At 60.4% G+C, this 57,089-nt stretch carries 53 protein-coding genes, 1 tRNA gene, 1 pseudogene and 1 riboswitch (2 of these 56 only partly in view); of the genes and pseudogenes, 33 read left to right on the forward strand and 22 right to left on the reverse strand.

The window, feature by feature from the left end; translation table 11 throughout:
* The 4 genes from TM49_RS15970 to TM49_RS15985 all read left to right on the forward strand — a co-directional run.
* A protein-coding gene (locus tag TM49_RS15970) for a hypothetical protein (RefSeq protein ID WP_045682731.1) crosses the window boundary here: on the forward strand, positions 1-197 show its 3' portion. It extends 145 nt beyond the left edge of the window; only the last 197 of its 342 coding nucleotides appear in the window; its start codon lies off the left edge, out of view; the stop codon is at positions 195-197.
* Positions 198-365: 168 nt separating this feature from the next.
* Complete coding sequence (locus TM49_RS22695; protein ID WP_052699887.1) at positions 366-683, forward strand: EF-hand domain-containing protein; 318 nt, start codon at positions 366-368, stop codon at positions 681-683.
* Positions 684-687: 4 nt separating this feature from the next.
* Positions 688-1,101 (forward strand): hypothetical protein, encoded by a 414-nt coding sequence (locus TM49_RS15980; RefSeq protein WP_144409584.1) that lies wholly within the window; start codon positions 688-690, stop codon positions 1,099-1,101.
* 191 nt (positions 1,102-1,292) lie between these two features.
* Positions 1,293-2,270: a linear amide C-N hydrolase gene (locus tag TM49_RS15985; RefSeq protein ID WP_052699888.1), complete on the forward strand. Its 978-nt coding sequence runs from the start codon at positions 1,293-1,295 to the stop codon at positions 2,268-2,270.
* A 132-nt stretch (positions 2,271-2,402) separates the two neighbouring features.
* On the opposite strand, the gene TM49_RS15990 is transcribed toward TM49_RS15985, so the two are convergent.
* The 4 genes from TM49_RS15990 to gcvT form a co-directional block, all read right to left on the reverse strand.
* Positions 2,403-3,779, reverse strand: coding sequence for a hypothetical protein (locus TM49_RS15990; protein WP_158498650.1), 1,377 nt, complete (start codon positions 3,777-3,779; stop codon positions 2,403-2,405).
* Between the two features lie 230 nt (positions 3,780-4,009).
* On the reverse strand, positions 4,010-6,874 hold the full coding sequence (gene gcvP, locus TM49_RS15995; RefSeq protein WP_045682739.1) for an aminomethyl-transferring glycine dehydrogenase: 2,865 nt from the start codon (positions 6,872-6,874) through the stop codon (positions 4,010-4,012).
* On the reverse strand, positions 6,874-7,239 hold the full coding sequence (gene gcvH, locus TM49_RS16000) for a glycine cleavage system protein GcvH (protein ID WP_045682742.1): 366 nt from the start codon (positions 7,237-7,239) through the stop codon (positions 6,874-6,876). Before gcvH ends, gcvP begins: the two co-directional genes overlap by 1 nt.
* 18 nt (positions 7,240-7,257) lie before the next feature.
* Positions 7,258-8,400 (reverse strand): glycine cleavage system aminomethyltransferase GcvT, encoded by a 1,143-nt coding sequence (gcvT, locus tag TM49_RS16005; protein WP_045682743.1) that lies wholly within the window; start codon positions 8,398-8,400, stop codon positions 7,258-7,260.
* A gap of 164 nt (positions 8,401-8,564) precedes the next feature.
* A riboswitch (glycine riboswitch) is annotated at positions 8,565-8,652 on the reverse strand.
* A gap of 161 nt (positions 8,653-8,813) precedes the next feature.
* Here gcvT and crcB point away from each other — a divergent pair.
* The 7 genes from crcB (at position 8,814) to ilvC (ending at position 14,223) form a co-directional block, all read left to right on the forward strand.
* On the forward strand, positions 8,814-9,215 hold the full coding sequence (gene crcB, locus TM49_RS16010) for a fluoride efflux transporter CrcB (RefSeq protein ID WP_045682745.1): 402 nt from the start codon (positions 8,814-8,816) through the stop codon (positions 9,213-9,215).
* A gap of 61 nt (positions 9,216-9,276) precedes the next feature.
* Entirely contained in the window at positions 9,277-10,266 is a 990-nt protein-coding gene (locus TM49_RS16015) for an RluA family pseudouridine synthase (RefSeq protein ID WP_045682749.1), read from the forward strand.
* A gap of 1 nt (position 10,267) precedes the next feature.
* Complete coding sequence (locus TM49_RS16020; protein ID WP_045682751.1) at positions 10,268-10,918, forward strand: HAD-IA family hydrolase; 651 nt, start codon at positions 10,268-10,270, stop codon at positions 10,916-10,918.
* Between the two features lie 13 nt (positions 10,919-10,931).
* Positions 10,932-11,597, forward strand: coding sequence for an HAD-IA family hydrolase (locus TM49_RS16025; RefSeq protein ID WP_045682752.1), 666 nt, complete (start codon positions 10,932-10,934; stop codon positions 11,595-11,597).
* Positions 11,594-12,343 carry an ATP12 family chaperone protein gene (locus tag TM49_RS16030; protein WP_045682754.1) on the forward strand — a complete coding sequence of 250 codons (750 nt, stop codon included), beginning with the start codon at positions 11,594-11,596 and terminating at the stop codon, positions 12,341-12,343. The genes TM49_RS16025 and TM49_RS16030 overlap by 4 nt, the downstream gene beginning before the upstream one ends.
* A 183-nt stretch (positions 12,344-12,526) precedes the next feature.
* Positions 12,527-13,150 (forward strand): TetR/AcrR family transcriptional regulator, encoded by a 624-nt coding sequence (locus TM49_RS16035; RefSeq protein WP_045682755.1) that lies wholly within the window; start codon positions 12,527-12,529, stop codon positions 13,148-13,150.
* A gap of 53 nt (positions 13,151-13,203) precedes the next feature.
* Positions 13,204-14,223: a ketol-acid reductoisomerase gene (gene ilvC / locus TM49_RS16040; RefSeq protein ID WP_045682757.1), complete on the forward strand. Its 1,020-nt coding sequence runs from the start codon at positions 13,204-13,206 to the stop codon at positions 14,221-14,223.
* Positions 14,224-14,283: 60 nt separating this feature from the next.
* Here ilvC and TM49_RS16045 read toward each other — a convergent pair whose 3' ends face one another.
* Together TM49_RS16045 and TM49_RS16050 are read right to left on the reverse strand one after the other, a co-directional pair.
* A complete protein-coding gene (locus tag TM49_RS16045) occupies positions 14,284-14,667 on the reverse strand; it encodes a hypothetical protein (RefSeq protein ID WP_045682760.1) in 384 nt (127 codons plus the stop codon).
* Positions 14,664-15,146 (reverse strand): cupin domain-containing protein, encoded by a 483-nt coding sequence (locus TM49_RS16050; RefSeq protein ID WP_045682762.1) that lies wholly within the window; start codon positions 15,144-15,146, stop codon positions 14,664-14,666. The genes TM49_RS16045 and TM49_RS16050 overlap by 4 nt, the downstream gene beginning before the upstream one ends.
* A 68-nt stretch (positions 15,147-15,214) precedes the next feature.
* On the opposite strand from TM49_RS16050, the gene TM49_RS16055 reads away from it, so the two are divergent.
* Entirely contained in the window at positions 15,215-15,808 is a 594-nt protein-coding gene (locus TM49_RS16055; RefSeq protein WP_045682764.1) for a TetR/AcrR family transcriptional regulator, read from the forward strand.
* Here the strand turns inward: TM49_RS16055 and TM49_RS16060 are convergent.
* A complete protein-coding gene (locus TM49_RS16060; RefSeq protein WP_045682765.1) occupies positions 15,805-16,761 on the reverse strand; it encodes a threonine ammonia-lyase in 957 nt (318 codons plus the stop codon). The two genes, TM49_RS16055 and TM49_RS16060, sit on opposite strands and share 4 nt — an antisense overlap.
* Before the next feature lie 89 nt (positions 16,762-16,850).
* Here TM49_RS16060 and TM49_RS16065 point away from each other — a divergent pair, with 89 nt between their 5' ends.
* The 5 genes from TM49_RS16065 (at position 16,851) to TM49_RS16085 (ending at position 20,813) form a co-directional block, all read left to right on the forward strand.
* A complete protein-coding gene (locus TM49_RS16065) occupies positions 16,851-17,312 on the forward strand; it encodes an Lrp/AsnC family transcriptional regulator (protein WP_082074773.1) in 462 nt (153 codons plus the stop codon).
* A 208-nt stretch (positions 17,313-17,520) separates the two neighbouring features.
* Entirely contained in the window at positions 17,521-18,747 is a 1,227-nt protein-coding gene (locus tag TM49_RS16070) for an aminotransferase-like domain-containing protein (protein ID WP_045682766.1), read from the forward strand.
* A gap of 177 nt (positions 18,748-18,924) precedes the next feature.
* On the forward strand, positions 18,925-19,665 hold the full coding sequence (locus tag TM49_RS16075; RefSeq protein ID WP_045682767.1) for an NUDIX hydrolase: 741 nt from the start codon (positions 18,925-18,927) through the stop codon (positions 19,663-19,665).
* 25 nt (positions 19,666-19,690) lie between these two features.
* Positions 19,691-20,602 carry a PhzF family phenazine biosynthesis protein gene (locus TM49_RS16080; protein WP_045682768.1) on the forward strand — a complete coding sequence of 304 codons (912 nt, stop codon included), beginning with the start codon at positions 19,691-19,693 and terminating at the stop codon, positions 20,600-20,602.
* A 135-nt stretch (positions 20,603-20,737) separates the two neighbouring features.
* Positions 20,738-20,813: transfer RNA gene (locus TM49_RS16085), tRNA-Lys, on the forward strand.
* Positions 20,814-20,903: 90 nt separating this feature from the next.
* Here the strand turns inward: TM49_RS16085 and TM49_RS16090 are convergent.
* The 4 genes from TM49_RS16090 to TM49_RS23095 all read right to left on the reverse strand — a co-directional run bounded on the left by TM49_RS16090 (position 20,904) and on the right by TM49_RS23095 (position 25,292).
* Positions 20,904-22,112, reverse strand: coding sequence for a site-specific integrase (locus tag TM49_RS16090; RefSeq protein WP_244464739.1), 1,209 nt, complete (start codon positions 22,110-22,112; stop codon positions 20,904-20,906).
* 222 nt (positions 22,113-22,334) lie between these two features.
* Complete coding sequence (locus tag TM49_RS16095; RefSeq protein ID WP_052699889.1) at positions 22,335-22,889, reverse strand: hypothetical protein; 555 nt, start codon at positions 22,887-22,889, stop codon at positions 22,335-22,337.
* A complete protein-coding gene (locus TM49_RS16100; protein WP_045682769.1) occupies positions 22,882-23,748 on the reverse strand; it encodes a hypothetical protein in 867 nt (288 codons plus the stop codon). The genes TM49_RS16095 and TM49_RS16100 overlap by 8 nt, the downstream gene beginning before the upstream one ends.
* Before the next feature lie 896 nt (positions 23,749-24,644).
* Positions 24,645-25,292: a LexA family transcriptional regulator gene (locus tag TM49_RS23095; protein WP_082074775.1), complete on the reverse strand. Its 648-nt coding sequence runs from the start codon at positions 25,290-25,292 to the stop codon at positions 24,645-24,647.
* Between the two features lie 782 nt (positions 25,293-26,074).
* On the opposite strand from TM49_RS23095, the gene TM49_RS16110 reads away from it, so the two are divergent.
* The 14 genes from TM49_RS16110 to TM49_RS16170 all read left to right on the forward strand — a co-directional run bounded on the left by TM49_RS16110 (position 26,075) and on the right by TM49_RS16170 (position 40,015).
* Complete coding sequence (locus tag TM49_RS16110; protein WP_045682771.1) at positions 26,075-26,578, forward strand: hypothetical protein; 504 nt, start codon at positions 26,075-26,077, stop codon at positions 26,576-26,578.
* A complete protein-coding gene (locus TM49_RS16115) occupies positions 26,575-26,820 on the forward strand; it encodes a hypothetical protein (RefSeq protein WP_045682772.1) in 246 nt (81 codons plus the stop codon). Before TM49_RS16110 ends, TM49_RS16115 begins: the two co-directional genes overlap by 4 nt.
* Positions 26,817-27,326 (forward strand): GcrA family cell cycle regulator, encoded by a 510-nt coding sequence (locus tag TM49_RS16120; RefSeq protein WP_045682773.1) that lies wholly within the window; start codon positions 26,817-26,819, stop codon positions 27,324-27,326. The genes TM49_RS16115 and TM49_RS16120 overlap by 4 nt, the downstream gene beginning before the upstream one ends.
* Positions 27,320-28,063, forward strand: coding sequence for a hypothetical protein (locus tag TM49_RS16125; protein WP_244464740.1), 744 nt, complete (start codon positions 27,320-27,322; stop codon positions 28,061-28,063). Before TM49_RS16120 ends, TM49_RS16125 begins: the two co-directional genes overlap by 7 nt.
* Positions 28,060-28,821, forward strand: coding sequence for a hypothetical protein (locus tag TM49_RS16130; RefSeq protein ID WP_045682775.1), 762 nt, complete (start codon positions 28,060-28,062; stop codon positions 28,819-28,821). Before TM49_RS16125 ends, TM49_RS16130 begins: the two co-directional genes overlap by 4 nt.
* Positions 28,821-29,264 carry a hypothetical protein gene (locus TM49_RS23485; protein ID WP_144409585.1) on the forward strand — a complete coding sequence of 148 codons (444 nt, stop codon included), beginning with the start codon at positions 28,821-28,823 and terminating at the stop codon, positions 29,262-29,264. Before TM49_RS16130 ends, TM49_RS23485 begins: the two co-directional genes overlap by 1 nt.
* 558 nt (positions 29,265-29,822) lie before the next feature.
* Positions 29,823-30,326 carry a hypothetical protein gene (locus TM49_RS16135; RefSeq protein ID WP_144409586.1) on the forward strand — a complete coding sequence of 168 codons (504 nt, stop codon included), beginning with the start codon at positions 29,823-29,825 and terminating at the stop codon, positions 30,324-30,326.
* Positions 30,313-31,056 carry a hypothetical protein gene (locus TM49_RS16140; protein WP_045682777.1) on the forward strand — a complete coding sequence of 248 codons (744 nt, stop codon included), beginning with the start codon at positions 30,313-30,315 and terminating at the stop codon, positions 31,054-31,056. Before TM49_RS16135 ends, TM49_RS16140 begins: the two co-directional genes overlap by 14 nt.
* 23 nt (positions 31,057-31,079) lie before the next feature.
* Positions 31,080-31,721 (forward strand): transcription termination/antitermination protein NusG, encoded by a 642-nt coding sequence (gene nusG, locus TM49_RS16145; RefSeq protein ID WP_158498651.1) that lies wholly within the window; start codon positions 31,080-31,082, stop codon positions 31,719-31,721.
* A 618-nt stretch (positions 31,722-32,339) separates the two neighbouring features.
* On the forward strand, positions 32,340-34,016 hold the full coding sequence (gene kdpA / locus TM49_RS16150; RefSeq protein WP_045682779.1) for a potassium-transporting ATPase subunit KdpA: 1,677 nt from the start codon (positions 32,340-32,342) through the stop codon (positions 34,014-34,016).
* A 27-nt stretch (positions 34,017-34,043) separates the two neighbouring features.
* The gene (gene kdpB / locus TM49_RS16155; RefSeq protein ID WP_045682780.1) at positions 34,044-36,068 is read left to right on the forward strand and encodes a potassium-transporting ATPase subunit KdpB; all 2,025 of its coding nucleotides are present in this window, start codon (positions 34,044-34,046) and stop codon (positions 36,066-36,068) included.
* 11 nt (positions 36,069-36,079) lie between these two features.
* Positions 36,080-36,658: a potassium-transporting ATPase subunit KdpC gene (gene kdpC, locus TM49_RS16160; protein ID WP_045685356.1), complete on the forward strand. Its 579-nt coding sequence runs from the start codon at positions 36,080-36,082 to the stop codon at positions 36,656-36,658.
* A gap of 10 nt (positions 36,659-36,668) precedes the next feature.
* Positions 36,669-39,335: a sensor histidine kinase gene (locus TM49_RS16165; RefSeq protein WP_045682782.1), complete on the forward strand. Its 2,667-nt coding sequence runs from the start codon at positions 36,669-36,671 to the stop codon at positions 39,333-39,335.
* Complete coding sequence (locus TM49_RS16170) at positions 39,335-40,015, forward strand: response regulator (RefSeq protein WP_045682784.1); 681 nt, start codon at positions 39,335-39,337, stop codon at positions 40,013-40,015. Before TM49_RS16165 ends, TM49_RS16170 begins: the two co-directional genes overlap by 1 nt.
* A 646-nt stretch (positions 40,016-40,661) precedes the next feature.
* Here the strand turns inward: TM49_RS16170 and TM49_RS16175 are convergent.
* The 11 genes and pseudogenes from TM49_RS16175 to TM49_RS16215 form a co-directional block, all read right to left on the reverse strand.
* Positions 40,662-41,867: a toll/interleukin-1 receptor domain-containing protein gene (locus TM49_RS16175; protein ID WP_045682786.1), complete on the reverse strand. Its 1,206-nt coding sequence runs from the start codon at positions 41,865-41,867 to the stop codon at positions 40,662-40,664.
* 452 nt (positions 41,868-42,319) lie between these two features.
* Complete coding sequence (locus tag TM49_RS23100) at positions 42,320-43,102, reverse strand: HNH endonuclease family protein (RefSeq protein WP_082074777.1); 783 nt, start codon at positions 43,100-43,102, stop codon at positions 42,320-42,322.
* Positions 43,103-43,105: 3 nt separating this feature from the next.
* The gene (locus tag TM49_RS16180) at positions 43,106-44,725 is read right to left on the reverse strand and encodes an AAA family ATPase (RefSeq protein ID WP_045682787.1); all 1,620 of its coding nucleotides are present in this window, start codon (positions 44,723-44,725) and stop codon (positions 43,106-43,108) included.
* A 2-nt stretch (positions 44,726-44,727) separates the two neighbouring features.
* Positions 44,728-46,335 (reverse strand): restriction endonuclease subunit S, encoded by a 1,608-nt coding sequence (locus tag TM49_RS16185; RefSeq protein ID WP_052699891.1) that lies wholly within the window; start codon positions 46,333-46,335, stop codon positions 44,728-44,730.
* Entirely contained in the window at positions 46,328-47,257 is a 930-nt protein-coding gene (locus TM49_RS16190; protein WP_045682790.1) for a GIY-YIG nuclease family protein, read from the reverse strand. The genes TM49_RS16185 and TM49_RS16190 overlap by 8 nt, the downstream gene beginning before the upstream one ends.
* Positions 47,254-48,669, reverse strand: a complete 1,416-nt coding sequence (locus TM49_RS16195) for a class I SAM-dependent DNA methyltransferase (protein WP_045682792.1) — start codon at positions 48,667-48,669, stop codon at positions 47,254-47,256. Before TM49_RS16195 ends, TM49_RS16190 begins: the two co-directional genes overlap by 4 nt.
* Before the next feature lie 5 nt (positions 48,670-48,674).
* Positions 48,675-48,803, reverse strand: a pseudogene (locus TM49_RS23105) (type IIL restriction-modification enzyme MmeI); the annotation flags it as partial.
* On the reverse strand, positions 48,800-49,006 hold the full coding sequence (locus TM49_RS16200; RefSeq protein ID WP_045682795.1) for a hypothetical protein: 207 nt from the start codon (positions 49,004-49,006) through the stop codon (positions 48,800-48,802). The gene TM49_RS16200 and the pseudogene TM49_RS23105, both read right to left, overlap by 4 nt.
* A 276-nt stretch (positions 49,007-49,282) precedes the next feature.
* Positions 49,283-52,543 carry an error-prone DNA polymerase gene (locus tag TM49_RS16205; protein WP_045682797.1) on the reverse strand — a complete coding sequence of 1,087 codons (3,261 nt, stop codon included), beginning with the start codon at positions 52,541-52,543 and terminating at the stop codon, positions 49,283-49,285.
* A complete protein-coding gene (locus tag TM49_RS16210) occupies positions 52,540-54,063 on the reverse strand; it encodes a Y-family DNA polymerase (RefSeq protein WP_045682799.1) in 1,524 nt (507 codons plus the stop codon). The genes TM49_RS16205 and TM49_RS16210 overlap by 4 nt, the downstream gene beginning before the upstream one ends.
* Entirely contained in the window at positions 53,978-54,739 is a 762-nt protein-coding gene (locus TM49_RS16215) for an ImuA family protein (protein ID WP_045682801.1), read from the reverse strand. Before TM49_RS16215 ends, TM49_RS16210 begins: the two co-directional genes overlap by 86 nt.
* A 184-nt stretch (positions 54,740-54,923) precedes the next feature.
* On the opposite strand from TM49_RS16215, the gene TM49_RS16220 reads away from it, so the two are divergent.
* Together TM49_RS16220 and TM49_RS16225 are read left to right on the forward strand one after the other, a co-directional pair.
* Positions 54,924-56,993: an ATP-dependent helicase gene (locus TM49_RS16220; RefSeq protein WP_045682803.1), complete on the forward strand. Its 2,070-nt coding sequence runs from the start codon at positions 54,924-54,926 to the stop codon at positions 56,991-56,993.
* A 12-nt stretch (positions 56,994-57,005) separates the two neighbouring features.
* Positions 57,006-57,089: the 5' end (the start) of an SOS response-associated peptidase gene (locus tag TM49_RS16225; protein ID WP_045682805.1), read on the forward strand. Its footprint extends 570 nt past the window's final position; only the first 84 of its 654 coding nucleotides appear in the window; its start codon is at positions 57,006-57,008; its stop codon lies beyond the right edge, outside the window.

The raw sequence follows: 57,089 nt of genomic DNA on the forward strand, positions 1-57,089 counted from the left end.
AGTCCGCCGATTGCGGCTCCACCGCCTCGCATGACGATGGCTGCCTCACCCATGTCGGCTGCGCCTTCTATATCGCCCCCGACATCTTCGCCGGCTGGTTTCAGCCGACCGTGACCGGTGGCATCGTGCCGCCGGCGACCTTCATGGCGGGGCAGGCGCCGCCGCCCGATACGCCCCCTCCCATCGCCTTCGTCTGAGACTGCCTGCCGCTTGCCGCCGGACCTGCCCGCTAACGGGCCGGAAAGGCGCCACGCGCCGCAGGAATGTGTCCGCCGGCGCCCCTCGTGGCGCGGCAGTGCCGGCTGCCGGGCGATCCAGCCCGCATGCATCGGCCCGATGACAGAATGCTCAGAAGGGAGAAAACCATGAGCAAGTTTCTTATCGCCTCGGCAATTGTTTTCGGCGCGATCGGCGCCACCGCCGCCATCGCCAATCCCGCCCACCACCCGGATGGCCAGCCCGGCTTCGGCCCGGGCGGCATGATGGGCGGGGGCATGATGAACCCCGACATGATGATCATCATGCTCGATGCCGATGCCGATGGCGACGGCACGCTGTCGCTTGCCGAGTTCCAGGGCATGCACGAGCGCATGTTCCGCTACCTCGACGCCAATGGCGACGGCAAGCTCGATGCCGATGAATTCGCCGCCCATCACGGCATCCCCGATGCCGACCAGGAGTGAGACCATGCGGAACGCTTTTTCGAAAACCGGCCGCAACCTCGCCGTCGCCGGCCTTTCCGCCCTGCTTTTCGGCGCCACCGCGGCCCTTGCCGCGGGACCGGCGATCCCGGAGGGCACGGGCATCACCTCCTGGGCCGAAAACGGCGAAGGCGGCATCTACCTGCTGCAGCTCTATGAGGGCGGGGTTGCGGCCAACCAGCCGCCAATGATCGGCGAGGTGCTGAGCGACAGCAATTGCTCGCCCGACGAGGACAACATCAACCACTGCGAAAACGAGATCCGCTTCGAAGATGGCACCACACTGAAGGGCATCAACAACCACCGCATGGCGGTCAATCGCTGCCTGCGCCGCGGCGAAAAGGTCTTCGTCTCGCATCTGGAAGACGGCTGGGTGCTCGTCAGCACCGGCGCCGAATAGGCGAACGTCGCCGATCGAAAACGCGGAGGCCGGCAAGCGCCGGCCTCTTCTTCCGCGATGCCCAGCAGAGCTAGCCGGATCGCGGCGCATCGAAGCGCGCATGTCGTTCCCGCGCGCGGCACGAATGTGGTTGTCCGTTACCGCTTATGGGGTTAGCCTCAGGTAACCGAAAAACTGGGCAGGGGGCATCCATGTGCACGCGCATCTTCTATGAAACCGGAACGTCAACCTACATCACCGGGCGCTCGATGGACTGGCGCGACGTGACGATGCAGTCCGACCTCTGGGTGTTTCCGCGCGGTATGGCCCGCAATGGCGGGGTGGGCGAGGGGTCTGCCACCTGGACCTCGAAATACGGCTCGGTGATCGTCGCGATCTACAATCTCGCCACCTCCGACGGCATGAACGAGGCGGGCCTTGCCGGCAACATGCTCTATCTGGTGGAATCATCCTATGGCGATCCGGCCGCGCGGGCCAAGCCGTTGATCTCTGTCGGCGCCTGGCTGCAATACATGCTCGACAATTTCGCGACCGTCGCGGAAGCGGCAGACGCCATGGCCGACGACCCGCTGACGGTGATCACCGGCGAGGCGCCGAACGGCGCGCCGGCGACCGTGCATCTGGCGCTTTCCGATGCCTCCGGCGACAGCGCGATCTTCGAATTCGTCGGCGACAGGCTCACCATCCATCACGGCCGCGACTACAAGGTGATGACCAATTCGCCGACCTATGACCAGCAGCTTGCGATCAACGGCTACTGGAACCTCGTCGGCGGCAAGAGTTTTCTGCCCGGCACGGTGAACGCCGCCGACCGCTTCGCCCGCGCCAGCTACAACCTGAAGTCTGCAACGCCGCTCACGGACCGCCGCGCAGCACTCGCCTCCGTGTTCTCGCAGGTGCGCGCGATCTCAACCCCGCTCGGCATGTCCGACCCCGAAAAACCCAACATCGCCTCCACCCTCTGGCGCAGCGTCGCCGAACACGAACACCGCCGCTACTATTTCGACTCCGTCATCAACCCGTCGGTGTTCTGGGTCGATCTCGCGGATTTCGATCTCTCCGAGGGGGTGCCGGCGAAGAGGCTGGGGCTGAACGATCCGGCGCTACCGGGCGGGGATGTTGCGGGGCTGATGAAAGAGGCGGCGCCGTTTGAGTTTCTGGTGCCGTGAGGGGCTCTGGCGGACGCGCAGCCAACCGATGACGCCACGCCTCCCAAAAAACCTCTCAGCCCACAATCTCTCCCCTTGAGGGAGAGATGCCCCGACAGGGGCAGAGAGGGGTGAACCCTATCCGATATTCGATCAAATAAGACCAAAAGCACCTAGAAGCACTCCTAGAAAAAGCCCCGCAATAGAAAGAGGAGCCCTCAAGAAAAATACCTTCACACGATTTGTCCCCCTAATAACTTTCGAAAATAATAGTGTCGCTATGGCGAGTAGAATAATCGATAAATAGAAGAACGCAGTGGGAAGCATGCTTGTCACGAGAAGCGTGTTAAATGGTATTCTGTAGGGGGAAAGATTTCGACCGACTAACGCTAAATCAGTGTCAAGAGAATTCACCCAAACAAAATCAAATGTTATAAAATCTTCGCAACGACTTATCAATTCAATCCCCTGCTCTGAGAGCAGCATACGTCCAATAGGAAGCCTTCTTTCAAAACATATTGCTGTCGGCAAAGGATTGTAAGCTGGGGAGACTACACTCTGAATTAGGCTCGAAAGCCTGGGAAGCCCGATTGGACCAATCAAGGATGCGGGGAACCCGTCCTCCAGTTCATCGGCAAGTAAAAATGCCGACGTATAGGCAGGATCTAATGACCCATTTTTCAGCACAGATCCATCTACGTCGAAAGTGACGTTATAAATCTCTCGCATTTCATCATTTTGATCGGTAATTAAATATAGTCTTTGATCCAGTTGTTTGAGCTGATTCTCTATGTTTAGGACTTCTCTTTCATCCGTGATCTGATTCATATCAAAATTTGAAATATTTAAGGATGCCAAGGAAGCAATAATAGAAGCTTGAATCTCTGGATTGCTCGGGTCAAAAGTTGAATAATAGGAAAAATATAGCCCTTCTAAATCAGACATATCTTTTTCTGAAAATAGGGCACCAGACATTGAGCCTCTATATTTAATTTTATTTCTGTATTCTTTATTTTCTATCTCTTCGAAAATCCTACGTTCCTCATCGGCGGTGATCTTTGTTGGTGGCTCAGATTCCCGCACCAGTACCGTCGCCTGAATAGGATATGAAATAAATACCTGGACGACCAACAACAAGAATGCTGCGTAGGCTAGTATAAAAGTATTCATCGTTACGATAAGATCGGAAGCAATAAACAATATAGATCTTGAAATAGTGTTTGATTTAAGAGACGCTTCTATGAAAACTTTCGTCTGAACAATTGTAAAATAGTCAAATATTACATTGAATAATATAAATGATATAATCAAAATTATTTGAGTTGAGTCGTATTTTATTTCACTGAAAATTTGAGGATATAAATTCGTTTGAAATGTTATGACGATGGCGAAAGAGAAAAGCGATATAATTGCCGCAGAAAATATAAAGCCAAATGAGAAGATTGACTTCGAAAAGAATCGCCCGAAAATTATTGAATATGCACGCTTTAGAAAATTGGAAAACCGCGTGTTGAGCGATAGATCAGCCACGCCATTCTCTAAGTAAATAGCGATTTTTTGGCGTTCCGCGACGTTGATAAAAACGTTGTCTAGGAACGCACCTATCCCAGCAAAGAGCATGACGTTCGTAAGGAAATTCGTGAGCATGAATTAGATTGAGCCTCTTGCAGAATCAAAACACGACTTTCTACGTTTTCCTACGATTTACGCGACTTTTTAAATAAGAGGAAGGTTGGGGCTTCAACCTTCCTCTGTTTGAGTTACTCCGCCGCCTCCGCATACTCGCTCATCGGCGGGCAAGCACACACCAGATTCCGATCCCCATAAACATTGTCCACGCGGTTGACCGGCGGCCAGTATTTGTCGACGCGGAAGGCGCCGGGGGGGAAGCAGGCTTGTTCGCGGGAGTAGGGGTGGGTCCATTCGCCGACGAGGTCTTCCACCGTGTGCGGGGCGTTTTTCAGCGGGTTGTCGTCGCGGTCGGCGCGGCCCTCCTCGATATCGGCGATCTCGGCGCGGATCGCGATCAGGGCATCACAGAAACGATCCAGCTCGGCCTTGGTCTCCGATTCCGTCGGCTCTATCATCAGCGTGCCGGGGACGGGGAAGCTCATCGTGGGCGCATGGAAGCCGCAATCGATCAGGCGCTTGGCGATATCGTCGACGGAGACGTCGGCGCTGTCCTTCAGCGGGCGCGTGTCGATGATGCATTCATGCGCGACGCGGCCCTTGTCCGACTTGTAGAGCACCTCGTAGGAACCCTTCAGCCGGGCGGCGATGTAGTTGGCGTTGAGGATCGCCACGCGGGTTGCCTGCGTCAGCCCTTCGCCGCCCATCATCAGGCAGTAGCTCCAGGAGATCGGCAGGATAGAGGGCGAGCCGAACGGGGCGGCCGAGACCGCGCCGCCTTCCGCATCCGTCGCCGGATTGCCGGGCAGATGCGGCGCCAGATGCGCCTTGACGCCGATCGGCCCCATGCCCGGTCCGCCGCCGCCATGGGGAATGCAGAAGGTCTTGTGCAGGTTCAGGTGGCTGACATCCGAGCCAATATCGCCCGGCCGCGACAGGCCCACCATCGCGTTCATGTTGGCCCCGTCGAGATAGACCTGGCCGCCATGTTCGTGGGTGATGTCGCAGACCTCCGATACCGTCGCCTCGAACACGCCATGCGTCGAGGGGTAGGTGATCATGCAGGCTGCCAGCTCGGCGGAATACTGCTCGGCCTTGGCGCGGAAATCGTCGAGGTCGATATCGCCATTGTCGCGCGATTTGACCGGCACGACCTTCATGCCCGCGAGTTGGGCGGAGGCCGGGTTGGTGCCGTGCGCCGAGGTCGGGATCAGGCAGATGTTGCGGTGACCCTCGCCATTCGCCCGGTGATAGCGGCGGATCGTCAGAAGCCCTGCATATTCGCCCTGCGCGCCCGAATTCGGCTGCATGGAAAAGGCGTCGTAGCCGGTGATCTGGCAGAGCTTTTCGGAAAGATCGGCAATCATCTCGCGGTAGCCGGCCGTCTGGCTTTCCGGCGCGAAGGGATGAATGTCGGCGAATTCCGGCCAGGTGATCGGCAGCATCTCGACGGTGGCATTGAGCTTCATCGTGCACGAGCCGAGCGGGATCATCGCCCGGTCGAGCGCCAGATCGCGGTCGGCGAGGCGGCGCATATAGCGGGTCATCTCGCTTTCGGCGCGGTTCATGTGGAAGATCGGATGCGTCATGTAAGCGCTTGTCCGCAAAAGGCTTTGGGGCAGGCGGTAATCGGCCTCGAACTCGGCGATCGAGAACTTTCCGCCAAAGGCATCCCAGACCGCTTCGACATGGGCCGGCCGTGTGCGCTCGTTGACGGAAATGCCGATCCTGGTGTCGCCGACCTTGCGGAGATTGACGCCGTTTTCGACAGCGTTCTTCATGATCAGGCTCTGGAACGCGCCGACCTCGACCGTGACGGTGTCGAAGAAGGTTTCCGGCTCCACCGTGAAGCCGAGCGCCTCGAGACCCTTGGCCAAGAGCACGCCCTTGCGGTGCACCTGCTGGGCAATCGCCTTCAGCCCGTCCGGGCCGTGGAACACGCCATACATAGAGGCCATGACGGCGAGCAGCACCTGGGCGGTGCAGATGTTCGACGTCGCCTTTTCGCGGCGGATGTGCTGTTCGCGGGTCTGCAGCGCCAGCCGATAGGCGCGGTTGCCGCGGCTATCGACCGAGACGCCGACGAGACGGCCGGGCATGGAGCGCTTGTAGGCATCCTTGACGGCCATATAGGCCGCGTGCGGGCCGCCATACCCAAGCGGCACGCCAAAGCGCTGCGAGGAACCGATCGCGATATCGGCGTCCATCTCGCCCGGCGACTTCAGCAGCGTCAGCGCCAGCGGATCGGCGGCGATGGTGGCGATGGCGTTTGCGGCATGCAGATCGGCGATCACGCCGGTGAAGTCATGCACATGGCCGTAGGTGCCGGGATACTGGAAGATCGCACCGAAGACAGCGTCCGCCTTGAGGTCTTCGAAGGGATTGCCGACGACGATCTCCCAGCCGAGCGGCTCGGCGCGGGTTTTTATCAGCGCGATGGTCTGCGGATGGCAGTTTTCGTCGACGAAGAAGGCGGTCGCCTTCGATTTCGCCACGCGGTGCGCCATCGCCATGGCTTCGGCCGCTGCAGTTGCCTCGTCCAGCAGCGAGGCATTGGCGATGTCGAGGCCGGTGAGATCGGCCATCATCGTCTGGAAGTTCAGCAGCGCCTCGAGGCGGCCCTGCGAGATTTCCGGCTGATAGGGCGTATAAGCCGTGTACCAGGCCGGGTTTTCCAAAATGTTGCGCTGGATCACCGGCGGCGTGATGGTGCCGTTATAGCCCTGGCCGATCATCGAGACGAGCGGCTTGTTCTTGTTGGCGGTCTCGCGCAGCTTGTCGAGCGCCTCGCGCTCGGTCATCGGCGCGCCCCAGACGAGCGGCTCCTTCTGGCGGATTTCGGCGGGCACGGTGGCGTCGATCAGGCCGTCGAGGCTGTCATAGCCGATCACCTTCAGCATCGCCTCCATTTCGGAGGGCGAGGGGCCGATATGGCGGCGGTTGGCGAAATCGTAGGGCTGGTAGTCGGTGAACTTGAATTCGGAAGGGGTCGTCATCAGGCGATGAACTCCTTGTAGGCCGCTTCGTCCATCAGCGCGTCGGCATCGGCGGTGTTGGCGAGCTTCAGCTTGAAGAACCAGCCGTCGCCCATCGGCGCGGAGTTGACGAGTTCCGGATTGTCGACGATCGCCTGGTTGACCTCGGTGATCTCGCCATCGAGCGGACAAAAGACGTCGGATGCAGCCTTGACCGATTCGACCGTGGCCGCGTCATCATTTTTCGAGAAGGTCGCGCCCACCTCGGGCAGTTCGACGAAGACGAGGTCGCCGAGCTGTTCGGCGGCGTGCGCGGTGATGCCCACGGTGGCGACATCGCCCTCGATCTTCAGCCATTCATGTTCTTCGGTAAATTTGATGGTCATTGACAGTGTTCCCGCTTGTTAGCGCTTGTAGGTGGGTGTGACGAAAGGCATGTCGGCGATGGTGACGGGCAGGTATTTGCCCCGCACCTCGGCGAAAATCTTTGTGCCGGTTTCGGCGTATTCGGTGGCGACATAGCCCATGGCGACAGGGCTTTCGGCGGATGGTCCGAAGCCACCGGAGGTGACATGGCCGATTTCGCTCGCGCCGGTCTCGTCGGCGAAGAGCCTTGCCGGCGGACGCACGGGCGCGCGGCCCTCGGGCTTGAGGCCGACGCGCTTCTGGGAAACGCCTTCGGAAAGCTGGGCAAAGATGCGCTCGGCACCCGGAAAGCCGCCCTCGCGGGCGCCGCCCGGACGGCGGGCCTTCTGCATGCCCCAGACGAGGGCCGCCTCGACCGGCGTCGTGGTCTCGTCGATGTCGTTGCCATAAAGGCAGAGCCCGGCCTCCAGCCGGAGCGAATCACGGGCGCCGAGACCAATGGCTTCGCAGTCCTCATGGGCGAGCAGCGCGCGGGCGAGTTCCTCGGCCTTTTCAGCGGACACGGAGATCTCGAAACCGTCCTCGCCGGTATAGCCGGAGCGGGAGATGACGCAGGTCGTACCCAGAAGCTCGCAGGCGCGAACGTCCATGAACTTCATCTCGGTGACGGCTTCGCAGAGCGGTGCGAGCACGGCTTCCGCCCTGGGGCCCTGCAGCGCCAGAAGCGCCTTGTCCTCAAAATGCTCCTCGACATTGCAGAGGTCCGAAAGATAGGCCTTCATATGGGCAAGGTCGGTATCCTTGCAGGCGGCGTTGACGATCACCAGCAGATGGTCGCCGCGATTGGCAACCATCAGGTCGTCAAGGATGCCACCCTCGGGATCGGTGAAGAAAGCATAGCGCTGGCGGCCGGGTTTCAGCCCGGCGATGTCCACCGGTACCAGCTTTTCGAGCGCGATCGCGGCATCGCCAAGGTTGCCCGAAATCGGCTTCAGATACACCTGTCCCATATGCGAGACATCGAAAAGGCCAGCCTTTTGCCGGGTATGGAGATGTTCTTTGAGAACGCCCATCGGATATTGCACCGGCATGTCATAGCCGGCGAACGGCACCATGCGGGCGCCGAGTTCCAGATGGAGCGCATGAAGCGGGGTCTTTTTCAGCGGTTCTTGCGAGACCAAGAGTTTGCCTCCGGATTGCGTTTACAGGTAAACGCCGGCTCAAGGGTTGGCGTTCCGATTGGAAAGCCTAAGCGAATGAGCCCCCTCTGTCCCGTTTGCCTGAGATTATTATCCCTTCGGCCAGCCACGGCGATAACAGCCGCGACCTCGTCTCCAGAGTTCAGAACCTCGCGCTGGTCCTTTTGCCTGAGAGTTTCCGGGGCGGTTGCTCCTTCGGCACCACAACGATGTGGCTTCTCCCAGCGCGATACGACATGGATTATCCGGTATGCGGCAGGATTTGCAAGAGGCAAGCGTGTTGCGGTTGCGAAATCCACTGTCAGGGCTGCATCGCAGGCAAGGCCGCGACAAAGGTTGTGCATGCAAGCGGAGGCGGGATAGTAAGGGACATTCCTGTTCTTCCGCTCTCACCAATGGATGTTGCCGTGCCGCAAATTCTCTCCCATGCCCTTATCGTTGCCGCAGGTGGTGCGCTCGGCGCGAGCGGTCGCTATCTCGTCGGGGTCGCGTCGGTTCGTATGTTGGGCTACGGTTTCCCCTGGGGTACTTTCATTGTCAACGTCGTCGGGTCGCTGATGATCGGATTGCTGGTGGAGTTGGTGGCGCGGGTTCTGAACCAGTCTGCCGATATGCGCATGTTCCTGGTCACGGGCTTCCTTGGCGGCTTCACCACCTTCTCCTCGTTTTCGCTCGACGCCATGAACATGATCGAGCGCGGCGATTTCGCGCCGGCGGCCGTTTATGTGATTTCAAGCGTGGTTCTCGGGCTTTTTGCCGTGTTTGCGGGACTTGCGATCGGGCGGATGGTTTTTTAGGCCATTTCCTTGCGGCGCCCGATGCGCTAGAAGCCTGCGCCTGAGAGCAAAGGTTTTTGACATGGCGGGTATCGAACACATCAAGGTCGACCACGACGAGGCGGGCATGCGGCTCGATCGCTGGTTCAAGCTGCATTATCCGGGCCTCGGTTTTGGTGCGCTGCAGAAGCTGCTGCGCTCCGGCCAGATCCGTGTCGATGGCGGCCGGGCCAAGAGCGACACGCGCGTCGAACCTGGCCAGATGGTGCGCATTCCACCGATCAATGTCGACGCGAAAGCCGCCGGTCCGATCGCCAGCAAGGCGCTAAAGCATTCGCCGGATGGCGAGCTATTATCGCGCATGCTGCTGCACGAGGATGAGCGCGTGTTCGTGCTGAACAAGCCGGCTGGCCTTGCGGTGCAGGGCGGCTCGGGCGTCGTGCGCCATATCGACAAGATGCTGGAGGCTTGGACCAACAAGAAGGGCGAGAAGCCGCGCCTCGTCCATCGTCTCGACCGGGATACCTCCGGCGTGCTGGTCATCGCCCGCTCGCGCCGGGCCGCGCAGATGCTGACCGAGGCCTTTCGCGAACGTACCACCAAGAAGACCTACTGGGCCCTGGTGAAGGGCGTGCCGCGCAAGCGCGAGGACAAGATCTCGACCTGGCTGGTCAAGGAGCAGACGCCGGATGGCGACCGCATGCGCATCGCCAAGCACGGCGAGCCGGATTCCGACCACGCCGTGTCCTTCTACCGCGTCGTCGAAACGGCGGCCAACAGTCTCGCCTGGCTGGAGATGGAGCCCTATACCGGGCGCACCCATCAGCTTCGCGTGCATGCCCATTACATCGGCCATCCGATCCTCGGCGACCCGAAATATTTCGATGACGACCCGAACTGGGATTTTCCCGGCGGCCTGCAGAAGCGCCTGCATCTCCACGCCCGCCACATCGACATTCCCCATCCCGATGGCGGCCGGCTGAAGGTCACCGCGCCGCTGTCGCCGCATATGGTGCAGAGCTGGAATCTTCTGGGTTTCGATGCCGATCGCGCCGATCTCGATAAGGACTGACATGAAGCTTGTCTTGTTTGACTGCGACGGCACGCTGGTCGACAGCGCCGTGCGCATTCACGAAACCATGCGCCGCACGTTCCTCGCCTATGGCTATGCCGAGCCGACGCTCGCCGAGACCAAGACCATCATCGGCCTGTCTCTCGATCTTTCGATCGCAAGGCTTCTTGGCCGCGCGCTCGTGGATGAAGAGGTCGAGGCAATGCGGCTGCATTTCAAGTCGCTGTTTGCCGAGGTTCATGCCGACCCGAACATGCTGGAACAGCTGTTTCCGGGCATCGCGGACCTGATCGGCACGCTTGCCGGCAGGAGCGACATCACCATCGGTGCGGTCACCGGCAATTCCCGACGCGGCTTGACCCATATCCTGAACATGCACCAACTGGAGCCGCATTTCGTCGTTTCGCGCACGGCTGACGATTGCCCCTCGAAGCCGAACCCGGCGATGGTGCTTGAATGCTGCGTGGAAGCGGGGTTCAATCCGGCTGATGCGATCGTCGTTGGCGATGCCGTGTTCGACATGCAGATGGCAGCCGCGGCCGGCGCGCGCTCGATCGGGGTTGCCTGGGGTTATGGCGAGATCGCCGATCTTCAGGATGCCGGTGCGAGCGGCATCGTGTTCCATCCGGAAGAGATCGCTGCGCTCGTTTGAGCAGGAGAGCGGAATGAAACTGGTGCTTTTCGATTGCGACGGCACGCTGGTTGACAGCCTCGCCATCATCCAGGAGACGATGAGGCGCACCTTTATTGCTTTCGGTCATGCAGAACCGGATGCCAATGCCGTGCGCGGAACCGTTGGGCTGACGCTTGACGTGGCGATTGCCGGCCTGCTCGGTCGCGGAGGCGTGGACGCCGAAAGCCGCGACATGATGGGCTATTACCGTTCGCTGTTTTCCGAAGTCAGGGCCGACCCCGCGCTTGCCGAAAGGCTCTATGACGGCATCGCGCCGATGCTCGAGCACCTTTTCCTGCAGGACGATATTCTGGTCGGCGCGGTGACCGGCAAGTCACGGCGCGGCCTTGACCACATGCTGTCGACGCACGGTTTTGCCCGCAATTTCATCGCCACCCGCACCGCTGACGATTGTCCCTCCAAGCCCAACCCGGCCATGGTGTTGGAATGCTGTGCGGAGACCGGGCTCGACCCCAGCGATGCCGTCGTCATCGGCGACACTGTCTTCGACATGGAGATGGCGCGGTCTGCGGGCGCGCCCGCCATCGGCGTTTCCTGGGGCTATGGCGCGCCGAACGATCTCCTGCGAGCCGGGGCCGGCGTGATTGCCGAAACGCCCGGCGACATCCTCCAACACGTTCTTTCAGGTGCATCATGAGCCAGGACCCCATCCGCCGCGCACAGGAACTGATGAAGGCCGAACTGCCGAAGAAGTTCTACCAGACCGCCACGGTCGAACAGGACGGGGAGGGGTTTGCGATCCGCCTTGATGGCCGCGGCGTGAAGACGCCCTCGCGCAAGCCCCTGATCCTGCCCACTGCGGCGGCCGCCGAACACGTGCGCGCAGAATGGCAGGCGCAGGAAAACGTGATCGACCCGGCCAAGATGCCCGTGACACGGCTCGTCAACACGGTGATCGATGGCGTCAGCGACAATGCGGAGGCCGTCTACGAAGAGATCGTCGCCTATGCCGGCAACGATATGTTGTTCTATCGCGCCGAAAGCCCGGAAGAACTCGTCGCCCGCCAGGCCGAGCGATGGGACCCCGTTCTCGACTGGATGACCGAGAGCTTCGGTGCCCGCTTCGTGCTGGTTGAAGGCGTGATGTTCGCCGATCAGCCGGCCGAAAGCCTTGCGGCCTTTCGCCACGAGCTCGACCGCCACCGCCAACCCTTCGCGCTCGGCAGCCTGCATGTGATGACGACGCTTTCCGGCTCCGCGCTGGTGACGCTGGCGCTTGCCCGCGGCCGCCTGTCGCTGGAAGAGGCCTGGGCGCTTGCCAATCTCGAGGAAGACTGGACCATCGAGCACTGGGGCCATGACGAGGAGGCCGCCCGCCGCCGCGAGAAGCGTTTCGAGGATTTCGAGGCGGCCTATCGGCTTCTGCGCGCCATCGAGGGCTAACCTTAGATCCGACACGGACGTTTCGTGCCCTCGGCGCGATCCGTGGCCCATGCCGAGCAAAGCGACAAGCGTCATCCTTCCCACGAATGAATTCGTCACCGGCCCGAAGTCACCGCTTGACGCGGTCCGAAAACTCCGGCAATAGGTACCGTACCGTACCGTACATAAACGGAAGCAAGAGCCTTGACCGCTGACGCCGACACCGAAACCCATTTCACGCCCCGCCAGCAGGCCGTTCTCGAGCAGGCGCTGCGGCTGCTTGTCGATGGCGGCGAGAAATCGGTGACCACGGCGGGCATTGCGCGGGCGGCGAGCTGTTCGAAAGAGAGCCTCTACAAGTGGTTCGGCGACCGCGACGGCCTGCTTCTGGCGATGATCACCTATCAGGCGAGCAAGGTCCGCACCTTCGAGAGCGCCGGCCACCGCCTGGATGCCGACGAGCTGAAGCATCATCTGCGCGCCTTTGCGCAGGACCTGCTTGAGGTTCTCTCCGGTGATGTCTCGCTTGCGCTCAACCGCCTTGCCATCGGCCGCGTCACCCGCGACGGGCAGAAGCTCGGCCGCATGTTGCTGGAGCGGGGCAGGGCGCAGATCGACCAGCGCGCCCGGGCGCTGCTCGAAGACGGTCGCCGTTCTGGCGTACTTGTCTTCGACAATGGCGACGAAGCCTACCGGGTGCTTTATGGCCTCGTCGTCGGCGACAGCCATGTGCGCATGCTGCTCGGCGAGGTGGCGGACAAGGGCCTCTTCGCCCGCCGCGCAGAACGCGCCGTAGATCGTTTCTGGCTGCTGTTTGCAGCCAAGTGAATACCGCCCCGGATCGAGGCGGAACCCAAATATTGTCAAGGGAAGGAAAGACAATGCGTGTTTATTACGATCAGGATGCAGACCTCAATCTGGTCAAGAGCCGCAAGGTGGCGATCATCGGCTACGGCTCGCAGGGCCGCGCCCATGCACTGAACCTCAAGGACAGTGGCGCCGAAAACGTCGCCATCGCGCTGCGCGCCGGTTCGTCCACCGCCAAGAAGGCGGAAGCCGATGGCTTCGAGGTCAAGACCGTGGCTGAAGCCGCCGGCTGGGCCGACCTGATGATGATGGCAACGCCTGACGAGCTGCAGGCCGGCATCTACAACAGCGAGATCGCCCCGAACATCCGTGACGGCGCCGCGATCGCCTTCGCCCACGGCCTCAACGTCCATTTCGGCCTGATCGAGCCGAAGAAGACCGTCGACGTCATCATGATCGCGCCGAAGGGCCCCGGCCACACGGTTCGCGGCGAATACCAGAAGGGCGGCGGCGTGCCGTGTCTCGTTGCCGTGCACCAGGATGCGTCCGGCAACGCGCTCGATGTCGCGCTGTCCTATGCCTCCGGCGTTGGCGGCGGCCGTTCGGGCGTCATCGAGACCACCTTCCAGGAAGAATGCGAAACCGACCTCTTCGGTGAGCAGGCCGTTCTCTGCGGCGGTCTCGTCGAGCTCATCCGTGCCGGTTTCGAAACCCTGGTCGAAGGTGGCTACGCCCCCGAGATGGCCTATTTCGAGTGCCTGCACGAAGTGAAGCTGATCGTTGACCTGATCTATGAAGGCGGCATCGCCAACATGAACTACTCGATCTCGAACACGGCCGAGTGGGGCGAGTACGTCACTGGTCCGCGCATCGTCACCGCCGAGACCAAGGCCGAGATGAAGCGCGTTCTGCAGGACATCCAGTCCGGCAAGTTCACGTCCGAGTGGATGCAGGAATGGCATTCGGGCGCCGCCCGCTTCAAGGCCACCCGTCGCGTCAACGACCGTCACCAGATCGAGGAAGTCGGCGAAAAGCTGCGTGGCATGATGCCCTGGATCAAGAAGGGTGCGCTGGTCGACAAGGACCGCAACTGAGTTTTCGCATTCTCGCATGTCAATGCAGAAGCCGGAGGGATCCCCTCCGGCTTTTTCGTTTCAGGCGTTCCCGGCGTCTCGCAGGAAACCGGTCATGGTGATGGCCAGAAACATCACCATCGAAATCAGCGCCAGCAGGGCGCCGACAACAGCCGGGATTTCGCTGCCACCAAGATTGGCGATCACGATGCCGGGGATCAGCAGAACAACCGACAGGACTGCCAGCCCCACCTGTGCGGTGGCGATGGGTCGCGCCGCGACCTGCGGGTGGGTATGGTAATAGAGCCCATAAAGCGCCATCGAGACCCAGCCCAGGAGATTGAGATGCGCATGCGCGGGCGCTAGGCTGTGGTCGTGCGATGCGGCCATCACGATGCCCATTGTCATGCCTGTGACGCCCGCAAGCGCCGCAACCACAAAACAGGATGAGGCGAGGCGCTTCATTGTGCTGCCGTTTCCGGTGGAAGAATGTGGATGCCGAATTGTTCCGCGGTTGCGAGGAGCTTTGGCATGTCCGGCGGCACGATTTCCGGAAACGTTTCGGTTTCGGATGCGACCGGGTCGCCGACGGCGCGGAAGAAATCCTCATGCGGTCCGGCGGGATGGTTGATGATGATCATCCGCGCCGCCGAAGGGCCGGGGTTGCGGAAAGCGTGGAGATCGCCGGCCCGCACGTGGAGGAAATCGCCTTTGCCGCAGAGGCGGACTTCGCCGTTCAGTACAAATTCGAATTCACCCTCCGTCACCAGGAAAGCCTCGCTGTCCTGCTGATGATGCATCGGCGCGCCTGCGCCTGGCGCACTGAGGCATTCGGCGACGGAGAACGTGCCGCCGGTGTCGCCAGCACTTGCGCGGAAGCTCAGAAGATTTCCGAGAAAGTGAACGGTGGAGGGCGGCTTATGGAACGACTTATCATATTGCATGGTCTCGCCTTTCGGGTTTATGATACGTTTGTATTGTAAAGAGATTGTTGTCTCATAAAGGGTTTCGAATGGCAGGTCAAGAGCAACGTCATGAGCGCATCAACCAGAAGAAGAGAACCCGTGCCGAGCTGCTGACGGCAGCCCGAGCGCTTGCCGACGAGGGCGTGGCGCTGACAATCCCGGATGTGGCCGATCGGGCCGGAATCTCGCGGGCGACGGCCTATCGCTACTTCTCGACACCCGATGAGTTGCTGCAGGAGATCGCGCTCGACGCGGTTGCCCTCGCGATCCGCATTCCGGATGATCCGTCGCTCGATGCCGGTGCGCGGGTCGAATCCGTGATCCGGCAGGTGCTGGCGATGCTGGAGGATAACGAGACGACCTTTCGCCATTTCCTTGCGGCCCGGGTCGTCGAAAAGGGTGGCCGTCGCGGCGCGCGGCGGCTCGAATGGCTGGGCGAAGCGCTGGCGCCGCTTTCCCGCGAAATGCCGCGTCGGCTCTATCTGCGCCTCCTTAACGCGCTTGCCCTTCTGACCGGCATGGAAACCCTGGTCGTGATGAAGGACGTCTGCGGGCTCGAAGCCGACGAAAGCGAGGAGGTGATCATCTGGACCGCCCGCGCCCTCCTTGCTGCCGCCGAACAGGAGGCGAGGGCGCGTTAATCCTCGCCGGTTCGAAACCAGGCGGCGATCTGGGCTTCCGTGAGATTGCCGCCGCAAAGGATCGTTGCGACCCGCTTGCCCGCCAGCGACTCGCGCCGGGCGAGGATGGCGGCAAGCCCGGCAGCGCCCGCCGGCTCGACGAAGCGCCGCCACCTTGCTCTGGCAAAGCGCATGGCAGCAAGGATCGCGTCGTCATCGACCAGCACGACATCATCGATGGTATCCCGCAGCCACGCGACCGCGGCGGGCACGGGGCTGCGGATCGCGATGCCATCGGCGATCGTCTCGGCTGTCTCGGTTACCACCACGCGGCCTTCGGCGTGGGAGAGCGCCATGCAGGGCGCTCCTTTCGCGACGACGGCGACGACGCGCGTGCGCTGAGACCGGGCCTTGAACCAGCAGCCCGTTCCGGCCGCAAGGGCCCCGTTGCCGAGGGGAACGAAGAAAGTGTCGATCGCATCCGCCTCTTCCGTCAGCTCCGCAGCGATGGTGCCGGCGCCTTCGGCGATCGCGGCGCTGGCGCCGTCCTCGACAAACATCAGGCCGTTCTCATGCGCAAACTGCCTGCCGGCGTCCTTGGCAGCGTCGAAATCATCGCCCGCAAGCCGGACCTCAGCGCCGAACCTGCGCATGGCCACGATCTTCAGCGGGTTGGCACGGGTGCTGGCGAAGACGGTGAGGGCGCGCCCCGAACGGGCGGCATTATAGGCGAGCCCCTGACCAAAATTGCCGGCAGAGGCGGTCACCAGCCGATCCGTGCCCGAAGATTCAGACAGGAAAAGGCCCGTCCCGCGCCCCTTGAAGCTGCGGATCGGATTGTCGGTCTCATCCTTGGCGAGAAGCTCCAGCCCCGCCACCTCCGTGCGCAGAAGCTTCGAATTGCGGAAAATCGGATCGATCATGTCATGCGCCATATCGATCCGCGCGGCTGAAAGGGGTGTTTGGTTTGTCATGGTGCGATGGTAGGCTGGTAAGGACGCGGCAAATCGGCGTTGATGGCGAAATTGGCGCGGCCTTTCCGCAAATTCATCGGATTGAAATCATGGACAACATCGACCGGACCATCCTTTCCATTCTCCAGGAAAACGCCGACATTCCGGCGCGGAGCATCGCCGAGACCGTCAACCTATCCCCCTCGGCAACCGAACGCCGCATCGCGCGACTGAAGCAGGAGGGGCTGATCGAAAAGGTCGTCGCAATCGTCAACCCGAAGGCGGTCGGTCGCACGCTTACCATTCTGGTCGAGCTCGAGATCCAGAACGAGCATCGCCACACACTCGATCAGTTCCAGCGCTGGCTGGGTGCCGCGCCAGAGGTTCAGTCGTGCTGGTATGTGACCGGCGATGCGGACTATGTGCTGCTGGTGGCGGTTCGCGACCTCGATGAATACAACCATTTCATCGATCGACTGATGGAGCAGCAGCAGGCGCTGGTGCGCAAGTACAAGAGCCTCGTCGCACTGAAGACGGTCAAGCATTCGCTTTCACTCTCCGTCCTGCCGTGACCCTGTGGCCAGGCCTCTGGCGGTGGCGCGGAGCCGGTGTTTGCGGTAGAGTGACGCCACAAAATTACCATATAGACGGCCATGAAGACGTAAAATTACGCCAGCCGCGCAAAAAACACGGTTTTGTTACCCCAAAATAGGTCAGCATTGTTGACTTATTAAACGCTCTGTGGTGTGTTCGCGCATCAAAAAAGACTGAGGAAACCCCATGCTTGACTGGGAAAAAATCTACGCGACGCGCACCAAGCGCATGGGCGCGTCTGAAATTCGTGAACTTCTGAAGCTGCTCGAGCAGCCGGACATCATCTCGTTTGCCGGCGGCATTCCCGATCCGGCGCTGTTTCCGTCCGAGGATTTTCAGGAAGCCTACAACGACATTCTTTCCGGCCCCGAAGCCGGGCAGGCACTGCAGTATTCGGTGAGCGAAGGCTATCCGCGCCTGCGCGAATGGATCGTTCAACGCATGCGCGCCCGCGGCATCAATGCCGACATCGGCAACATCTTCATCACCTCCGGTTCGCAGCAGGGCCTCGATTATCTCGGCAAGTTGCTGCTGTCGCCGGGCGACACGGCGCTCGTAACCTGGCCGACCTATCTCGGCGCGCTGCAGGCCTTCAACGCCTATGAGCCGCGCTATGACAAGCTCGACCTGTCGCGCAACGCCTCGCCGGAAGATTATGCCGCCGCCGCGCGTGACGCCGGCAGCCGGGTGAAATTCGCCTACCTTTCCGCCGACTTCGCCAATCCGAGCGGCGAGAGCCTGACGCCGATGGAGCGCGAGAAGCTGCTCGACATCGCCGAAGCGCTCGATATCGCCGTGATCGAGGATGCCGCCTATCGGGCTCTGCGTTATGATGGCGAACGCCAGAAGACGCTGCTGACCATGGACTGCGAGCGCAATGGCGGCATCGAGAACACCCGGACGCTTTATTGCGGCAGCTTCTCCAAGACGCTTTCGCCGGGTCTTCGGGTCGGCTGGATCTGTGCGGCGACGCCGGTGATCAAGCGCCTGGTTCTGGCCAAGCAGGCCGCCGACCTGCATTCGCCGACCATCAACCAGATGGCGATCGCTCGCGTCGCAGAGAAGAGCTTCAACGAGCAGGCCGAAAAGATCACCAGAGTCTACGGCAGCCGCCGTGACGCCATGCTGGACGCTCTTGCAAAGCACATGCCGGCAGGCGTGCACTGGCACAAGCCGGAGGGTGGCATGTTCATCTGGCTGACCATGCCGGAGCACATCGATTCGGCAGCGCTGCTGGCCCTGTCCCTGAAGACCGCCAAGGTCGCCTTCGTTCCCGGCAATGCCTTCTATGCAGATGGCAGCGGCGGCAATCACATGCGGCTCAGCTTCTCCTGCAGCAGCCCTGAGGTGATCGAAGAGGGCATCGGCCGGCTCGGCGCTCTGCTTGCGGAACAGCTGGCTGCCGCCGCCTGATCTATCGACCTCTCAAGACAAAGCCCGTCAGTCGCGCACTGGCGGGCTTTTTTTGTGCCGCGCCGGCCTCGCGCAATCTTCGTCCGCCACAGAAAGGTCAGCGAAAGATGATGCCTTCCCTCTGACGTAACTGAGAAAAACTGCTATGCATTCGCTGTCGAGAGAATGGGAGTGGACATGACGCCTTCGCCGCACGCGCTTATGAGAGACTGGCCGCCTGAGGGTGTGGCATTCCCGGTCGCCGATATCGATATACGTGTCGCCGCCGGCGAGCTTGCCGAGCTTGCCGCCTTCAGGACCGAGATCGACGCCAACTGGAAGGCGGAGACCGACGCCAATCCGCATCTTTTCAACGGCCGCCTGGTGGCGCTTTACGATGTGGCGCTCGATCACGCCGGTGTCCATGCTGCGGGCAGGATGGTCCCCTATGCCTATCACCTTTGGTGGCGCCGCCAGTCTCTGCCGCCGCCGACGTTTCACTGTTTCGCCATGCCCGTCATCGTGTCCGCGGACGGCGCCATTATCGCCATCCGCATGAGCCAGACCACGGCCAACGCCGGAAAGGTCTATTGCGCCTCGGGCTCTCTCGAAGAAGATGACATCGTCGACGGCCGCATCGACATTGATGCCAATATGACCCGCGAGGTTGCCGAGGAAACCGGGATCGACCTCACCGGCCTCAAAGCGGGCGCGGATTACTATTGCGCCCATCATCGCCATTGCGTGATGTTCTACCGGTTCTTCTATTCCGAAAGGGACGCTGCGACATTGATGCAGGCAGTCCGCGAGCATATGAAGACCGATACGGAGGGTGAGATCGACGCCGTGCTCGCGATTACCGCCGGCAACCGCGGCGCGTTCAACTACGCTTTTTCAATGCCGCCGGTTCTGGACCTGCATTTTTCGAACGATAGCTGAAGAAAGTCCCGGAGAGGAGACTGCCATGCGCGACTATGCGATCTATGACGTGTTTACATCGGAGCGGTATCAGGGCAATCCGCTCGCCGTGGTGTTCGAGGCGGACGGGCTCTCGGACGACGAGATGCAGACGATCGCGGTCGAGTTCAATCTCTCCGAAACCATCTTCGTTCTGGAACCGACCAATCCCTCGCAATCGGCATCGGTGCGGATCTTCACGCCGGGCGGCGAGCTGCCGTTTGCCGGGCATCCGACCGTCGGCTGCGCCGTGGCGCTCGCCGAGCGCCAGCACGGCGAGGACGTCGGCATCGACATGGTCTCGGTTCTTGCCGAGAAAATCGGCCCGGTGCGCTGCGCCGTGAGGCTGAAACCGAACGAGGCGGGTTTCGCCGAATTCGATCTGCCCCGGCTGTCGCAGAGATCGGATCTGTCGATCGGCCGCGAACGGCTTGCCGAGGCGCTCGGGATCGACGTCTCCGACATCGGCTTCGAAAACCATGTGCCGACGATCTGGAGTGCCGGCGTTCCTTTCAGCATGATTCCGGTCCGCAATCTTGGCATCATGGAGAAGATCGAGTTCGACCCACGTGCCTGGCTCGCGGTGGCGCCGATGGTCGACGGTCACCTTGTTTCGGCCTATCCCTATACCCGCGGCGGCGTTCGCCATGATGCGCATTTTCACATGCGCATGTTCGGCGTGGGCATGGGCATCGTGGAAGATCCCGCGACCGGCTCCGCAGCGGCGGCCTTTTCGGGAGCGCTGCAGCATTTCGACACGCCCGGCGAGGGGCATCATGCCTTCCTCATCGAACAGGGCGTGGAGATGGGTCGCCCTTCCTATATCCGCCTGAATCTCGAAATCACAGCCGATGGCAAGGTCAACGGTGCGCGCATCGGCGGCCAGGCGATCTGCGTTGCCCGCGGCAGCCTGTTATAAGAGGGCGCGGGGCGGGATTTTCCCCGCCATCCGGGCCCAAATCCAAAACGTTTAAAAAAATCGGCCAAGGTGCTGGACAACCCTGCGAATCCTCGTTATATGCCCCTCACACGACGCCGAGGCGCTCGTAAGTGTGGGTGATTAGCTCAGTTGGTAGAGCAGCTGACTCTTAATCAGCGGGTCGTAGGTTCGAGACCTACATCACCCACCATTTTATCTCTCTGGAATTTCTCCATAAATCCTGTTTTTTTGGGCGGTAATGGTGAGGCCGGTTTCCTAATTTTTGGAAACGGTTTCCAATTCACGTTCTGTTCTTGTTCCGGAATGCAGCGGGTTCAATGTCCGCCCAGCGACTTTCCATAAGGTGCATGGCATCGCGCGCAAGAGACCTGAGGGAAACCTCTCGTCCATAGTGCTGAACCATCTGCGGGGACATATTGCAAATCGCTCCGACCTGGTTCTCGGTGCACCCGACCTCCAATAAATTGATGACCGCATTTTTGCGCAGGCCGTGAAACACTATTCGCTCTTCGCGGAATCGTGTGAACTCGTCACGGCGCATGAGTTTCTGCCACTCAGTGCGAAAACCATCGGCCGAACGAAATGGAAGGCCTCTTGCGCCGACGTGCAGCTGAACGGCATCAGCAGGCATTCTTTCAATCCACTTTCGATACTCACTGTGAAGCGGAATCCAGACCGTCCGCTTCGTCTTTTGCGCTTTGACTTCTATTGTCGTTTCGCCATCCAGAGGGCGCTTCATTCTCAGGACGTCACCTTGGCGCTGGCCGGTAAAAAAGGCTGAGACAGCAATCATTTGCAAATGGGAAGGTGCATGCCTGAATAGGGTTTCAAAGGCCCAGTCCGGCCACGGGGTCCAAGGTTCGCCGCCGGGTATCTTCTCAGTATGGCTAACTGGGTTAATCATGCAGAAACCGCGAGGGATTCCCCATGCCATCAGCCTGGAAAGATAGGCGCGGAATTGGTTTGCAGCCGCAGGCGTCTCCGACATCGAATCGATGGCTTCTTGCGCGTCTACGGTGGTCAGGTCAGTGGGCATGTCGTTGCCCCATATTTCGATTATTAGTTTGCCATAAGCAGAATAGCCGCGGCGGGTGGATGCGGAAAGAGAACGCCAGACGGCATTTGTTTCGCTTTGGAACGCTTCAACAAGCGCGCGAAAATCGCGGATGCCCAGACGATTTTGCCGCATGAGAGCATCGAAAGCTTTCTCAGCCTCGACCCAAAAATTCGGCTCCCTGTAAGGCGGTAGGCGTTTTCCGCCCAACAGAAAGCCTTTGTCGTCGCGGGAAAGCTGATCGCATATCGCGAGATGGAAGTTGAATTCGTTCGTCAGTGGATCGGGCAGTCTGATTGATGGCCAGGCATTCTCTGTGTTTCGGCCTCGCGTATAAAACGTGTAGGTCGTCTTGCCGCCATCCTTTCGCGACTTTGTTACCCTATGAACATGCTTCGGTAGGGCGATCGTACCGCTTTTGCCCGATCTTTTCACGGAATTTTCCTCCTAGTCCTTTGGGTTGTTCGTGCTGGCCTACATTCATTGCGCGATCTAGATCATCGCGGTACCAGAACTTTCGACGTGTCGTATCGACGACTCTCGGTTCTGGGTAGGTGCTTCCGATCCGTTTCAGAAACTCTCCGATACTGCGCTCTCCGCAGTATGCAGCTGCCATGTCGGCAAGCATACGTGGTGGCCAAGCTCCTGGTGGGTTCCTTATTGGTCGCATTTGCTTTTGCGCCTCCAAATCTCATATTCATTGACCATTTCCCGCCATCGGGCCGCAGTGGCGGGGTCTGTGTTCAGCTCGCTCCGGCTGGTGATCGCCAGCACCGACCGCACTCGTGTCACGGCCGTCCTGTCGGTCGCCGGATGCGGCAGATCGTGCCGCTCGATGAGAAACCGCATGAATGCCGGCTCGGTGCACTTCATGGCGCATTCTGCGGCATAGTCTTTCGCTGGCTTCCCGCCCTTCGCTTCAAGCGCCCGCTTCAGCTTCTCGATCTCCCTCCGTCGCTCGGCGTCACGCTTTGCTGCGGCGTCCAGCATGCCGATCAGATCGGCGGGGATCTCGATATGCCGTCGGATCAGTTCGCGATTGTCGGCAGGGCAGGTGATCGGAAGCGAGCAGATGATCTCCGGCTCGTCTGGACCGATGACCTCAAGATGCATGCCGGCGGTGTCGGCCAGAACATGTGCCAGCGGCACGGCCCGGGTGACCAGCGCCCGATAACTGTCCAGCCGCTCGCGTGCGGGCAGACGACTAGCCATGGCCGGATACCTCATTCAGGAACCGTGCCGGGAGTTGTTTGAACTCCGCCGGTTCATCGCCCGGCCTATCCTCCCGCATCGGCATCCAGAAGCCGATGAACTCCGGATGGCCTGCCACGGTCATGACATTCGGCCCGGTCTTTCGCAGCCAGTGTTTGGTACTGAGTGTGCTCTGTGGGTTCATGACATCGAGGAAGCCGGAGAACAGGGCAGGGATGTTCGGATTGAACAGGACATGGTCTGCCTCGAAGGAGCCTGCCATCCAGTTTACGATCAGCCGTCTCCAGTCATGGGGAATGCCGCGGCTGATGCGATAGTCATGACCGGGCATCAGGCGGCTGCAGCAGGAAGCCGTCTGCTGAAACAGTAAGGGTAGAAAGTCCTGTCCCTCCTCGGCATCGGCATGCCAACCGGGTGGCGCCATCCTCGGAAAGATCATCATTCCGGCTTCGTGGAACAGAGCCTTTCCGGGTTGTGTCCATTCCGGCAGGCTGAAGACATGTTCCCAACCACATGAGGACATCCTGACGGGCCCCTGCGGCCGGCAGAGGTCGAAGGCCGCGTCGGGAAGGTCGAGCGTCAGGCTCTCCGATGCGCTTCCGTCTCGATCGTGGATGAAGGCCATGGCGTGGCCGCTGAAGACGCTGACGAGCACTCCTCCCTCCACTGCAGGTTCGACACCGATATGGCCGAGGGGAAAGCGGACCGGATCCTGCAAGCGGGCATAGGCGATCACAGCCTTCATCGGCCACAGCCACTTTGCATTGAAGGAACAGGCGAGGGGATGGGTATCGGCTGTGACGGTACCCGTGTCCTGAGGACCGTGGGGATCATCAGCTATGGCTTCGTGCCTTGTCATGGTCAAACCCCCGAAGCTGCAGCAAGTGCCGCCTCGAATGCGGCAAGCGCCCTGATAGTCAACAGGAGGAGGAACGCGCTGCCGACGACGGTCGCCGGTAGTGCAATGCGACGCAGGACGTTGCAGTCTGCCGGTGTGAGAGGATGACGGTGAGCGGCGAGGCGGACGATCATGCGTCACCGCCCTTCTGTGCATCCAAGGCGGCAAAGATGCGTGAGACGAGGCCATGCTCGCCGGGGGTGTCATCGAAGCGGCGCAAACAGACGTGTGTGGAGGCGTTTGGCCTTAAATCTGAGACTATGGTTGTCCTTGCTTCGGAATTTCGGTGCATAGAAGGTCCCTCCAATACCAATTGCGCTATCGGCGGCAAAAAGCGGAAGCGGCGGATTTCGGTGTGGATGACAACCATCCCCGCGGCTAGACCCAATGGGTGTCATATGCACCTATTGACTGTCAAGCAAAAAATGGGTGCATTTAATACCCATATTGACTTGTGCTATAATCCAACGGCTCTCTGGTCGGAATTTTTAAAAATGTAATGGTGAAGGCGAATTTGCGCTGTTCGAGTAAGCGCAAATTACACTCGGTCGCTCCAGCCTTTTCCGGTAAGGGCCAAGCCGTATCGCTTTGATGCGGGTACAAAACTCGCAATTATCCCGCGACTGCTACCAGTGTGGTTGGATTGATGAATCCACGAGCGCCGTTACGAATGGTACGGATTTCTGCAGCATGGATCGCTCGTCCTGGGGCAGCGGGTGCTCGTCTATGAGCACTGGGGCAACGAGAAAGATGGCCTCAGAGGCCGCAATCTCGGCAAGATTCCAATCCGTGACCTCCCATCCCGGGGATCTTCTCAGAGTAGGTTGTTTGGTAAGGAAGAGCGGCGATTCCCGCTTTCACATCTCTAGCACTGTCCGCCGCACACGTCCGATCACTCGGATAGGGTCTTCGAGATCCGGCGGGGAGACGTCGTGATATGAGGCTGGATGAAAAGGAGGGTCTTCGTTAGGGCGATAGCGTTTGTAGGTAGTTGCCCCGGTTTCGTCGCAGACCACATAGCAAGCATTTGGCACTAGACGCCGATCATCCAGATTGACAAAAATGATCGATTCCGGCGGAGAAACCTTATTCATTGAATCACCTTCGACCCGCAAGGCAATCCAGCGACCCTGCGGTAAATCGATCGCAGGAATAGTCGGGTAATCGGTCAACCTGAATACCGCGCTTTGATCGGTAAGTTGGCCCGCACTGACGAATGAAATAAGCGGAACATCTGCAATATTGGGGAGCGGCTGGTTTTGATCGCGCATCTCGCCACGACCAAAATAAAGCCAGTCAAAAGACACACCAAAAACCTTGGCGTATTCTCGACCGGTAGTTACGGAAAAACCGTTAGAACCGCGTTCATGTGACTTATAAGTATTCTCGTTCCACCCAAAGCGTGTAGAGAGTTTGCGATACCCGCCTAAATTGGACGCTTCGCGGGCGATCTTCAAACGTTCGGCACGTTCGCGCTTTTCAATCTGTTCATTTCGATTGCTCATTGCTGTGCCTGTTGTTCGCGTATAGTTGCGAATTGTACCTATTTCGTAGGTATCTGTAACACCCATATCGCTTGACATTTGTGGGTGGGAATGGCACCTATTACGTATGACGCATTCTGAAATCATCCTGAAATGGCCCTCGATCGCGGAATTTGGGCGCGACATCGGCGTCTCTTATGAGGCTGCGAAGGCCATGCGACGTCGAGGGAGTATTCCCGCTCAGTACTGGGTGCGGACAGTCAATGCTGCGCGCCGCAGGCAAATAGATGGAGTGGATGTCGCCATCTTGGCGAGACTCGTCGCATGCCACTTGTCAGAAACACTGGGGTTGGCGGTACCTGAGTGACACAATGTCTCCGATACATCTCTCCCCATACCGCATATGCCACGCCGGCATCGAAGACACCTTGCCGACCCTGTGCCGGCAATGCCGTACCTCTGTGCGGAGCCTCGCACATGGCATGGCTCTTTCCTTCTCCCATTCGCGCGCACCGGGCACCACCTGCCCGAGGCTGCGCGCGGCGCGGACCCGGCGATCTCCTCCCGGCCGGCCCGCGCGGGGTGCGCCGGAGCGGGCCATGTGGGTGCCTGCTCCGGCGCTGGTGCCCGTCAATCGCTGCGGGCGCCGCCCCATCGTTCTCGTGTCCTTCCCGGCTGCACCCGCCGTAGGCGCTCCATCCGACTGACCTGACCCTAAACCGCGATCCCCCGTCCCGCCATGGGAAACGACGCCGGGCCTTTCCCGGCGCGCATGGCTTTTGTTGTTTTCGAAAGGGAGAGACATGGCCGAAGAGCCCTCCATCGATCCGTTCATCCTGACCATCCGCTGCGCCCAGCGCGACCTGATCAAAAGGGCAGGGGGGATCGAGCGCGTTGCCCTGATCACCAACCGCTCGACCAGTGCCGTCGGCCGCTGGAACGGCAAGCGCGATACCGACATCATGCCGATCCCGGTGGTCAGGATCCTGGAAGAGGATACCGATGCACCATTGGTGACCGAGGCGATGGCCGCGGCTGCCGGTCGCAGACTGACGGAATCGGATGAGCGCAGCAGGACGGCACTGTCGCTGATCCAGTGCATGGCGGGCGATCAGGCCAGCGAAGGCGAGCTGATGAGCACGATCCTCGAAGCACTGGCCGACGGTCATGTGACGCCGACCGAGGCGCAGCTCTGCCTGCAGAAGCTCTCCGACAAGGAAATCAGCGAGGATCGGCTGAAGCGCTGCCTGATCGGCGCGATTGCCGGCGGTGGTCTTTCGGTGATCGACGGAAAAACCGGCCGATGACGGGCACAGATCTTTCGCCACGCATCTCCTGCCATCTCGTCTCGGTGGCCGGGTTCAGCTTTTGCCGCTGCGGCTGGAGCGATCATCCGATGATCGAGGCGCCCTGTGCGGATGCACAGGAGGAGGCCGAAGATGCGGCCATCCGCAGGATGATCGAAAGCGGCACAGACTGGCGGCCGCGTGAAGTCTTTCTGGCGGACGGATCCGGCCTGACGCCCGGTCGGAAGGCTGGTGCAGCATGAAGTACTGGGACCGTCAGGAGATCGAGGCAATGGCCGCGATGCGCCGGGATGGCAAGGCGCTGACGGCGATTGCCAAAGCGTGGGGTGTCTCGCGCATGGTCGTTGCCGGCATTGCCCGCCGCAATCCGGACCTGTTTCCCGTCAGGGAGAGGAAGACCGAAGCGGAGAAGGCAGCCGCCATCGAGGCCGAACGCAAGGCGAAGGCGGCAAGGCTTCTGGCAAGGCGGAAGAAGAAGCCTGCACCCGCTGCCATCGATGCCCCGATCCGCAGGCAGGTGCCGATCGAGGCCTATGACACACAGCACATGCAGCTGCCTGGCAGTCCCACCGTGCCGTTCATCGACTGCGGCGAATTCCGCTGCCGGCTGGTGCTGACCCCGGGCGGCGAACGGCTCGGTCCGGATGCACCCTGCTGTGGGCGACCGGTGGCAGAAGGTGCTGCCTACTGCCCGGAACACCAGAAGCTGATGTACCGCCCTTACGAGAGGAGGACACCGGCATGGTGATGGCATCGCCTTCCTCACCTCCGATGCGGATCCTGATCGGCTGCGAGACCTCGGGCGTTGTCCGTCGGGCCTTTGCAGCGCTCGGTCATGACGTCTGGTCGTGCGATCTGTTGCCAGCCGAAGATGGCAGCAACCGTCACATGGTCTGCGATATCCGCGAGATCCTCAATGACGGCTGGGACCTGCTGGCAGTGATGCATCCGCCCTGCACACGGCTCTGCAACAGCGGGGTGCGCTGGCTGTCGGGTCCGCCAACCAATCCGCCGGGCGAGACCACGGCCGACGAGAAACAGGCATGGCCGTCGCTCTCCACCGAAGCCCGCCGCATCATCATGTGGCGGCTTCTCGATGAAGGGGCGTCCCTGTTCTCGGCCTGCTGGAATGCACCCATCGAACGGATCGCCGTGGAAAACCCTGTGATGCACCGGCATGCCAAGGCCCGGATTGCAGGCTATGCCCCGCCGGCCCAGACGGTTCAGCCGTGGTGGTTCGGCGATCAGGCGTTCAAGGCGACCTCGCTCTATCTGCGTGGCCTGCCGAAACTGACACCGACCGACAGGCTGACCCCGCCGAAGCCCGGCACGGACGAGCACCGCCGCTGGTCGATTGTCCATCGTGCTCCACCCGGAGCGGACCGCTGGCGGCTGCGCTCCCGGACATATCCGGGCATTGCAGCTGCGATGGCAGCGCAATGGGGCGGTTATGCAGAGGGCGCCATGCGGGAGACCTCCGCATGAGCACCACGGCAACACACACCCAGACACCCGTCCGCCACTTCGAGCGCACCACCGTCGCGCACGGCAGCAGCATGGCCGCAGCCCTGCGGATCGTCTGCGGCTGCTGCGAGGCGAGCGGCTACGCGATCCTCACCGCCACGCTCCGGCAGGCCCCACCCGAGGCGATCACGGATCACTTCCGCACCGGCGGCTGGAAGGTCGGCGCAACACCGGCAGACGACCGGTGCCCGGCCTGCCGGCGCAGAACCTCAGTCACAAACCGAACGAAAGGACAGGACATGGCAACCGCAAAGCCGCGAAAGGCTGCAACGAAGGCCTTCGCCGTCAAGGCAACGACAGCCCTCACAGCAGCCCCGGCGCCCACAGAGGCTATCACCACCGCACCGCAGGCAGACCCGCCACCGGCGATGGACCGGGAAGACCGGCGGATCATCACCGAGAAGCTGGATGACGTCTATGGTGATCGCGGCTATCGCGGATCCTGGACCGATGCGACACTCGCCCGGGATCTCAATGTCCCGCGGGCCTGGGTGAGCGACGTCCGCGAGGCCTTCTTCGGTCCGGAGGGCAGCAATCCGCTGCTCGACGAATACACGGCCGAGAAGGAAGGCTTTGACCGTCTCCATGCCGGCTTCATGGCTGCCCGCAAGGCCCACTGCGAGGAACATGACCGGCTGTTGAAGCTGGCGCTGGATCTTTCCGGCAAGGCCGACGAGATTGCCCGCATCGGCAAGCGGATCGAGCGGGAACTCGGCTGATGACCCCGGTTGCCGCCCTCATAGCCGATCTGGTGCGTGCAGGCGTCGATGCCGATCTGATCGGACGGACGGCTGCAGCGCTGGCCGAGCGCGAACCCGTGTTCGTGCCGGCAGGCGAAGAAACCGACGTGGTCGCAGAAGGCCATGGCGGCCGTTCGGCTGCGGCCAGACGGCAGGCACGTTATCGGGCACGGAGGGCGGCAAACCCTGATGCAGACCGTAACGCAGGCATAACGCGTTACGTAACGCGTGACGGTGAGCAGGATGCAGGCGATAACGGCGGAGCCCCTTCGATTGCGGGCGAACCGGCAGATCGGACCGCAGCCGGTGACCCCTCAGACCGTAACGCGGCGTTACGCTGCGTTACGGGTGACGTAACGCGTTACGGTGAGCTGCAAAAAGACACTTCCCCCCAAACCCCTATCAGAAAAATTCCCCCCTGAAAGAAAAGGCCCCTAAAGGGGCCCAAAAGAAAGCTCCCCCCATCGGGGCTGAAGCGGGTCTGTTTGCAGCAGAACCGGATGCCGGTCTCAACACCGGTCCCGGGGCAGGTCTCAGGGCCGACCTCGGAGGCGAACCGGAGAGGGCAGGGGCAACAGGCGACACCGTCAGCACCGGCAAGCGCCGGTCCCGTCGACACGGTGGCGATATCACCGGGCTGACGGCGGAGTTCGATGACGCTGTCTGGCCGATCTATCCGCAGAAGGTTGCCCGCAAGACGGCGCTGAAGGCATGGGCCTCGGCACGGCAGCGCGCCGACTTCGACACGATCATCGCCGGGCTGAAGCGCTATGTCGCCAAGACCGACGACCGGCCGTGGTGCAATCTCTCGACATGGCTCAATCAGGACCGCTGGACCGACAGGCCGGCCCCGGACCCCGTGTCCACGCCCGCCGCATCATCGGCCCGGTCGCCGCCATGGCCGCCATCACGCGCTGATCATCTGCGTGAACACCACAGGCGGGCGCAGGCATCCTTCGACAAACGCACAGGGCAGAACAATGGCAAACGAGATGCAGACATCATCGACATCGACAGAACTGACTGGACGGTTGAGGGCCGCACTTGAACCGGCAGGTGCACACCGCTCCGACCTGATGCTGGCGAAGCTGATGCAGTACGGCTTCATCCTCCCCGACAGCATCGATCCGGAGATGGCACCGGAACTTTATGCGGACGTGCTGAGGGACAAGCCTGTCGGTGCCATGCGCCGAGTGTTCGAGAACCTCAGGCTTGGCCGCTATGAGCGCTTCCGCTCCTTCCTGCCAAAACCGCCCGAACTCTCCGCCCTCGTCGATGACGCCSCCCGCCATGACCGGGAGATGCTGCGGATCGAGCGCGAGCGGGTGAGTGGCATCGAAGAACGCCGGCGGCTTTCCGCATCGCTCTCGCCGGAGGAGAAGCAGCGCCGCCGGGCAAAGGTGGAGCAGGTCCGGGCGATGATGGCGAAGGCGGCAGCCGCGCGGGCAATGCCAACCACAGGAGGCCACGATGACCGGCACTGACAGCGAAGACCGCAGGACACTCAGAAAGAGCTTCCTGAAGTTCTACCGGCAATGGCCGACCTTCGGCGATGACAGCGACGAGCGGGCCTTTGCCGAATGGCAGGGACTGACGGCAGAAGACCGGGAGAGGGCATCGACCCTGCTTCCGGCCTTCCTCACCCTTGCCGCGATGAAGGGCAGGGCGGTGAAGTTTGCTGCCAGCACCTATCTCCGGGACAGACGCTGGCAGGATGTGCCTGAAGGCATGGAAGCCCCGGCAACCGGCCCTGCCATGGCCGCGACCTTCGGCAAGGCGTGGATGGCCGAGCGCTTCATCCGGCTTTCAGAGCCCTGCACACCGCTGCCACCGCTCACCCGGTTCCAGGAGCATGAGATCGCAGCAGGCAGAACCGACCGCAGCGCCCTCCAGCATGAGCGGATGCAGAAGATGGGCTGGCCGTCGGTGAATGCGATGCATGACCAGGCGGTGCGCTATCCGGGCCGGGGTGTCCGGGTCCCGGCAGAAACGGTGCTGCTCGGATCGGACTTCGAGCCGGTGAAGGTTGGAAGCGATCTCTGGCTGGCATGGGAGCAGGAGCACAGGGCCCGCGGTTATCCGTGGCTGTCAGATACGGGCAGGGCGGAATGGATCTACTTCCCGCCGCTCGATGACGGCACCCCGGCAACGGCGCTCAACGGCTTCTTCGACAGGTTACAGCGGATCGGACAAAGCGAGGCGGCAGCACAATGATGGTGGCGGGGACGGTGGCGAAGATGATGACGAGCAGCATGGAAGCGGAGCTCGGTGAACGCAGTCTGCGCAAGCTGGAACGTGACGATGCGCTCCGGCGGATGCGGTGGGACGAGCAGGGGGCGCTAGCCTCCGATACCGAAAGCGACACGGCCTGCTGGTATGTGGCCGTTGTTCATCCGGGTCATGAGCAGGAGACGGAGGCAGCCCTTAAGGCGATCGGGGCCGAGGCACTGGTACCGATGCGCCGGGGTAAGAGACGCAAGCGCCGTGGCAGGCTGCTGCCGCCGCAGGACGAGGTGCTGATGACCGGCTATGTCCTCGTCCGTTTCGTCAGCACTGCGAAGGCGCTGAGAGGGCTGTTGAGGCAGGAGCATGTGACGGCGATCCTCGGGGGATGGGAGACGCCCTATGCGCTCAAGGCCGATGCCATCGAAGCTCTCCTGCGCAAGGCGGACAATGGCGCTTTCGATTATGAGCGGCAAAGCGATGTGCAGGTCGTTGCCGGCGACAGGGTGACGGTCGAGGACGGGATATTCGCCGGGCAGGTCGGGACTGTGGTGACGCCCAACACCACGGGCAAGGGTGATGTCGTGATCGAGGTCGACCTGTTTGGACGGATGACGCCGATGGTCGTGCCGTTGGCATCGATCAGCAAAGAGTAGTCCAATGGCTGGATTGCCGCGGTAGTTTATGAGTTGCTAAATCATCGCGTTCCCGGCGTGCAGAATCAGAGCTTCTGACTGAGTGCCTGGGACGGGTGCAGAGGGGCGGATCGTTTCGGCGGTCCGCCCTTTGATTTACCGGGTTCGCCAGCCTTCAGAAAACGGCGGGTCCTTCCCAGCACCCTTGCCCTTGCGGGTATTTGGCACCGCGCGGGTTGCCCAGTCTGAGGCTAAATTCGAAGCCTAAAGTCGGGGCTAAAGTTTAGGCGAGGCTAAAGATAAGCAGTTTCGCTTCGCGAGAGGAACGCATACCGCGAATTTTTCTGTCTGTGTTTTTACGCATATTTTACACACCGCCCATGCATTCCTCATGGCATTTTTACGGCGGACTGCACGATCTCCAAGTGATCAATTTCAGGAGATCCTCATGGCTGATCTGATTTATCTGGCGCTTGCCGCAACCGGCTTCGCAGCGTTCTGCGCCGCCGTCCTGTTTACAGCAAGACTGTGAGGGGCGGGATGTTTGACCTTGTGCTTGGCGCCGCGGTCGCCGCGGCCATCTTCGCCTTTCTCACGCTGGCGCTTCTGCGTCCCGGCCGGTTTTGAAGGAGAGGCTTAATGAGCGACCTTTCCGGATTTCTGCTTTATGGCGTCGTCCTCGTGGCGGCGGCATCGGCGCTGGCCGTCCATATGGCCGCCGTCTACGACGGCAGGCGGCACGTCATGTCGCCGGTTCTCGGCTTTGCCGAACGGCGTATCTATCGGTTCGCGGGGGTCAATACCAGCCGGCCGCAGGGCGTCCGTTCCTACGCGCTTTCGGTGCTCGCGCTGAACTTCGCCGGCTTCCTTCTCCTTTACGCGGTTCTGCGGCTGCAGCCTCTGCTGCCGTTCAACCCGGATGGCATCGGGCCGGTTTCGCCGGCGATCGCCTTCAACACCGCCATCAGTTTCGTCACCAACACCAACTGGCAGGCCTATTCCGGCGAAGCGCAGCTTTCCTATTTTTCGCAGATGGTCGGCCTGACCGTCGAGAACTTCCTGTCCGCCGCGACCGGCATGGCCGTCGCCGTCGCCGTCATCCGCGGTTTTTCGGGCAAGGGGCTTGGCAATTTCTGGGTCGATGCCACGCGTTCGGTGCTCTATATCCTGCTGCCGCTTTCCCTTCTGCTGGGACTGTTCCTGGCGTTTCAGGGCGTGCCGCAGACGCTTTCGGGGGCGGCGCATGTGACCACGCTCGAGGGTGTCGAGCAGGTCATCGCGCGCGGGCCGGCTGCGAGCCAGATCGCGATCAAGCAGCTCGGCACCAATGGCGGCGGCTTCTTCGGCGTCAATTCGGCGCATCCGTTCGAAAATCCGACGGTGCTCTCCGATCTGGCGCAGACGCTCGCGATCCTGCTGATCCCGGTCGCCTTCTGTTTCCTGTTCGGCCGCATGGTCTCCGACCGGCGCCAGGGCAGGGCGATCTTCGCGGCCATGGCCGTGATGTTCGTCGCCGGGCTTCTCGTCATCCATTTTTCGGAGCTCGCCGGCAATCCGCTGATCGGCGCGGGCGCCAATATGGAAGGCAAGGAGATGCGGTTCGGCGCAGCACTCTCCGCGCTGTGGGCGGAAGCGACGACGGCCGCTTCCAACGGCTCGGTCAACGCCATGCATGACAGCTTTATGCCCCTCTCCGGTCTTGTGATGCTGATCAACATGCAGATCGGCGAGGTGATCTTCGGCGGTGTCGGCGCCGGGCTTTACGGCATGTTGCTTTATGTCGTGCTCACCGTGTTTCTGGCCGGCCTGATGGTCGGGCGCACGCCGGAATATCTCGGCCGCAAGATCGAGGCGAAGGAAGTGACGCTTGCCGTCATCGCCTTCCTGTCGATGCCAATCGGCATCCTCGCGGGCGGCGCGCTCACCGCCGTCGTGCCGGCCGCGCTTGCCTCGGTGCAGGATGGCGGGCCGCACGGGCTTTCGGAGATCCTCTACGCCTACTCCTCCGCTGTCGGCAACAATGGATCCGCCTTCGCGGGCTTTGGTGCCGCAACCACCTGGCAGACGACGGCGCTCGGCGTGCTGATGCTGTTCGGCCGTTATGCAATCATCGTGCCGATGCTAGCGATCGCCGGGTCGCTGAGCGCGAAGCGGGCAAGTCCGGCATCGACCGGAAGCTTTCCGACCCATGGTCCGCTGTTTGTCGCGCTGCTGGTGATCACCGTCGTCGTTCTCGGCGCGCTGACCTTCTTCCCTGTGCTCGCGCTGGGGCCGATCGCCGAGCAGACGGCGCTTCATGCCGGCCAGACTTTTTGAAACCATCTTCCCTCAAGGACATGACCGATGTCTCACGCTGAAGCGGCTCAAAAGGGCCTTTACGGACAGGCGCTGAAGGCGGCCTTCCTCAAACTTTCCCCGCGCGCGCTCGCCGGCAACGCCGTGATCTTCGTCACCGCGCTGGTGGCGCTGATGACCACGGCTCTCGCGCTGCGCGATCTTGCCGCCGGCGCCGCGGATGCCGGCATCAGCCTGCAGATCGCGCTCTGGCTCTGGATCTGCGTGCTGTTTGCCAATTTTGCCGAGGCGCTCGCCGAGGGGCGCGGCAAGGCCCGGGCCGACAGCCTGCGCGCGACCAAGGCGGAAACCATGGTCCGCCTGATGTCCGCGCCAGATGACTTAAGCCCGCGCACCGTGCCGTCGGGCACGCTGAAGGCCAGCCAGTTGGTGCTGGTGGAGGCGGGCGACATCATTCCGACGGATGCGGAAGTCATCCGCGGCACGGCCTCCGTCGACGAAAGCGCGATCACCGGCGAGAGCGCGCCGGTCATCCGCGAATCCGGCGGCGATCGCTCGAGCGTGACCGGCGGCACAAGGATCGTCTCCGACAGCCTCGTCATCCGCATCGTCGCCGAACCCGGCAGGAGCTTCCTCGACCGCATGATCGCCATGGTCGAAGGCGCCGAGCGCCAGAAGACGCCGAACGAGATCGCCCTCAACATCCTGCTTGCCGGCCTGACGCTGATCTTCCTGATCGTCGTCGTCACGCTGGAGCCGTTCGCGCGCTATTTCGGACTGGTGATCCCCGTGATCACGCTCGCGGCACTGTTCGTGACGCTGATCCCGACCACGATCGGCGGTCTTTTGTCGGCGATCGGTATCGCCGGCATGGACCGGCTGGTGCGCGCCAATGTGATCGCCAAATCCGGCCGCGCCGTCGAAGCCGCCGGTGATGTCGATACGCTGCTTCTCGACAAGACCGGCACGATCACCTTCGGAAACCGCATGGCCGATGCCTTGATCCCGGCAGCGGGCGTCAGCTCACGCGAACTGGCGGAATCAGCCTTCCTGGCTTCGCTCGCGGACGAGACGCCGGAAGGTAAGTCGATCGTGATCCTTGCCGCAAGGCAGGCGTCCGATCTTGACAGGAGGGCAGGGGACGGCGGCACGCCGGTTGCGTTCTCGGCCAGCACCAGGCTTTCCGGTCTTGATCTCGATGGAAGGCGTCTGCGCAAGGGGGCGGTTGACGCCATGGAGAGGTTCACCGGCGCTTCCGTCGATCCGGCCCTCCGGGCGGCGATCGAGGAGATCGCACGTTCGGGCGGCACGCCGCTGCTAGTGGCGGAAGGCAGCCGCATTCTCGGCGCGGTGCACCTGAAGGACATCATCAAGCCCGGCGTGCGCGAGCGCTTTGCCGAATTGCGCGCGATCGGCATCCGCACGGTGATGATCACCGGCGACAACCCGCTGACGGCGGCCGCAATTGCGGCGGAAGCCGGCGTCGACGATTTCCTGGCCGAGGCGACGCCGGAAATGAAGCTCGACTTCATCCGCCAGCAACAGGCCGGCGGCCGGCTGGTCGCGATGTGCGGTGACGGCTCGAATGACGCGCCGGCGCTCGCCCAGGCCGATGTCGGCGTCGCGATGAATTCCGGAACGCTTGCTGCCAAGGAGGCGGCGAACCTGATCGATCTCGACAGCGACCCGACCAAGCTTATCGAGGTGGTGATGGTCGGTAAGCAGTTGCTGATCTCGCGCGGCGCTCTCACGACGTTCTCGATCGCCAACGACGTCGCGAAGTATTTCGCGATTCTTCCGGCGATCTTCATGGCTGCGTTTCCGGGCCTCGCGATCCTCAACGTGATGAGGCTTTCGACGCCCCAGAGCGCGATCCTTTCGGCGGTGATCTTCAATGCACTGGTCATCGTCGCGCTCATTCCGCTGGCGCTTCGCGGCGTGCGCTACCAGCCGGCGAGCGCCGCCGCATTGCTTCGACGCAACCTCACGATCTACGGGCTTGGCGGCCTCGTCGTCCCATTCGTCGGCATCAAGCTGATCGATCTCGCCGTCACCGCCATCGGCCTCGCATAAGGAGAACCATGATGCTCGACCTCATCAGGCCCGCCATCGGCCTCACCATTGTCATGACCGTGCTCACCGGCATGGCCTACCCGCTGGCGATGACGGGGATCGCCCAGACGCTGTTTCCCGCAAGGGCGGAGGGAAGTCTCGCCATCCGTGACGGAAAGGCCATCGGCTCGGCCCTGATCGGACAGGAATTCAGCGAGGCCCGGTACCTGCATCCGCGCCCCTCGGCTGTCGGATACGATGCGGCGGCGGCGGGCGCTTCCAATCTTGGCCCGACCTCCGCCGAACTGATTTCTGCTGTCAACGAACGACGCCGTGTGTGGGAGACGGAAAACGGCGGAGCCGCCCCCGTCGACGCCGTCACGACCTCGGCTTCCGGTCTCGATCCCGACATTTCCATCGACAACGCACTCGGGCAGGTGGAACGCATCGCCGCCGCGCGCGACATTTCGGCGCTCGATGTCGAGCGGCTTCTGGCGGAGGCGGTCGAACGTCCTTTCCTCGGCCTCTACGGCACGGTCCGGGTCAACGTTCTGGCGGTCAACCTGGCGCTTGACAAGGCTTATCCCGTGGCGCCAGTTCAGGCGAAATGAGGATGCATGCATGCCCGAACAGACGCGGCCGGACCCCGAAGCGCTTCTGCCGGCCGCCAAACGCGAGGGACGGGGGCGGCTGAAGATTTTTCTCGGCGCAGCACCGGGCGTGGGCAAGACCTATGCGATGCTCGATGCGGCCGCGAGGCTGGCGCGATCGGGCACCCATGTGCTGGTCGGCCTCGTCGAGACCCACGGCCGGGCGGAGACCGAGGCCATGCTCCACGACCTCACCGTCCTGCCGCGCCGGCCGTTCTTTCACAATGGCCGTATCCTGCACGAGCTGGACGTAGACGCCCTGATCGCGGCCCGCCCGGATCTCGCGCTGATCGATGAGCTGGCCCATTCCAACCTCTCCGACAGCCGGCACCAGAAACGCTGGCAGGATGTCGAGGACGTGCTGGCGGCCGGCATCGACGTCTTCACCACGCTCAATGTCCAGCATGTCGAGACGCTGAACGACATGGTGGCACGGATCACCGGCGTTCGGGTGCGAGAGACCGTGCCTAACCGGATCCTCGCCGAGGCGGACGAGATCGAGCTGATCGACCTGCCGCCGGACGAACTAATTGAACGCCTGCGCGCCGGCAAGGTCTATGTCGAGGACCAGGCGGCGAGGGCGGTCGCGAACTTCTTCGCCAAGGGCAATCTCACGGCGCTCAGGGAACTGGCGCTGCGCACCGCCGCCGACCGGATCGACCGGCAGCTTCAGGAGCACATGGCCGCCCATGCGATCGCCGGACCATGGCCGACCCAGGAGCGGATCATGGTGGTGATGCCGCAGGAGGCGTCCGGCCAGGATGTCATTCGTGCGGGCAAGCGGGCTGCCGACAGGGCAAGGGTCGAATGGCTCGCGCTTGGCATATCGCGGCTCAGGGAAGGACGCCCGTCTGCCGGCGGCGCCAACACGCTGCGGCTCGCCGAACAGCTCGGCGCCCGCATTTCCCTTCTGGAGGTCGAGGACGACGGCGCGACCGAGGTGATCGCCCGTGCCGGACGCGAGAACGTGCGGCGCATTCTTATGCCGCGTCCACGCCGGCGGACACTGTTCGCCCGCCTGATGCGGCCGAGCCTGCACGAGCGTCTCTATGACGGGCTGCTGCGCAAGGCCGGGGATTTCGAACTAACACTGGTGAGCGAGGAGGCCGTGGCATCGCCGGCCAAAGCCGAGCCGGTTCGGGTTTCCGAACCTTTTTCGCTGCGGCAAATCGCGATCGTTACCGGGGCCTTGGGCGTTACGACCGGCATCGCCGCGCTGCTCCGGCCGGTGTTCCCGATCACCAGCCTTTCGCTCCTGTTCATGACCGTCGTGGTGGCGGTCGCCGCAAGGATGGGACGGAAGCCAGCGCTGGTTGCGGCGGGCCTGAGTTTTCTCTGTTTCAATTTCTTCTTCACCGAGCCTCTCTACACCCTGCGCATATGGGACCAGACCCAGTTCCTTACCCTGGTGCTGCTGGTAATTTCGTCGATGCTGACCGGAAACCTGGCGGCGCGGCTGCGCGAACGCGTGATAGCGCAGAAGGCGGCCGCCGAGCGGACGGCCAAGCTTTACGAATTTTCCCGCAGGGCTGCCGCCGCGGCATCCTTCGGCGATGTCGTCTGGGCGGCCGTCAGCCATGTCTCCGCCGTTCTGGGCGGTCATGCGGTGCTTCTGGCACCCGTCGGCAATGGCAGGCTCGATATCGTCGGTTCGTCGCCGGCCGAGGATCACCTACCGGCGCGCGAGATGACGGCAGCCCGCTACAGTTTCGAGCACGGCGAACCCACCGGGCGCGGCTCGAGCACGCTGCCGGCCGTCGACTGGCTGTTCCTGCCGCTCGTCGCCTCCGACAGGTGTATCGGCGTTCTCGGCGTGCGCAGCGAGGACGGCAACGCCGCGCTCGCCGGTGAACGCGGGCTTGCCGAAGCGCTTGCGGATCAGGTCGCGCTGGCGCTGGAACGCATCCGGCTTTCGGAGGACCTCGCCCAGACACGCGTCAGCTCGGAGGCCGAGCGCCTGCGTACGGCGCTGCTGTCCTCGGTTAGCCACGATCTGCGCACGCCGCTGGTATCCATCCTCGGCGCGGCCGAAAGTCTGGAGAACCCGGGCCTCACTGATCACGCACGCGGCATCCTCACCGAAACCATCCGCGACGAGGGCGAGCGGCTCGACCGCTATATCCAAAACCTGCTCGACATGACCCGGCTCGGGCACGGCGCGCTGAAGTTGAGGACGAGCGCGACCGATCTCAGGGAACTGGCGGGGGCTGCGCGGCGGCGCCTCGGTGGCCCGCTCAGGGACCATCCGCTCGAGATCGGCATTGCCGAGGATCTGCCGGCGGCGGATATCGATCCGCTGCTGATCGAACAGGTGCTGATCAACATCCTCGACAATGCCGCCAAATATTCGGGCATCGGTTCGGCGATCTATCTCGGGGCGGATCTTACCGGGAACGCCATCACCGTCTGGATCGAGGATGACGGACCCGGTTTTCCTCCGGAAGCGATGCATCATGTCTTCGATATGTTCTGGCGGGCGGAGCAGGGGGACGGGATGCCAATGGGTGCCGGCCTTGGCCTCGCCATTTGCCGTGGTATCGTCGAGGCGCATGGCGGAACGATTTCGGCGGGCGCGGCGCATGCGCGTGGCCGCGGCGCCCGCATAGAATTCACCGTTCCGCTGGCCGGGAGGTCCTGATGAGCAATCGCATTCTGGTGGTCGATGACGAGCCGCCGATCCGGCGCTTCCTGCGAGTGGCGCTGGAGGCTGAGGGCTATCTCGTTCACGAGGCCGCAAGCGCAAGGGAAGGGATCGCGATCGCCGCCCGCGAGAATCCGGCCGCGATGATCCTCGATCTCGGCCTGCCGGATGCCGATGGCGTCTCGGTGCTCAAGGCAGTGCGGGAATGGTCGCCAATGCCGGTCCTGGTGCTTTCCGTCCGTTCTGATGAGGCGGGCAAGATCGCCGCGCTCGACGCCGGCGCTCAGGACTACGTGACCAAGCCGTTCTCGACGGGCGAACTTCTCGCCCGCCTGCGTGTTCTCTTGCGCGACCACGCCCGCGAGGCCGCACCTTCGACGATCGCACTCGGCGCTCTCGTGATCGACAGGGCCGACCACCGTGCGACGCTTTCCGGCGAGGACCTGCAGCTCACCCGTAAGGAGTTCGACCTGCTTTGGCTGCTGGCCAGCCATCAGGGTCGACTGGTGACGCAGGACATGATCCTGAAAGCGATCTGGGGACCGGCGCACACCCATGACACGCAATATCTGCGCGTCTATATCCGCCAGCTAAGGACCAAGCTCCGCGATGACGCCGCCGATCCGCACTGGATTTTTACAGAGCCTGGAGTAGGCTACCGTCTTGCGCACGGGTGATATCAACCGAAGCGTATAAGGGCGTTGCTAGAGGTCTATTTTGGGGCCGATTCCGGAATGGCGGCTGCTGGACAAACCGCGCAACTTAACCGACATTCTTCATGAAAATTTCTGCGGTAGCTTTTGGCCCCAAACCTGCATTTGGCCAGATCGATAGATGCCGCGCGGCAGCTTTAGCAAAGCTGGCCTTGCTTCTTCTTCGGAGGTTCCCCATCTAAATCACAGTGAATTTTCGAGGTCAGCGCTGATGACTTTGGGTTTCACCGTCGGAGATGTTGGGGCGTGGCTGTTCATCCTCTGGGCTTGCGTGGACTTGTACATCAATCTCACCCTGTCGATGGAGGACTTCATGAAAGCAACGTTTAAGACTGGTATGGATGCTCTCGCGGTTCTGTGGGCCTAGTTGGGTGAGCAGCCACGCCAACCACAAGATGGCGGATCGGCCTTCGGTTTGAGCTGGTAGACCGCGAGGGGGCGGTGCAAATCCGTCCCCCCACACCACAACGGCCCATAGCAGGCATTTATGTCGAGCCCCGAGAAGTTCCGCTGGCAGTCTATAAGACACGTGAAGTGTCTTCAGCAGGCATAGATGGACTCGCCTGCAGTGGTCCGGCAAAATTTCTGCTCGATGCGAAGTACTGAAGGTTTACTGCATGCTCTTCAGGAATCGGCGCATCTCGTCAGCCTTACCGACGATTCGGTAATATTCGAACTGTGGCTGGCCTGTTACCTTGTAATCCCGGATAAGGCCGCGTTCATGCAGGTACGTGGCAGCTGGATTAAGCCTGCGGGGATCCCAGCCGTATTGATCTGCAATTGACTTGCTGTCAGCGGGGAAGCTTTCATCATTCATAATATCAGCGGCAAGTTTTAGCGCATCTTCACGCGGGTCCCAATCCTTCCAGTGTCGGTCGAACTCGGTAAAGAGACAGGATCTTACCAGGACATGGAAATGGTTGTCTCTGAAGAAGGCAGAAAGCTCGTAGAGCGCGTCCTTGGTGTCTTCTTCCGTCAGGCCCGCTTCTTTCGCGAGCGGCCCGACATCAATCATCGGGTCCATGGAACAGCCATACTTCGTTGCCTCAACGAAATAGCGCGCGACGGCATTGGCTGCTGCCGAGTAACCGGTTTTCGTCTCCACCGATGCTCCGTGCGGTGCTTTGCCAAGAGGCGGTCTGCGACTGATGCCGTGGATGTCGTTTATGAGTTGCGTGATGTCTTCATCTGCCTTGATCTCGGGGGCGAGCATGCCGGAGAGCAGGGGCGGCAAAGCTGAGGGCTGAAGTTCATAGCGTACCGGAATGAATTTGCAGTTTCTGTTCAGTTTGCGCATGAGCCCGGCGTCCATTTCCTGATTGACCCACGGCTTCGAGATTGAATTTGGGGTCAACAACACCAAGAAATGTGTGCAGTTGCCAAGCCCTTCATCGATCTTCTGGCGCAGGCTGTCGCCCGCGCCAATGCACCATTCGGCCCACCAAGTATCGATACCGTTCGCCTGCAATGAAGTGGCAATGCGTTCGGCCAGTACACGATCGTCCCAAGTAAAGGACAAAAATGCGCGCGGTTCGCCCGTGACCTCTTCCTCCATAGCGTTTGTTCTTTCCTCGTCGCCTCCCATGCGGCGACGCACCAATTCAATCAGTTCGGGTGAGCCTTCGACATGCATGTGCAAGTCATCGCGACTGTCTCCGCGTATCACCACCGTCGGGAATTCTCCGGTCTCGGGATCGCGGATCGATCCGATCTTTTCCCTTATTTGCGCGGACAGGTTCTCCATTTCGGCTTGCATAAGCACGTCACCGATTTTATCAGGGTGCACCTTCTTTCCGCCAATCTCGAACTGGATCATTCATTTGTGCTCACGGGTTGCCAACGCATTGAAGAATAATCAACCCATCTACAAGCACAAGATATCTTTTAAGGAAGTTCAGAACCCGCGTAAGCACCGCACACGCAACCATAGCATCCCGTAGTAATGGTGACGACTGTCTCTTGCGCATCTTGGTCATCCGTCGGAAGTGCAGCGAGCGGCAGCTTTGCGGACCGGGTCGATAATCTCGGAATGACCGAAATGGCGGCGCTTTCCTGACCGACAGAGATGGGGCCGATTGCGGCCTGACTGCTTCACGACAGCCAACAAGATAAGTGGGCATCGCAACGCAAAGCCGAGTGAACCGCCGATGCTCTTTGGGATGTAGTCGACCAAGCCGCTAACATGTTGGAGCCGGAGAACTGCGCCAGCTACTTCATACATTGCGGGTAGGACCAGCAGTAAAGCAGAGGCACTCTGTAACCTACGCTTCAGGCAGAGCGAAGCAAATTCTCAACCCATAAAACATCTCGGCGGCCCGCCAAAATTCTTCGTGCAAAAGCCGACAACTCCGCACCTTCGGAGATATAATTTGCTAGAGCGCGAACATGTTCTGAAAATGAATTATCTAAATCGACATTCCCGGATTCTGTTTGCGGGAACAGTCTATCAGCTGCATCAATCTTGCGTGTTATCGACACGGCGAGCGTCTTGCGTTTGTCAACAAGATCAGCATGATCCAAGTGGTAAAGCCTGATTGATTCAGTTGCTCGCCTATAGCGACCGGCATGTGTCTCCTCAGAATATGTCGGGATAGGTCTTCCTGTCTCGTCAAAATCTACAAGGCCGGGTTCGTCGGGTTTGCACGGGTCCAAAAGAATTGGACCTTCATTTGCCTCCTCGGCGCAGCAAGTTGCTCGTCTCGTCTCATCGAGGAGGGGAAATTTTTCACCTTTACCACCTGTTCTCTCACTTTCTTTATCCGCCCGCACACTATTGCAGAATGTACATGCAAACCTATAGTTTGAGGGGCTGAATGCCGACCAAGGATATTTGCTCTTTGGTCGGAAGTGATCTACTGCACCATCAGAGCGTTCCTGCACAATCTCGCAATAATAACATTTATCATGTGAAAGCTTCATCAATGGCAGCTTTAGGTCGCGCCAAACATCTGAGTGATCCTTAATTTTTCCAGGATCATCTGCGATAGCGGCATCCGCGCGCGCCTGCCAGCCATCCGGTAACTTAAGCTGATCCAGATTAATATAGCGCACGTCTTAGTCCTCCCCCTTCTTCAAGGCATTCTCAACTAGACGGCGAGCTTTCTCAGCCTCACCAGGCAGCTCCTCCCTTTCACTTATTGGCGTCGCCTCCTGATCCAGCCTTCGCAATGCTTCTTTCAGTTCGGGATCGCGCACCTCATAGCGGAACCCATAAGTATGGAGCTCTTCATTGATTTCCTTCAGAGTTTTTCGGTCATCTTCACTAAGCACCTTCTGCCCGCTGAGATGGCGCTTCCTCGCAAGCAGGTCTTGAGTATGGGTGTCTAGTGCCGCGCTTAATCCAAACATCTCACTGGTCATTACACCCGCATAACCCATCCCACGCGGATGCGTATCCGGCTCCGCAGCCGAGATTGCCAGCGTTTCCTTATCGCGTGTAAGAATTTGCACTTGTTCTTTCTCAAGCTCAGCTACGGCAACAGGGTTGTGCGTCGCCAGAAGAACATGACTGCTCTGCTTCTCTGTCCCATTCACATTCAAGAAATTGCGGATATGCTGAAGATATTCGACGCTCCATCTCGGGTTCAGATGCGTATCAGGCTCGTCAAGCAGAAACAGGCTTTCTTCTTCCGCTGTGAAACGAAGCAACCCAAGCACGGTTAGCAGCTGCTGTTCGCCTTCGCTCAACTCACGGAAGGTGACCGACCCATCATTTTTCCGCAGTTTCACCCTAATCCGCACCTCGTCGATCAACTCAGAAACATAGGTGCTTTCCAAGTCTTGAAAAAACTGGGCGGTGCTCTTTCCGCCAGCCAGCTTGCGCAGTGCATCCAGGTCTTTCACGAAAAGATATAGGAACTCCAGTGTTCGCGAATTCCATAGACTGACCTTTTCTTTGCGAGTGATGCGCAATGGCGCAAGGGATATATCGTAAAGCGTAGCCAGAAAGTCGGACACGACGCCACGCGCATTCCAAAAGCGTGGATCGCCGTCCTTGGATGTCCATGAAGGCTGCCTAAGAACGAAGAGAACGGATTCGATCCCGCCCTCTTCAAGGCCAAGTTGCTCCTGCAAGAATTTGTCTGTCAACTCGGCATTGTTCACGATGAAAGACAGCAAAACAAAATTGCTATGAACAGGAAGCGCATAGAACAGACGCTTCAAGCCAGGATTTTTTCCAGCGCGAAGGTCTTTGTCGTATCGTTCGAGGTATTTAAGAAAGACCTCTTCCATCCTCTCGCTTTGGCCTGAATAATAGCCAAATACAAATTTCGGCAAATAACCGTCATCTGGATCACGCAATTTGGAAAGAGCCAGTGCTTCGCCAGTGGCCTCCTCAAAGCTGATAGCAGTTGGGGAAGGCCCGGCATTGGGACCATAGGGCGCGAGCTTAATACGATATGGCTCCTTGCCCCCTGGATCGGCATCAATACGGACCCATTTATCCCTGATTTGATAGCAAATTCGGTAGGCAAAGGACGGCTTGTTTTTGTTCCCCTTTGCATCCTCACCCATAATAAGGTCGCGGAAAAGAACTGTTGTCGCCTCCAGAACATTCGACTTGCCAGTCCCGTTCCTGCCAATCAATACGGTAATCAGATGCCCCTGAGCGAAGTCAATCGTCAGGTCTTTCAGGTTTTTATATTCGCCAATCCAGAGCCAATCGATACGCATGATCACTCCTCACTGATCGGCATCAGCCGTAACCAGTCTTCATTCCCCCGGCGCTCGACCTCGATGTGACCATTTTGCAAGTGTGCCCGCAGTTCGTTGTAGAACTCCTCAACCGCGTCAGATGTCGCGCCATCACCAATGCCCAACGTTTGCGCCACGTTGCTTGCGGACACCCAATCTGTTTTGGATTTCAGCACTTCAATCAAATTTGCCATGTTCGCCCTTCCTGTTGTTGATTTTTTAGAGCGCGAAGCGGCCTTGCGCGCAGTCTTCTTTTTTGCCTGTTTTGTCTCCTTCTCAGCCTCGATCCTTTCGAGCAGTCTTGATGCAGGCTCCTCATGTGGATTTTGAGGGACAAGCTCTCCCCTGAAGGCTGCCTGAAGAATGAGCACATCAAGTTGAGGGAGCTTTCTTGAGGCCGCAGCGTGTTCCTCAGATACGTGGTCAAGCCATGCAAAGGCGGTTTCGATACGTCGAACTATTTCTTTTCTAACATTCGGTGCGGGCCATGGAAGAGGTATTTCCCGCAATTGTTTTTGCGATATATTTCGCATGGAAACTTGATTTCCACTTGCGCGGACTTCGATTTCTTTCCGTCCTTTCGGCGAGCGCAAGAACCACATCAACCAGCGCTTGTCGTCCTCGTGCATTTCCAGACGAAGAACCTTGTCGCTCAGGTACAGGTTTTCAGGGCAACCATCGACGATTACAACAGCGCCCAGCAATTCTAGTGTGTTCGCCCTTGATATCAGAAGGTCACCATTTCGAATTCGGGACTTATCTGGCGGTTTAAAAGTGGGCGGCAGTGTTTTCGACTCTAGAGGATCAAACTTACCCCAGGTGACAGCACTCACCTTCACCACGCCTTTCTCATCCAAAGAAGGCGGGCGTTCTTCACAGCGAAGATTTTTGCCAGACACAATATTCTCAACCAGTTCCCCAACGAATATTTCGCCTTCTTGCCGCGATTTGTTCTGATCAGCATTTGAGTTTGATTTTATCCATTCTGAGAATGCCTTTTCGAGCGAGCAAGCTTTGTACTTCTCTATAAGCGACGGAATATGATCAAGTGTTTGGCGGGCGTAAGCCGTGCGGGAAGTTAGGCTGTCAAGCTTGGCGACGATATGGCGTTGTTCAACGAGGGGCGGTAGTGGAAGAGGATGTGCCTTCAAATAATCTGCTGGCACCCGTTGTTGACCGGCAGCGCCGGTCATCACCTTCCGCGCCTGGTCACGGAAGGACGCCTGACGTATGAAATGCCAGATATATTCTGGCGTAACACCGCCATAGCTGCGCAATACATGGAACTCGGTTGAGCCGAAACCGATACCGTTTCTAAGATTTTTCGCAATAGCAGCTTTGCCATTCTCCATCGACGGGGTAATCTTAGCGAAGATTACGTCCCCATCAGCAAATTGCGTGAACCCTTTAACAACCTCACGTAGCGGGCGCGAAACGCTATTGATAATGGTTCCAGAAATTTCACTGACAGCAGCCATGGGTACGAAACTCACGACATCATCGGGTTCCAGGTCAAAGGACCTTCGTGGGTTCACTTCCAAGACATCGCTGAATGCAACCTGTGCCCACCCCTGCGGGAAATCACTCATTCCCACCTCCCGCATTTGCCGCGCGGGCTTGTTGCCAGTCGTGGTAACTCTGTTTCGACCCCTTCACTTTCCACTCGATTCGACCGTTGCTGTTCCGATCTAGAATGACGGCGCTGGCAGCAGATGGACTTGAAAAAGGATATGGTTTGGTGAATGTCATCATTTCATCATTCATCGGCACAAGAACACCGTCGTAAATCAACTTCTGCTTTAGACCTCCATAGCTCTGCTGAACGAAACCTGTGTTGATCAACGCCTGGGAACCTTCAAGCACGATGAACTCTCCATCTTCCTCGACCGCTTCTGCTTGGACTCCTGTTTTGTGGCGAATCTCAAAGTGTATCTCGCCTGACGTTCGCTGTTCGATAGGTGTACTGGTCTGACTAGCGGCACGTGGCTGTGGCTTGAGCATATCAAGTCCAATCACAGGCAGAACTATCTTCAAGTTGGCAAGAAATTGTTCCATATTCGCGCGATCTGCTTCAGGTAAGCGGCGGCGAAGACTTGCCGGATTTGTGCCGTTGTCGAGCAAAACACGACCAGCCTGGGCAGCCATTTCAATCAGTCTTGCCTCAAGATACTCTGCATGGCCTTTTGACAGATCATCATCGCTTGTTGTAACGGTAATCGCGGTTTCCCAAAATTCGCGTTGTACCGCACTTTGCTTTACCCGCTCACGAACTGAATTTCCTGAGCCAATGTAAGCGCGGGTCTCTCCTGGGCGCTCAGGGTCTGGACCCGCGAGGACATAAACGCCGGTGCGATCAACTTCCGTTCGCTCTGCAAGCATCCCAAAGGTCGATGCAGTGGCCACGAAAACTAGCCCGGTCCACCCGTGAATCGTGGCTTTACGAAGCCCCGTAGGCGTCCCATCCACCAAGAACAACTGAATTGTCCGTCCGAAGGCCTCGCTCGCCATCATTCATTGACCTCGGTAGGCTCTATAAATTCTCCAATTACGGCATCGATTTCGGCCATTGCTGATTGAAGATGAGAGAGAATTAGTGCAGCAATTTCTTCAGGAGTTTCTGCCACAACCTCATCTTCGTCGCTTTCATCGAGCAACCAGGAGATAGCCAAATTGTCATCACGATCAGCAATCTCCTTTCGTGTAAAGCAGCGAAAGCGGCCTGTTTCGCCTTGATCCTTGCGCTCTGTTTCGCCGTGCGGGTCGTTGCCGAAACATTTCTCAAACTCTGCGAAATGCTCGTCTAGCAATGGTGTTTTTTTGCCAAATACCGGCATGTTTGAGCGCAAATCATAGAACCATATCGGTCCCGTATTGCTATTTTCCTCGATGCCACGGGTAAAAAACAGAACATTTGTTTTGACGCTCGCTCCCGCGAATATCCCGGCAGGCAACCTTAAAACCGTATGTAGATTACATCTATCCATTAGGTCGCGCCGGACCAATCTGCCGACTCCATCATCGGACAGCACGTTGTCTGGTAAAACGACAGCGCCACGCCCACCCTGTTTCAAACCTAGATATATGTGCTGAAGGAAAGCCAGTTGTTTGTTCGCGTTATGATAAGGGAGATCGGAGCGGAGTGACCTTTTGCTACCGGCTTTGCTTCCAAATGGCGGGTTCGCAAGAATAAGATCAGCGGACTGAAGCCCGTTTGCATCGTCCGTTAGCGCATCCCCGTATGTAATCTCGGCATCAAGGCCATTCAGATACGTATTCATCAAACAAATTCGTCGGGTGTTTTTTTCAATTTCAACACCTTGATATTTTGGGGGCGTTTTCGCGTATGCCTTTTCCGTGTTCTCTGAACGAATAAACCGGTCTGCCGCAATTAGAAATCCGCCACTTCCAGCCGCTGGGTCCTGAATAATCTCACCTAACTTTGGTTTCATGGTTCGCACCATGGAATTAACCAAAGCTCTTGGCGTGAAATATTGACCTGCGCCAGAACGCACGTCCTGCGAGCTCTTTTCTATCAGCCCTTCGTAGATGTGCCCAAATCTATCACCCGAGAGATCATTCCAATCAATTTTGGCGATGCCATCCACTACGGCGTGAAGGTTCTCGTCGTGCGAAAACACCGTAGTGGGAAAGGCGTATATCGCTTGGATCGTTTCACTTTCAGCGCTAGTACCAAGATGGGTTAGCATCTCCTGATAGAAGCCCAGCAAGCCATCTTTGGGATGACCCAAAAGGTCTTTCCAGCGGCTGCCATATGGCAGAAGGTGCTCAACACCGTTCTCTTCCGCAATTTTAAGAAAAAGGAGATATGTCAATTCAGACACGTATTGGTGATAGCTAATCCCATCACCACGAAGGATGTGGCAAAGGCTCCAAATTTTCTGAACTATGTTCTCATTCTTCATGCGGCACCTTTAATTGCACGCCGGAGGATCTCCTTCGCCCTGAACGCCTGAAGGAACGCGAATGGAAACTCCTCCGCGTCAAACGGCTGTTCGGCGAGAGCCGATATGGCTTCTTCGATCTCTACGGCGTTCATTCTTCACCCCTTGGCGCGACAGGCATTTCGCCGATGGTCTCGGCTTGGCCAGCGCGCTGCGTTCTTCTTGCCGCAATGTATTCCCGCATGAATTCCCGGATGACCTGCGCAGCAGGGCGATCCTGCTCGCGACACATCTTCAGGAATTCATCGCGAAGCTCCCGCTCGACACGGATTCGCATTCCGGCATCTTTTTCCTTCATGAGTCGGAGTGTAGCCCTGGGATACACATCCGGCCAAGACTTAGAAACACAGGTCCGCGAAATTGTCCGCGTTCACGTCTTCGGCGTTGTGAAGGGGTGGGCTTTCGCGGGAACACGTTAACGTCCGCTTTAGGGTTGTAGACGAATAGTCACCAACGACCGAAATGGGGGCGCATTGCAGACAGTCACCGGCCGAAAAGGCGGCGATCCCGTGGTCAAAATCTTTTCTGTAAGCTGAACCTCGCTCGTTGTGCTGGCCGGGAACGTAAAAAGCACCTATCGAAAATCCCTCGTCTTCACCTTGATCTCATCGATATGCCCATAGGGATCTAACATATCGCGCGGCTTCGGCATTCCGCGCGGATCCGGTCCCGGCGTCCCATGATGAAACTCGTCGCCCCGCCCGTGCGGAAGCGGAAAGACCGTATCCCGACTCCCGACGCTCGCAAGCTCGGAAGACAGGTCGCTCAGCTCACGTGCCACGATATGAACGACCTCCCCCTCTCGCTGGACCCGTCCTTTGACGCCAAGCATGCCGGACCCGAGGACGGTGCGGCGGTATTTCTCGAACACCTTGGCCCAGACGACGAGATTGGAAACACCGGTTTCGTCTTCAAGCGTGATGAACATCACGCCCTTGGCTGAGCCGGGTCGCTGGCGCACGAGAACGAGACCAGCAAGGTTGACCCAGCGACCGTCGCGCAGGGAGATGGCTTCGGCGCAGGACCTGAACCGTTGTCGGGTCAGTTCCGACCGCAGAAACGAAACCGGGTGCTTCCTGAGAGTTAAACCGACATGGCCGTAATCCTCGACCACTTCTCGGCCGGCCTCCATGGGCTTCAGAAGAGCCTCCGGCTCTGCCTGCTCGGGGACAAGTCCGGCCTCGCGTCTCGCAGCCGCGGCGAAGAGCGGTAGCGGCTCGTCCCTAAGGGCCTTGATTGCCCAGAGCGCCTCGCGACGAGCAAGCCCGAGTGACGGCCTGAACGCATCGGCCTCGGCGAGTTCCACCAGTGCGGCGGCAGGAATACCGGCGCGACGCCAGAGGTCGTCGACCGAAGCAAAGGGCATGTCTTCCCGACATGAGACCAGGCGTGCTGCCTCGGCGTTGGCAAGTCCCTTCACCAGCCGCAGCCCAAGGCGGACGGCGAAACGCCCGTCGTCGCGATCGGTCGGTTCCAGCGTGCAATCCCAGCGGCTTGCATTGACGCAGACCGGACGAACCTCGACGCCGTGGTCGCGGGCATCGCGCACGATCTGGGCCGGGGCATAGAAGCCCATGGGCTGGGCATTGAGCAGCCCGCAGCAAAAGGCATCAGGGTGCCAGCACTTCATCCAGGAAGAGGCATAAGCGATCAGTGCAAAGCTCGCCGCATGGCTCTCCGGAAAACCATAGGAGCCGAAGCCTTCCAACTGCCGGAAGGTGCGCTCGGCGAATTCGCGCTCATAGCCATTGGCGACCATGCCATCGATCAGTTTGGCGCCGAACTTTGACACCCCGCCGGTGTGCTTGAACGTTGCCATGGCGCGACGCAGCTGATCGGCCTCGCCGGCCGTGAAGCCAGCGCAGTCGATGGCAACTCGCATGGCCTGCTCCTGAAACAGCGGCACGCCCAGCGTCTTGCCGAGAACCGCTTCGAGCTCCGGCTTGGGATAGGTCACATCTTCCTTGCCCTCGCGCCGGCGCAGATAGGGATGGACCATATCACCCTGGATCGGTCCGGGCCGGACGATCGCGACCTCGATAACCAGATCGTAGAAGGTGCGTGGCTTGATGCGCGGCAACATCGCCATCTGCGCACGGCTTTCGATCTGGAACGTGCCGAGCGTGTCGGCTTTGCGGATCATCGCATAGGTGCGCGGATCCTCGGCCGGTATGGTGGCGAGATCCAGCCGGATATCCTTGTGCTCGGCGAGAAGCTCAAAGGCGCGGCGCATGCAGGAGAGCATGCCGAGCGCCAGCACATCGACCTTCATGAATTTGAGAATGTCGATATCGTCCTTGTCCCATTCGATGACCTGCCGGTCTTCCATGGCTGCCGGCTCGATCGGCACCAGCTCATCGAGCCGGTCGCGGGTCAGGACAAAGCCGCCCGGGTGCTGGGAGAGATGGCGCGGCGTGCCGACGAGTTGGCGTGCAAGCTCCAGAGCAAGCCGAAGCCGCCTGTCGCTCATATTGAGGTTCAGATCCTGAGCGTGCTTTTCCTCGACACCCTCGGACCAGCCCCAGACCTGCGAAGACAGTGTTTTCGTCAGGTCTTCGGTCAGGCCGAGCGCCTTACCGACATCACGCAGCGCCCCTTTGGCGCGGTAGCGGATGACGGTGGAACAGAGCGCGGATCGATCGCGGCCGTAGGTCTGATAAACCCACTGTATGACGTCCTCTCGCCGTTCGTGTTCGAAATCGACATCGATGTCCGGCGGCTCGCGGCGTTCCTCAGAGACAAAGCGTTCGAACAGGAGATCATTGCGATCCGGATCGACCGAAGTCACGCCGAGGACATAACAGACTGATGAATTGGCAGCCGATCCCCGACCCTGACAAAGAATGTCCCTCGAACGGGCGAAGCGTACGATCGCATTCACCGTCAGGAAGTAGGGCGCATAGTCCAGCTTCTCGATCAGCGCCAGCTCATGGTCGAGATTGGACCTCACCTTGTCGGGCAGGCCCTCGGGATAGCGCTCGGCGGCACCCTCCCAGGAGAGCTTTTCCAGTGCCTGCTGCGGCGTCAGATCCGGAAAGAGCTTTTCCTCCGGATATTGATAGGCGAGTTCAGTGAGCGAGAACCTGCACCGGTCCATGATCTCGACCGTGCGGGCGAGCGCTTCCGGATAGCGGTTGAACAGCCTATGCATCTCTTCCGGCGGCTTCAGATACCGATCGGCAAAACGCTCGCGGCGATGCCCGAGCTCGTCGATAGTGACATTGTGCCGGATGGCGGTGACGAGATCCTGCATCATCTGCCGGCCGACCGCGTGGAACAGGACGTCATTGGTGACGACAGTCGGAACCCGGGCTGCGGCGGCCAGGTTCGAAAGTTGCCAGAGGCGAAGCTGATCGTTCGGCCGCCGTCGCAGCGTCAGCGCGAGATAGGCACGGTCCCCGAAAGCCTCCCGCAGCCGTCGCAGATGCAAGGCGCAGTCATCATCGGCGCGATCGGGGACCAGGACGGCAATCAGCCCCTCGCCATAGGCGACGAGGTCGGTCCATTCGAGATGGCACCTGCCTTTGCCGGCACGCTTCTTGCCGAGCGACAGCAATCGGCATAGCCGGGCATAGGCCGCTCGGTCGGTCGGGTAGACGAGGACCGGCAGGCCGTCGGCAAGATCGAGGCGACAGCCGACCACCAGCCGGACGCCGGTCTGCTTTGAGGCTTCGAATGCGCGCACGACGCCAGCCAGCGAATTGCGGTCGACGACACCGATGGCCTCGATGCCAAGTTCGGCGGCGCGGGCGAACAGTTCGTCGCAACTGCTCGCCCCGCGCAGAAACGAGAAATGCGTGGTCACCTGCAGTTCGGCGTAGCGCGGCCCGGTCATCCGAAGATCCCATGGATGAACCAGCGGTGCGAGCCGCTGTCCTCATGCTCGCCATCGCCGGAGCGGAACAGCCAGTAGCGCTCGCCGGTATCGTCCTCGACCCGGAAATAGTCCCGGACGGCGGTAAGTTCGGCATCCCGCTTCCACCATTCGCCGCGAACCCGCTCCGGTCCATCGGCACGGCGGATGCGGCGACGCACGCCGCGCCAGGTGAACCAGACGGGCGGGTGATCCGGGAGAAGCGCCATGGTCTCGATCGGCTCCGGTCGCGGCAACAGCCGCGGCGGCCGCGGCCAGTCGCCGTCCCATGTGAGGCCGGTTTCCGGTGCCAGCGGAGCAATACGAGCGACCGAGCGTTCGGGCACATCGCTTTGAACCGGTACGAAACGACAGAGCCGGTGTTCGCCGACGCGATTGGCAAGGACATCGACCAGATCAGAGACATCGGCTTCCGGTTCCTCGACCAGGGACGAGATCGTCTGCTTCTCCCGCAAGGGTTCAGCATGGATGGCGACCAGCACCATGATCTCGATCCCGAAGCCCGGATCGACGGTCTCCAGCCTGTCGCGGAACAGTCGGACAAGGCGTCTGGGATCGCGCACCGGCTGGGCAGTGCCGACGCGGACGAACTGCATGGTGTTGTCGACGCGGTGGAACAGGAGATCCAGCCGCCGGGCGCCAAGGCCGCGCCTTTCGAGTTCAAGGCAAAGGGCGTCTGCGAGCTTGGCGATATAGCGGGCGATCGTCTCCGGGGCACCGATGGGCTCGGCAAAGGCCTTGCGCACCTCGACCAGCTCCGGCGAGCGGATCGGATCGACCGGCTCGGCAATCCGGCCAAGCGCCTGGTCCAAACGCCGGACGATTTCCGGGCCGAAGCGCAGTGTCAGCGGTGCGCGCGGCTGATCCAGCAGCTCGCCAATAGTCTCGAAGCCGAGTGTGTGCAGGTCGGACACTGTTGCGGGACTGAGCCTCAGCGCTGATAGCGGCATGGTTCGCAACATTGCCTCACTTTCGCCCGCTGGGATAACAATTGAAGGTCGCGCCAGAAACCGAGCTGCTGCATGCGCCGCGCCCCATGTGTCCGCGACCGCAGCACGCGCCTCGACGGCGGCCGCTGCGAAACGCCTGATCATGTCGGCAAGCATGGCGTCCTCTCCACCGTGCAGGTGATCGGCGCCGGTCGTATCGATGACGAGACCATCCGGCGGATCGGCCATCACCACCGGCGAAATCCGCTGAAGCGCCCAGAGCGCCAGCTTGTCCAACCCCTCGGTTTCGGCGGCAGGATCGGAATCGGCAATGATAAGGCCCGGCACAAGGGCTTGTGCCTTGGTGACGGCCATGCCGATCCGAACGCCAAGCTGTTCGGCATTGGCGTCGAGTGCCGTGATCAGCCTGCGACGGCCGGTGCGGCCGGCCATGACGAGCGGCGCATCAGCGGGAGGCGATGCGTCGCCCGATTTCCTTCTGAGGCGATCCGTCGGCCACCTCGGAAGGAAGAGCGAGACGACCCGTGTCATCACACGCCTCCAGTTCAAAATCGGCACTTTCTCCGGCACGACATCGGATGAGTTCGACCAGCCAGCGCGCGCGGCCAAGGCCGGGAACGGGCAGGGGTCGCGAGGGCAGGACGGAGACCCGCCAGCGGGTGACGCTCGCCGTCGGCTGCCCGAAATCGCCGGCCTCGGTCTGCCGTCGCCATCGGCGCAAAGCCAGCCCGATGGTGTTGGAAGTCTCGGCCGCCAGTTGCAGACGGCGCGAGGCGGTCATGGAAAGACGCGCCGTCTCCGCGACAACCGCGCCGAGCCCGCCATGGCGAAGCCCTTCCTCGAAACAGGCGAGCAGAGCCTTTTCGTCGCCGGCCTCGACATGGATCACGCGGTCGGGCTGAAGCCCGGCCTGGGCGATGGCCGGTGCAAACAGGTCTGGTCGCGTGACCACCCAGAGCACCTTGCCTCGGGTGCGTGCGGCAATGCCCGCCACGAACAATGCAGCCGCCGCTCCATCGACAGCGCCATTGCCGCCGCCCGCCACCTCATGCAGACAGCCGAGCGCCAGACCGCCGCCTGGAAGTCTGCGATCGATGTCCTTCAGGCCGAACGGCAGAACCGAACGCGCGCGTCCACCCGGTCCTTCGAGATGCGCGATGCGCTCCCGAAGCTCTGCGATGGCGGGACTGGATGCGGGGTTCGGCATGGTGTCGGACTGTCTCCTTCAGGACTTTGCAACGGCGGAATTCTCCGATATGTTCCTTATTTGTTCTTTCTTAGGTTTCGAGTCAATCGACCTCATTGGCGGGCCCTGTGGACGGCGACTGGGACAGAACACCGATGCGTGAGGCGCGCGTCGTTGAATCACAAGGGGTTTAGGGTAGGGCGGTATGAGCGCGGCGCATCTCGAAAAATTGAACGACAACCAGCGGGCCGCGGTTCTGCATGGCACGGATTTGCCTGATGGCGCCATCGGCGGACCGCTGCTGATCATTGCGGGAGCGGGCTCCGGAAAGACCAATACGCTTGCCCATCGCGTGGCCCAGCTCGTCATCTCCGGAGCGGATCCGCGCCGGATCCTGCTGATGACCTTTTCCCGTCGTGCCGCCGCCGAAATGGGAAAGCGTGTCGAGCGGATCTGCGCAAAGACGCTTGGTGACAAGGCCGGGATCATGGCGGACGGGCTTGCCTGGTCCGGCACCTTCCACGGTATCGGCGCCCGGTTGTTGCGCGAGTATGCGATCGAGCTTGGTCTCGATCCGCAGTTCACCATCCATGACCGCGAGGATTCGGCCGATCTGATGAACCTCGCCCGCCATGAGCTCGGCTTCTCCAAGACAGAAAGCCGGTTTCCGGCCAAGGGCACCTGCCTTTCGATCTATTCGCGCACCGTCAATGCCGAGGCGCCACTCTCGGAAATCCTGAGAGCGAACTTTCCGTGGTGTGCCGCCTGGGAACAGGAACTGAGGGAGCTGTTTGCGGCCTATGTCGAGGCCAAGCAGGTCCAGAACGTCCTCGATTACGATGACCTGCTGCTCTACTGGGCGCAGACCATGGGCGATCCGGCGCTTGCCACCGAGATCGGCGGACGCTGGGATCATGTGCTGGTCGACGAATACCAGGATACCAACCGCCTGCAGTCCTCGATCCTGATGGCGCTCAAACTTGGCGGCCGGGGGCTGACGGTGGTCGGTGACGATGCGCAGTCGATCTATTCGTTCCGGGCGGCCACGGTTCGCAACATCCTCGACTTCCCGAATGGATTCTCGCCGAAGGCCGATGTGATCACGCTCGACCGCAATTACCGGTCGACGCAGCCGATCCTCGCTGCGGCCAATGGCGTCATCGGTCTTGCCCAGGAGCGCTACACCAAGGATCTCTGGACCGACCGCGTTTCAACCGAAAAGCCGCGGCTGGTGACGGTTCGCGACGAGGGCGATCAGGCGCGGTTCATTGCCGACGAGGTGCTCGACAATCGCGAGGGTGGCATGCGGCTGAAGGACCAGGCCGTGCTGTTTCGTGCGAGCCATCACAGTGGGCCGCTGGAGGTGGAACTCACCCGTCGCAACATTCCCTTCGTGAAGTTCGGTGGCCTGAAATTCCTCGATTCCGCGCATGTGAAGGACATGCTGGCAGCACTCCGGTTTGCCCAGAACATGCGCGATCGCGTGGCGGGCTTCAGGCTGATGCAGCTCTTGCCAGGTGTGGGGCCGGCCTCGGCGCAAAATGCGCTGGACGCGATTGCTGAAACCACCGATCCGGTAGAGACACTGGCGGCCCTGCCAGCGCCCGCGCGAGCAGTAGCCGACTGGCCGGGTCTTGTGTCCTTGGTAACGGACCTCCGCCAATCAAACATGGGCTGGCCCGCTGAAATCGGCCGGGTCCGGGCATGGTATGAGCCGTATCTGGAGCGCATCCATGAAGACTTCGAGATGCGCCGTGCCGATCTTCTGCAGCTTGAAGACATTGCCGCTGGCTATCCGTCACGGGAACGGTTCCTGACCGAGCTGACGCTCGACCCGCCCGATGCTACCTCCGGACAGGCCGGTGTGCCTCTGCTCGATGAGGATTATCTGATCCTCTCGACCATCCATTCGGCCAAGGGGCAGGAGTGGCGCTCGGTCTTCGTCCTCAATGCGGTCGACGGTTGCATTCCCTCCGATCTTGGCGTCGGCACGACCGACGACATCGAGGAAGAGCGACGCCTGCTTTACGTGGCTATGACGCGGGCACGGGACAGCCTGAACCTTGTCGTTCCACAGCGCTTCTTCACGCATGGACAGTCCTCGACCGGCGACAGGCATGTCTATGCCTCGCGGACCCGATTCATTCCCGCTATGTTGTTGCAGCATTTTGAGAACAGGACATGGCCGGTGGTGAAGCCCGGGCAACAGAACAACGCGGGCCCGCGGCAGGTTCGGCTTGATGTCGGCGCGCGGATGCGCGGGATGTGGCGCTAACGGAGAGGGGACTTGTGCAATCTCTACAATCTGACGACGACACGGGATGCCGTCGTCCAGTTTAGCAAGGCGATGAGCGACAAGGCCGGATGGAAC

This window comes from Martelella endophytica, assembly GCF_000960975.1.
Taxonomy (GTDB): Bacteria; Pseudomonadota; Alphaproteobacteria; order Rhizobiales; family Rhizobiaceae; genus Martelella; species Martelella endophytica.

Excerpts from the sequence above, each read along its gene's own strand:
- TM49_RS16070 (WP_045682766.1), top strand. The coding sequence starts at position 17,521 with ATGCTTGACTGGGAAAAAATCTACGCGACGCGCACCAAGCGCATGGGC.
- TM49_RS15980 (WP_144409584.1), top strand. The coding sequence starts at position 688 with ATGCGGAACGCTTTTTCGAAAACCGGCCGCAACCTCGCCGTCGCCGGC.
- crcB (WP_045682745.1), top strand. The coding sequence starts at position 8,814 with ATGGATGTTGCCGTGCCGCAAATTCTCTCCCATGCCCTTATCGTTGCC.
- TM49_RS16130 (WP_045682775.1), top strand. The coding sequence starts at position 28,060 with ATGAGCACCACGGCAACACACACCCAGACACCCGTCCGCCACTTCGAG.
- TM49_RS16120 (WP_045682773.1), top strand. The coding sequence starts at position 26,817 with ATGAAGTACTGGGACCGTCAGGAGATCGAGGCAATGGCCGCGATGCGC.
- TM49_RS16045 (WP_045682760.1), bottom strand. The coding sequence starts at position 14,667 with ATGAAGCGCCTCGCCTCATCCTGTTTTGTGGTTGCGGCGCTTGCGGGC.
- ilvC (WP_045682757.1), top strand. The coding sequence starts at position 13,204 with ATGCGTGTTTATTACGATCAGGATGCAGACCTCAATCTGGTCAAGAGC.
- TM49_RS16180 (WP_045682787.1), bottom strand. The coding sequence starts at position 44,725 with ATGCGTATCGATTGGCTCTGGATTGGCGAATATAAAAACCTGAAAGAC.
- kdpB (WP_045682780.1), top strand. The coding sequence starts at position 34,044 with ATGTCTCACGCTGAAGCGGCTCAAAAGGGCCTTTACGGACAGGCGCTG.
- TM49_RS16075 (WP_045682767.1), top strand. The coding sequence starts at position 18,925 with ATGACGCCTTCGCCGCACGCGCTTATGAGAGACTGGCCGCCTGAGGGT.
- TM49_RS16065 (WP_082074773.1), top strand. The coding sequence starts at position 16,851 with ATGGACAACATCGACCGGACCATCCTTTCCATTCTCCAGGAAAACGCC.
- TM49_RS16115 (WP_045682772.1), top strand. The coding sequence starts at position 26,575 with ATGACGGGCACAGATCTTTCGCCACGCATCTCCTGCCATCTCGTCTCG.
- TM49_RS16205 (WP_045682797.1), bottom strand. The coding sequence starts at position 52,543 with ATGACCGGGCCGCGCTACGCCGAACTGCAGGTGACCACGCATTTCTCG.
- TM49_RS16170 (WP_045682784.1), top strand. The coding sequence starts at position 39,335 with ATGAGCAATCGCATTCTGGTGGTCGATGACGAGCCGCCGATCCGGCGC.
- nusG (WP_158498651.1), top strand. The coding sequence starts at position 31,080 with ATGATGACGAGCAGCATGGAAGCGGAGCTCGGTGAACGCAGTCTGCGC.
- TM49_RS16030 (WP_045682754.1), top strand. The coding sequence starts at position 11,594 with ATGAGCCAGGACCCCATCCGCCGCGCACAGGAACTGATGAAGGCCGAA.
- gcvP (WP_045682739.1), bottom strand. The coding sequence starts at position 6,874 with ATGACGACCCCTTCCGAATTCAAGTTCACCGACTACCAGCCCTACGAT.
- TM49_RS15985 (WP_052699888.1), top strand. The coding sequence starts at position 1,293 with ATGTGCACGCGCATCTTCTATGAAACCGGAACGTCAACCTACATCACC.
- TM49_RS16185 (WP_052699891.1), bottom strand. The coding sequence starts at position 46,335 with ATGAGTGATTTCCCGCAGGGGTGGGCACAGGTTGCATTCAGCGATGTC.
- TM49_RS16215 (WP_045682801.1), bottom strand. The coding sequence starts at position 54,739 with ATGCCGAACCCCGCATCCAGTCCCGCCATCGCAGAGCTTCGGGAGCGC.
- TM49_RS16140 (WP_045682777.1), top strand. The coding sequence starts at position 30,313 with ATGACCGGCACTGACAGCGAAGACCGCAGGACACTCAGAAAGAGCTTC.
- TM49_RS16080 (WP_045682768.1), top strand. The coding sequence starts at position 19,691 with ATGCGCGACTATGCGATCTATGACGTGTTTACATCGGAGCGGTATCAG.
- gcvH (WP_045682742.1), bottom strand. The coding sequence starts at position 7,239 with ATGACCATCAAATTTACCGAAGAACATGAATGGCTGAAGATCGAGGGC.
- TM49_RS16125 (WP_244464740.1), top strand. The coding sequence starts at position 27,320 with ATGGTGATGGCATCGCCTTCCTCACCTCCGATGCGGATCCTGATCGGC.
- TM49_RS16110 (WP_045682771.1), top strand. The coding sequence starts at position 26,075 with ATGGCCGAAGAGCCCTCCATCGATCCGTTCATCCTGACCATCCGCTGC.
- TM49_RS16050 (WP_045682762.1), bottom strand. The coding sequence starts at position 15,146 with ATGCAATATGATAAGTCGTTCCATAAGCCGCCCTCCACCGTTCACTTT.
- TM49_RS16100 (WP_045682769.1), bottom strand. The coding sequence starts at position 23,748 with ATGACAAGGCACGAAGCCATAGCTGATGATCCCCACGGTCCTCAGGAC.
- TM49_RS16095 (WP_052699889.1), bottom strand. The coding sequence starts at position 22,889 with ATGGCTAGTCGTCTGCCCGCACGCGAGCGGCTGGACAGTTATCGGGCG.
- TM49_RS16175 (WP_045682786.1), bottom strand. The coding sequence starts at position 41,867 with ATGATCCAGTTCGAGATTGGCGGAAAGAAGGTGCACCCTGATAAAATC.
- TM49_RS23095 (WP_082074775.1), bottom strand. The coding sequence starts at position 25,292 with ATGAGCAATCGAAATGAACAGATTGAAAAGCGCGAACGTGCCGAACGT.
- TM49_RS22695 (WP_052699887.1), top strand. The coding sequence starts at position 366 with ATGAGCAAGTTTCTTATCGCCTCGGCAATTGTTTTCGGCGCGATCGGC.
- TM49_RS16200 (WP_045682795.1), bottom strand. The coding sequence starts at position 49,006 with ATGAAGGAAAAAGATGCCGGAATGCGAATCCGTGTCGAGCGGGAGCTT.
- TM49_RS16165 (WP_045682782.1), top strand. The coding sequence starts at position 36,669 with ATGCCCGAACAGACGCGGCCGGACCCCGAAGCGCTTCTGCCGGCCGCC.
- TM49_RS16195 (WP_045682792.1), bottom strand. The coding sequence starts at position 48,669 with ATGAAGAATGAGAACATAGTTCAGAAAATTTGGAGCCTTTGCCACATC.
- TM49_RS16020 (WP_045682751.1), top strand. The coding sequence starts at position 10,268 with ATGAAGCTTGTCTTGTTTGACTGCGACGGCACGCTGGTCGACAGCGCC.
- TM49_RS16025 (WP_045682752.1), top strand. The coding sequence starts at position 10,932 with ATGAAACTGGTGCTTTTCGATTGCGACGGCACGCTGGTTGACAGCCTC.
- kdpA (WP_045682779.1), top strand. The coding sequence starts at position 32,340 with ATGAGCGACCTTTCCGGATTTCTGCTTTATGGCGTCGTCCTCGTGGCG.
- TM49_RS16210 (WP_045682799.1), bottom strand. The coding sequence starts at position 54,063 with ATGACACGGGTCGTCTCGCTCTTCCTTCCGAGGTGGCCGACGGATCGC.
- kdpC (WP_045685356.1), top strand. The coding sequence starts at position 36,080 with ATGCTCGACCTCATCAGGCCCGCCATCGGCCTCACCATTGTCATGACC.
- TM49_RS16015 (WP_045682749.1), top strand. The coding sequence starts at position 9,277 with ATGGCGGGTATCGAACACATCAAGGTCGACCACGACGAGGCGGGCATG.
- TM49_RS16060 (WP_045682765.1), bottom strand. The coding sequence starts at position 16,761 with ATGACAAACCAAACACCCCTTTCAGCCGCGCGGATCGATATGGCGCAT.
- TM49_RS16055 (WP_045682764.1), top strand. The coding sequence starts at position 15,215 with ATGGCAGGTCAAGAGCAACGTCATGAGCGCATCAACCAGAAGAAGAGA.
- TM49_RS16190 (WP_045682790.1), bottom strand. The coding sequence starts at position 47,257 with ATGATGGCGAGCGAGGCCTTCGGACGGACAATTCAGTTGTTCTTGGTG.
- TM49_RS16220 (WP_045682803.1), top strand. The coding sequence starts at position 54,924 with ATGAGCGCGGCGCATCTCGAAAAATTGAACGACAACCAGCGGGCCGCG.
- TM49_RS23485 (WP_144409585.1), top strand. The coding sequence starts at position 28,821 with ATGACCCCGGTTGCCGCCCTCATAGCCGATCTGGTGCGTGCAGGCGTC.